This is a genomic window from Kitasatospora sp. NPDC097691, assembly GCF_040302665.1.
GTDB lineage: Bacteria > Actinomycetota > Actinomycetes > Streptomycetales > Streptomycetaceae > Kitasatospora.
In genome coordinates, this window is sequence record NZ_JBEORY010000005.1 from 115,344 (window position 1) to 170,772 (window position 55,429).

Annotated in this window: 60 protein-coding genes (1 of these 60 running past the window's edge); 8 read left to right on the forward strand and 52 right to left on the reverse strand. The window is 70.3% G+C overall.

From position 1 onward, the window contains the following. Nucleotides 1-64: 64 nt before the first annotated feature. The 22 genes from rplO to ABTY56_RS05580 form a co-directional block, all read right to left on the reverse strand. The gene (gene rplO / locus ABTY56_RS05475; RefSeq protein WP_350626803.1) at nt 65-517 is read right to left on the reverse strand and encodes a 50S ribosomal protein L15; all 453 of its coding nucleotides are present in this window, start codon (nt 515-517) and stop codon (nt 65-67) included. Between the two features lie 2 nt (nt 518-519). Beyond that, a complete protein-coding gene (rpmD, locus tag ABTY56_RS05480; RefSeq protein WP_030055835.1) occupies nt 520-702 on the reverse strand; it encodes a 50S ribosomal protein L30 in 183 nt (60 codons plus the stop codon). Beyond that, nucleotides 702-1,325: a 30S ribosomal protein S5 gene (rpsE, locus tag ABTY56_RS05485; RefSeq protein ID WP_030055834.1), complete on the reverse strand. Its 624-nt coding sequence runs from the start codon at nt 1,323-1,325 to the stop codon at nt 702-704. The genes rpmD and rpsE overlap by 1 nt, the downstream gene beginning before the upstream one ends. A gap of 48 nt (nt 1,326-1,373) precedes the next feature. Then, nucleotides 1,374-1,757: a 50S ribosomal protein L18 gene (gene rplR / locus ABTY56_RS05490; protein WP_030280785.1), complete on the reverse strand. Its 384-nt coding sequence runs from the start codon at nt 1,755-1,757 to the stop codon at nt 1,374-1,376. Nucleotides 1,758-1,760: 3 nt separating this feature from the next. Next, nucleotides 1,761-2,300 carry a 50S ribosomal protein L6 gene (gene rplF, locus ABTY56_RS05495; protein ID WP_350626805.1) on the reverse strand — a complete coding sequence of 180 codons (540 nt, stop codon included), beginning with the start codon at nt 2,298-2,300 and terminating at the stop codon, nt 1,761-1,763. A 22-nt stretch (nt 2,301-2,322) separates the two neighbouring features. Further along, nucleotides 2,323-2,730, reverse strand: a complete 408-nt coding sequence (gene rpsH, locus ABTY56_RS05500) for a 30S ribosomal protein S8 (protein WP_033824224.1) — start codon at nt 2,728-2,730, stop codon at nt 2,323-2,325. A 267-nt stretch (nt 2,731-2,997) separates the two neighbouring features. Beyond that, nucleotides 2,998-3,183, reverse strand: coding sequence for a type Z 30S ribosomal protein S14 (locus ABTY56_RS05505; RefSeq protein WP_030055830.1), 186 nt, complete (start codon nt 3,181-3,183; stop codon nt 2,998-3,000). Between the two features lie 4 nt (nt 3,184-3,187). After that, the gene (gene rplE / locus ABTY56_RS05510) at nt 3,188-3,757 is read right to left on the reverse strand and encodes a 50S ribosomal protein L5 (RefSeq protein ID WP_350626808.1); all 570 of its coding nucleotides are present in this window, start codon (nt 3,755-3,757) and stop codon (nt 3,188-3,190) included. Then, complete coding sequence (rplX, locus tag ABTY56_RS05515; RefSeq protein ID WP_030055828.1) at nt 3,757-4,068, reverse strand: 50S ribosomal protein L24; 312 nt, start codon at nt 4,066-4,068, stop codon at nt 3,757-3,759. The genes rplE and rplX overlap by 1 nt, the downstream gene beginning before the upstream one ends. A 15-nt stretch (nt 4,069-4,083) precedes the next feature. Continuing rightward, nucleotides 4,084-4,455: a 50S ribosomal protein L14 gene (gene rplN, locus ABTY56_RS05520; RefSeq protein ID WP_030055827.1), complete on the reverse strand. Its 372-nt coding sequence runs from the start codon at nt 4,453-4,455 to the stop codon at nt 4,084-4,086. Nucleotides 4,456-4,557: 102 nt separating this feature from the next. Continuing rightward, on the reverse strand, nt 4,558-4,830 hold the full coding sequence (rpsQ, locus tag ABTY56_RS05525; RefSeq protein WP_030055826.1) for a 30S ribosomal protein S17: 273 nt from the start codon (nt 4,828-4,830) through the stop codon (nt 4,558-4,560). Continuing rightward, on the reverse strand, nt 4,830-5,054 hold the full coding sequence (rpmC, locus tag ABTY56_RS05530; RefSeq protein ID WP_049649042.1) for a 50S ribosomal protein L29: 225 nt from the start codon (nt 5,052-5,054) through the stop codon (nt 4,830-4,832). The genes rpsQ and rpmC overlap by 1 nt, the downstream gene beginning before the upstream one ends. Beyond that, a complete protein-coding gene (rplP, locus tag ABTY56_RS05535) occupies nt 5,054-5,473 on the reverse strand; it encodes a 50S ribosomal protein L16 (protein WP_030055824.1) in 420 nt (139 codons plus the stop codon). The genes rpmC and rplP overlap by 1 nt, the downstream gene beginning before the upstream one ends. A 5-nt stretch (nt 5,474-5,478) precedes the next feature. After that, nucleotides 5,479-6,303 (reverse strand): 30S ribosomal protein S3, encoded by an 825-nt coding sequence (gene rpsC, locus ABTY56_RS05540; RefSeq protein WP_030393298.1) that lies wholly within the window; start codon nt 6,301-6,303, stop codon nt 5,479-5,481. Beyond that, entirely contained in the window at nt 6,303-6,650 is a 348-nt protein-coding gene (gene rplV / locus ABTY56_RS05545; protein WP_030055822.1) for a 50S ribosomal protein L22, read from the reverse strand. The genes rpsC and rplV overlap by 1 nt, the downstream gene beginning before the upstream one ends. 57 nt (nt 6,651-6,707) lie before the next feature. Beyond that, nucleotides 6,708-6,989, reverse strand: coding sequence for a 30S ribosomal protein S19 (gene rpsS, locus ABTY56_RS05550; protein ID WP_030055821.1), 282 nt, complete (start codon nt 6,987-6,989; stop codon nt 6,708-6,710). 11 nt (nt 6,990-7,000) lie between these two features. Continuing rightward, nucleotides 7,001-7,837: a 50S ribosomal protein L2 gene (gene rplB, locus ABTY56_RS05555; RefSeq protein ID WP_030393297.1), complete on the reverse strand. Its 837-nt coding sequence runs from the start codon at nt 7,835-7,837 to the stop codon at nt 7,001-7,003. A 43-nt stretch (nt 7,838-7,880) separates the two neighbouring features. Next, nucleotides 7,881-8,198: a 50S ribosomal protein L23 gene (gene rplW / locus ABTY56_RS05560; RefSeq protein ID WP_030280768.1), complete on the reverse strand. Its 318-nt coding sequence runs from the start codon at nt 8,196-8,198 to the stop codon at nt 7,881-7,883. After that, entirely contained in the window at nt 8,198-8,875 is a 678-nt protein-coding gene (gene rplD, locus ABTY56_RS05565; protein ID WP_350626811.1) for a 50S ribosomal protein L4, read from the reverse strand. The genes rplW and rplD overlap by 1 nt, the downstream gene beginning before the upstream one ends. A gap of 5 nt (nt 8,876-8,880) precedes the next feature. Further along, nucleotides 8,881-9,528, reverse strand: coding sequence for a 50S ribosomal protein L3 (gene rplC, locus ABTY56_RS05570; protein ID WP_189916064.1), 648 nt, complete (start codon nt 9,526-9,528; stop codon nt 8,881-8,883). Nucleotides 9,529-9,542: 14 nt separating this feature from the next. Further along, nucleotides 9,543-9,851, reverse strand: a complete 309-nt coding sequence (gene rpsJ, locus ABTY56_RS05575) for a 30S ribosomal protein S10 (protein ID WP_012785157.1) — start codon at nt 9,849-9,851, stop codon at nt 9,543-9,545. A 390-nt stretch (nt 9,852-10,241) separates the two neighbouring features. After that, nucleotides 10,242-12,056 carry a hypothetical protein gene (locus ABTY56_RS05580; protein ID WP_350626814.1) on the reverse strand — a complete coding sequence of 605 codons (1,815 nt, stop codon included), beginning with the start codon at nt 12,054-12,056 and terminating at the stop codon, nt 10,242-10,244. Nucleotides 12,057-12,391: 335 nt separating this feature from the next. Between ABTY56_RS05580 and ABTY56_RS05585 the strand changes: the two genes are divergently transcribed. After that, entirely contained in the window at nt 12,392-13,603 is a 1,212-nt protein-coding gene (locus tag ABTY56_RS05585) for an acyltransferase family protein (protein WP_350626816.1), read from the forward strand. A gap of 82 nt (nt 13,604-13,685) precedes the next feature. On the opposite strand, the gene ABTY56_RS05590 is transcribed toward ABTY56_RS05585, so the two are convergent. The 8 genes from ABTY56_RS05590 to rfbB all read right to left on the reverse strand — a co-directional run bounded on the left by ABTY56_RS05590 (nt 13,686) and on the right by rfbB (nt 20,176). Then, entirely contained in the window at nt 13,686-14,057 is a 372-nt protein-coding gene (locus tag ABTY56_RS05590; protein ID WP_350626818.1) for a DUF2304 domain-containing protein, read from the reverse strand. Further along, nucleotides 14,054-14,743 (reverse strand): glycosyltransferase family 2 protein, encoded by a 690-nt coding sequence (locus ABTY56_RS05595; protein WP_350626820.1) that lies wholly within the window; start codon nt 14,741-14,743, stop codon nt 14,054-14,056. The genes ABTY56_RS05590 and ABTY56_RS05595 overlap by 4 nt, the downstream gene beginning before the upstream one ends. A gap of 49 nt (nt 14,744-14,792) precedes the next feature. Further along, complete coding sequence (locus ABTY56_RS05600; RefSeq protein ID WP_350626822.1) at nt 14,793-15,686, reverse strand: glycosyltransferase family 2 protein; 894 nt, start codon at nt 15,684-15,686, stop codon at nt 14,793-14,795. A 7-nt stretch (nt 15,687-15,693) separates the two neighbouring features. Then, nucleotides 15,694-16,473 (reverse strand): glycosyltransferase family 2 protein, encoded by a 780-nt coding sequence (locus ABTY56_RS05605; protein ID WP_350519906.1) that lies wholly within the window; start codon nt 16,471-16,473, stop codon nt 15,694-15,696. Further along, nucleotides 16,470-16,850 carry a DUF2304 family protein gene (locus ABTY56_RS05610; RefSeq protein ID WP_350626824.1) on the reverse strand — a complete coding sequence of 127 codons (381 nt, stop codon included), beginning with the start codon at nt 16,848-16,850 and terminating at the stop codon, nt 16,470-16,472. The genes ABTY56_RS05605 and ABTY56_RS05610 overlap by 4 nt, the downstream gene beginning before the upstream one ends. 121 nt (nt 16,851-16,971) lie before the next feature. Then, complete coding sequence (locus tag ABTY56_RS05615) at nt 16,972-18,291, reverse strand: lipopolysaccharide biosynthesis protein (RefSeq protein WP_350626826.1); 1,320 nt, start codon at nt 18,289-18,291, stop codon at nt 16,972-16,974. Further along, nucleotides 18,288-19,202 (reverse strand): dTDP-4-dehydrorhamnose reductase, encoded by a 915-nt coding sequence (gene rfbD / locus ABTY56_RS05620; protein ID WP_350626828.1) that lies wholly within the window; start codon nt 19,200-19,202, stop codon nt 18,288-18,290. The genes ABTY56_RS05615 and rfbD overlap by 4 nt, the downstream gene beginning before the upstream one ends. Next, complete coding sequence (gene rfbB, locus ABTY56_RS05625; RefSeq protein ID WP_350626830.1) at nt 19,199-20,176, reverse strand: dTDP-glucose 4,6-dehydratase; 978 nt, start codon at nt 20,174-20,176, stop codon at nt 19,199-19,201. Before rfbB ends, rfbD begins: the two co-directional genes overlap by 4 nt. Nucleotides 20,177-20,259: 83 nt before the next feature. Between rfbB and rfbA the strand changes: the two genes are divergently transcribed. Then, complete coding sequence (gene rfbA / locus ABTY56_RS05630) at nt 20,260-21,135, forward strand: glucose-1-phosphate thymidylyltransferase RfbA (RefSeq protein ID WP_350626832.1); 876 nt, start codon at nt 20,260-20,262, stop codon at nt 21,133-21,135. After that, nucleotides 21,132-21,737 (forward strand): dTDP-4-dehydrorhamnose 3,5-epimerase, encoded by a 606-nt coding sequence (rfbC, locus tag ABTY56_RS05635; RefSeq protein WP_350626834.1) that lies wholly within the window; start codon nt 21,132-21,134, stop codon nt 21,735-21,737. Before rfbA ends, rfbC begins: the two co-directional genes overlap by 4 nt. A 62-nt stretch (nt 21,738-21,799) precedes the next feature. Here the strand turns inward: rfbC and ABTY56_RS05640 are convergent, their stop codons facing one another. Continuing rightward, complete coding sequence (locus ABTY56_RS05640) at nt 21,800-22,237, reverse strand: GtrA family protein (protein WP_350626836.1); 438 nt, start codon at nt 22,235-22,237, stop codon at nt 21,800-21,802. Between the two features lie 101 nt (nt 22,238-22,338). On the opposite strand from ABTY56_RS05640, the gene ABTY56_RS05645 reads away from it, so the two are divergent. Beyond that, the gene (locus tag ABTY56_RS05645; RefSeq protein WP_350626838.1) at nt 22,339-23,907 is read left to right on the forward strand and encodes a DUF2142 domain-containing protein; all 1,569 of its coding nucleotides are present in this window, start codon (nt 22,339-22,341) and stop codon (nt 23,905-23,907) included. On the opposite strand, the gene ABTY56_RS05650 is transcribed toward ABTY56_RS05645, so the two are convergent. The 7 genes from ABTY56_RS05650 to ABTY56_RS05680 all read right to left on the reverse strand — a co-directional run bounded on the left by ABTY56_RS05650 (nt 23,894) and on the right by ABTY56_RS05680 (nt 30,915). Then, nucleotides 23,894-24,358, reverse strand: a complete 465-nt coding sequence (locus ABTY56_RS05650; RefSeq protein WP_350626840.1) for a GtrA family protein — start codon at nt 24,356-24,358, stop codon at nt 23,894-23,896. The genes ABTY56_RS05645 and ABTY56_RS05650 overlap by 14 nt on opposite strands. Beyond that, entirely contained in the window at nt 24,355-25,317 is a 963-nt protein-coding gene (locus ABTY56_RS05655) for a glycosyltransferase family 2 protein (protein ID WP_350626842.1), read from the reverse strand. Before ABTY56_RS05655 ends, ABTY56_RS05650 begins: the two co-directional genes overlap by 4 nt. Nucleotides 25,318-25,508: 191 nt before the next feature. Continuing rightward, nucleotides 25,509-26,702, reverse strand: coding sequence for an elongation factor Tu (gene tuf, locus ABTY56_RS05660; protein WP_031063092.1), 1,194 nt, complete (start codon nt 26,700-26,702; stop codon nt 25,509-25,511). A gap of 220 nt (nt 26,703-26,922) precedes the next feature. Then, a complete protein-coding gene (fusA, locus tag ABTY56_RS05665) occupies nt 26,923-29,028 on the reverse strand; it encodes an elongation factor G (RefSeq protein ID WP_350626844.1) in 2,106 nt (701 codons plus the stop codon). A gap of 39 nt (nt 29,029-29,067) precedes the next feature. Further along, entirely contained in the window at nt 29,068-29,538 is a 471-nt protein-coding gene (rpsG, locus tag ABTY56_RS05670; protein WP_030232420.1) for a 30S ribosomal protein S7, read from the reverse strand. 2 nt (nt 29,539-29,540) lie between these two features. Then, entirely contained in the window at nt 29,541-29,912 is a 372-nt protein-coding gene (rpsL, locus tag ABTY56_RS05675) for a 30S ribosomal protein S12 (RefSeq protein WP_014144289.1), read from the reverse strand. A gap of 409 nt (nt 29,913-30,321) precedes the next feature. Further along, the gene (locus ABTY56_RS05680) at nt 30,322-30,915 is read right to left on the reverse strand and encodes a DUF1707 and DUF4190 domain-containing protein (protein ID WP_350626846.1); all 594 of its coding nucleotides are present in this window, start codon (nt 30,913-30,915) and stop codon (nt 30,322-30,324) included. Between the two features lie 241 nt (nt 30,916-31,156). Between ABTY56_RS05680 and ABTY56_RS05685 the strand changes: the two genes are divergently transcribed. The 4 genes from ABTY56_RS05685 to ABTY56_RS05700 all read left to right on the forward strand — a co-directional run bounded on the left by ABTY56_RS05685 (nt 31,157) and on the right by ABTY56_RS05700 (nt 36,273). Continuing rightward, nucleotides 31,157-32,023: an ABC transporter ATP-binding protein gene (locus ABTY56_RS05685; RefSeq protein WP_350626848.1), complete on the forward strand. Its 867-nt coding sequence runs from the start codon at nt 31,157-31,159 to the stop codon at nt 32,021-32,023. After that, a complete protein-coding gene (locus tag ABTY56_RS05690; RefSeq protein WP_350626850.1) occupies nt 32,020-33,642 on the forward strand; it encodes a transporter in 1,623 nt (540 codons plus the stop codon). The genes ABTY56_RS05685 and ABTY56_RS05690 overlap by 4 nt, the downstream gene beginning before the upstream one ends. 177 nt (nt 33,643-33,819) lie before the next feature. Further along, nucleotides 33,820-35,106, forward strand: a complete 1,287-nt coding sequence (locus ABTY56_RS05695; RefSeq protein ID WP_350626852.1) for a DUF2786 domain-containing protein — start codon at nt 33,820-33,822, stop codon at nt 35,104-35,106. A 54-nt stretch (nt 35,107-35,160) separates the two neighbouring features. Beyond that, nucleotides 35,161-36,273, forward strand: a complete 1,113-nt coding sequence (locus tag ABTY56_RS05700; RefSeq protein ID WP_350626854.1) for an ADP-ribosylglycohydrolase family protein — start codon at nt 35,161-35,163, stop codon at nt 36,271-36,273. Nucleotides 36,274-36,295: 22 nt separating this feature from the next. On the opposite strand, the gene ABTY56_RS05705 is transcribed toward ABTY56_RS05700, so the two are convergent. The 14 genes from ABTY56_RS05705 to ABTY56_RS05770 form a co-directional block, all read right to left on the reverse strand. Then, a complete protein-coding gene (locus tag ABTY56_RS05705) occupies nt 36,296-37,615 on the reverse strand; it encodes a serpin family protein (protein ID WP_350626856.1) in 1,320 nt (439 codons plus the stop codon). A 70-nt stretch (nt 37,616-37,685) separates the two neighbouring features. Next, nucleotides 37,686-38,684 carry an ADP-ribosylglycohydrolase family protein gene (locus ABTY56_RS05710; RefSeq protein WP_350626858.1) on the reverse strand — a complete coding sequence of 333 codons (999 nt, stop codon included), beginning with the start codon at nt 38,682-38,684 and terminating at the stop codon, nt 37,686-37,688. An 18-nt stretch (nt 38,685-38,702) separates the two neighbouring features. Further along, on the reverse strand, nt 38,703-39,917 hold the full coding sequence (locus ABTY56_RS05715) for a cytochrome P450 (RefSeq protein ID WP_350626860.1): 1,215 nt from the start codon (nt 39,915-39,917) through the stop codon (nt 38,703-38,705). A gap of 118 nt (nt 39,918-40,035) precedes the next feature. Then, complete coding sequence (locus ABTY56_RS05720; RefSeq protein ID WP_350626862.1) at nt 40,036-40,776, reverse strand: SIR2 family NAD-dependent protein deacylase; 741 nt, start codon at nt 40,774-40,776, stop codon at nt 40,036-40,038. Nucleotides 40,777-40,909: 133 nt separating this feature from the next. Next, nucleotides 40,910-41,518, reverse strand: coding sequence for a hypothetical protein (locus tag ABTY56_RS05725; RefSeq protein ID WP_350626864.1), 609 nt, complete (start codon nt 41,516-41,518; stop codon nt 40,910-40,912). A 133-nt stretch (nt 41,519-41,651) separates the two neighbouring features. Beyond that, nucleotides 41,652-42,332, reverse strand: a complete 681-nt coding sequence (locus ABTY56_RS05730) for a response regulator (RefSeq protein WP_350626866.1) — start codon at nt 42,330-42,332, stop codon at nt 41,652-41,654. Beyond that, complete coding sequence (locus tag ABTY56_RS05735; protein ID WP_350626868.1) at nt 42,329-43,516, reverse strand: sensor histidine kinase; 1,188 nt, start codon at nt 43,514-43,516, stop codon at nt 42,329-42,331. Before ABTY56_RS05735 ends, ABTY56_RS05730 begins: the two co-directional genes overlap by 4 nt. Before the next feature lie 82 nt (nt 43,517-43,598). After that, a complete protein-coding gene (locus ABTY56_RS05740) occupies nt 43,599-44,273 on the reverse strand; it encodes a DUF4097 family beta strand repeat-containing protein (protein WP_350626870.1) in 675 nt (224 codons plus the stop codon). 209 nt (nt 44,274-44,482) lie between these two features. Further along, entirely contained in the window at nt 44,483-48,376 is a 3,894-nt protein-coding gene (locus ABTY56_RS05745; RefSeq protein WP_350626872.1) for a DNA-directed RNA polymerase subunit beta', read from the reverse strand. Nucleotides 48,377-48,476: 100 nt separating this feature from the next. After that, complete coding sequence (gene rpoB / locus ABTY56_RS05750) at nt 48,477-51,953, reverse strand: DNA-directed RNA polymerase subunit beta (RefSeq protein ID WP_350626874.1); 3,477 nt, start codon at nt 51,951-51,953, stop codon at nt 48,477-48,479. 698 nt (nt 51,954-52,651) lie between these two features. After that, nucleotides 52,652-53,035: a 50S ribosomal protein L7/L12 gene (gene rplL / locus ABTY56_RS05755; RefSeq protein ID WP_350626876.1), complete on the reverse strand. Its 384-nt coding sequence runs from the start codon at nt 53,033-53,035 to the stop codon at nt 52,652-52,654. 88 nt (nt 53,036-53,123) lie between these two features. Beyond that, the gene (gene rplJ / locus ABTY56_RS05760) at nt 53,124-53,687 is read right to left on the reverse strand and encodes a 50S ribosomal protein L10 (protein WP_045693068.1); all 564 of its coding nucleotides are present in this window, start codon (nt 53,685-53,687) and stop codon (nt 53,124-53,126) included. Between the two features lie 406 nt (nt 53,688-54,093). Beyond that, entirely contained in the window at nt 54,094-54,960 is an 867-nt protein-coding gene (locus ABTY56_RS05765) for an SCO4651 family lipoprotein (protein WP_350626878.1), read from the reverse strand. Between the two features lie 311 nt (nt 54,961-55,271). After that, nucleotides 55,272-55,429 carry the final stretch of an SCO4651 family lipoprotein gene (locus ABTY56_RS05770; protein WP_350626880.1) on the reverse strand. Its footprint extends 682 nt past the window's final position, so only the last 158 of its 840 coding nucleotides appear in the window; its start codon lies beyond the right edge, outside the window — the gene reads right to left on this strand; the stop codon is at nt 55,272-55,274.

Here is a 55,429-nt window from a genome sequence, read left to right on the forward strand (position 1 = left end):
AAAATGGCGCGAGCCCCGCACCTCCCGAAGGAGGTGCGGGGCTCGAAGCCGGGTGTCAGCGGGCTCAGATGAGCTCGTTGACCGTACCGCCGGCGGCCTTGATCTTCTCGGCGGCCGAGCCGGAGACGGCGTCGACCGTCACCTGCAGCGCAACCGAGACCTCGCCGGTGCCGAGCACCTTGACGAGGGAGTTCTTGCGAACCGCGCCCTTGGCGACCAGGTCCTCGACGGTGACCTCTCCACCCTGCGGGTAGAGCTCGGCCAGCTTGTCGAGGTTGACGACCTGGAACGTGATCTTGAACGGGTTCTTGAAGCCCTTCAGCTTCGGCAGGCGCATGTGGAGCGGCATCTGGCCACCCTCGAAGCGCTGCGGAACCTGGTAGCGGGCCTTGGTGCCCTTGGTACCACGACCGGCAGTCTTACCCTTGGAGGCCTCACCACGACCCACGCGGATCTTGTCGGTCTTGGCACCCGGGGCGGGACGCAGGTTGTGGATCTTGATCGGGTTCTCGCCCATGATCAGTCCACCTCCTCAACCGTCACCAGGTGACGGACCGTGTGGGCCATCCCGCGGATCTCGGGACGGTCCTCCTTCACCACGACGTCGTGCATGCGCTTGAGACCAAGCGAACGCAGGGTGTCACGGTGGTTCTGCTTGCTGCCGATGTACGACTTGGTCTGCGTGATCTTCAGGCGAGCCATCAGGCGCTCACCCCAGCAGCACGCGCCCGCAGCAGAGCGGCGGGGGCCACGTCCTCCAGCGGCAGGCCACGACGGGCGGCGATCTCCTCGGGGCGCACGAGGCCCTTCAGAGCAGCCACGGTGGCGTGCACGATGTTGATCGCGTTGTCGGAGCCGAGCGACTTCGACAGGATGTCGTGGATGCCGGCGCACTCCAGGACGGCGCGCACCGGACCACCGGCGATAACACCGGTACCGGGGGCGGCGGGCTTCAGCAGCACGACGCCGGCAGCCTTCTCACCCTGGATCGGGTGCGGGATGGTGCCCTGGATACGGGGGACCTTGAAGAAGTTCTTCTTGGCCTCCTCAACACCCTTGGCGATGGCGGCCGGAACCTCCTTCGCCTTCCCGTAACCGACACCCACGGTGCCGTCACCGTCGCCCACCACGACCAGCGCGGTGAAGCTGAAACGACGACCACCCTTGACAACCTTGGCGACACGGTTGATCGCGACGACGCGCTCGACGTAAGCGGTCTTCTCGACGGCGGGGGCGTTGCCCCGGTCGTCGCGCTTACGGTCGCGCCGCTCGCCACCGCCGGTGCCGCCGCCGGCGCCGCTACCGCGGCGCTGGGGTCCAGCCATTGGAATTACCTCTCTCGATTACGTCCGCCGACAGAGTCGACGAGCGGCTTAGAAGTCGAGCCCGGCCTCGCGGGCCGCGTCCGCCAGGGCGGCGATGCGGCCGGCGTACCGGTTGCCCGCGCGGTCGAAGACGACCGACTCGATGCCGGCGGCCTTGGCGCGCTCGGCGACCAGGCTCCCGACCTTCTTGGCCAGCTCGGTCTTGTCGCCCTCGGCGCCCTTGATGGACACGTCGAGGGTGGACGCCGACGCCAGGGTGTGACCCTTGGCGTCGTCGATGACCTGGGCGACCATGTGACGGTTCGAGCGCGTCACGACGAGGCGCGGACGCACCTCGGTGCCGACGACGCGCTTGCGAACGCGGATCGCGCGGCGCTTGCGAGCGGCGCTCTTGTAGGCGTTGCCCTTGCCGATCTTGACAGAGACACTCATCGCTTACTTACCACTCTTTCCGACCTTGCGGCGGATGACCTCGCCCGCGTACTTGACACCCTTGGCCTTGTACGGGTCCGGCTTGCGCAGCTTGCGGATCTTCGCGGCGACCTCGCCGACCTTCTGCTTGTCGATGCCGTCCACGTGGAACTTGGTGGCCGACTCGACGACGAAGGAGATGCCCTCGGGGGCCTCGACGATGATCGGGTGGCTGTAGCCCAGCTGGAACTCCATGTCGGAGCCCTTCGCCAGAACTCGGTAGCCGACACCGCTGATCTCCAGCGACTTGCGGTAGCCCGCGGTCACGCCGGTGATCATGTTCGCCACCAGCGTGCGGGTCAGGCCGTGCAGGGCCTTCGACATACGCTCGTCGTTGGGGCGGGTGACAGCCAGAGTGCCGTCCTCGCCCTTGCCGATCTCGATCGGCGCGGCGACGACGTGGGTGAGGGAACCCTTCGGGCCCTTCACCGAGACCGTCTGGCCATCGATGGTGACGTCCACGCCAGCGGGGACCTGGATGGGCAGCCGTCCAATGCGCGACATTGCTGTACCTCCGTTTCCCGAATTACCAGACGTAGGCGAGAACTTCTCCGCCTACGCCCTTCTTGGCGGCCTGCTTGTCGGTCAGGAGGCCGGAGGACGTGGAGATGATCGCCACGCCCAGGCCGCCGAGAACCTTCGGCAGGTTGGTGGACTTTGCGTAAACGCGCAGACCCGGCTTGCTGATGCGCTTGATGCCGGCGATGGAGCGCTCACGGTTGGGGCCGAACTTGAGCTCGATGGTCAGCTTCTTGCCGACCTCGCCCTCGACGGGCTCCTCAACCTTGTAGGAGGAGATGTACCCCTCCTGCTGCAGGATCTCGGCGACGTGCGCCTTGATCTTGCTGGCCGGCATCGCCACGGTGTCGTGGTACGCCGAGTTCGCGTTACGCAGACGCGTGAGCATGTCTGCGATGGGGTCGGTCATGGTCATGATGGCCTCAGGCCTCTCTCGCCGCGGTTTCTCCGCGCCAGGTCCCCCTGCCGCACTCTTGCGAGTTCGTCAGGGGCACAAGCGCAGGGGACCTGCGACGTCGTAAGACTGGGTGCGAGCCCTCCAGATGAGGACCACGGGCATCCATGGGGAAGCCGCGGCAGGGGGCCCGACCCCACTACCTTACGGGAATCCGTACGGCAGGCCCAAAACGGGCGGGTGTGGGATCGGGCACCTCTGCTTCGCTGTGTGCCTAAAGCGCCTGGACTACCAGGAGCTCTTGGTCACGCCCGGCAGCTCGCCACGGTGCGCCATCTCACGGAGGCAGACACGGCACAGGCCGAACTTGCGGTACACCGAGTGCGGACGGCCGCAGCGCTGGCACCGGGTGTAGGCCCGGACGCCGAACTTCGGCTTGCGCTCGGACTTCGCGATGAGGGACTTCTTCGCCATTGGCTCACGCCTCCTTGAACGGGAAGCCCAGAGCGCGCAGGAGCGCCCGGCCCTCGTCGTCGGTCTGAGCGGTGGTCACGACGGTGATGTCCATACCGCGCTGACGGTCGACCTTGTCCTGGTCGATCTCGTGGAACATAACCTGCTCGGTCAGACCGAAGGTGTAGTTGCCACGGCCGTCGAACTGCTTCGGGGAGAGGCCGCGGAAGTCGCGGATTCGCGGCAGGGCCAGCGAAACCAGACGGTCCAGGAACTCCCACATGCGGTCACCACGGAGGGTGACGTGCGTGCCGATCGGCTGGCCCTCGCGCAGCTTGAACTGCGCGATGGACTTGCGGGCCTTGGTGACGGCCGGCTTCTGACCGGTGATCGCGGTCAGGTCCTTGATGGCACCCTCGATCAGCTTGCTGTCACGGGCGGCCTCGCCGACACCCATGTTGACGACGACCTTGACCAGGCCGGGCGTCAGCATGACGTTCTCGTACGAGAACTGCTCCTGCAGCTGACCCTTGATCTCGGAGTTGTAACGCTCCTTGAGACGGGGGGTCACCTTCTCAACAGTCGTCTCAGACATCAGATGTCCTCACCGGTTCGCTTGGCAACGCGGATCTTGTTGCCCTCGTCATCGAAGCGGTAGCCAACGCGGGTGACGACCTTCTTGCCGTCCTTCTCCACGACCAGCTGGACGTTGGAGACGTGCACCGGGGCCTCGACGGTGACAATGCCACCCTGAGTGCCCGGGCCCGGCTTGGTGTGCTTCTTGACCCGGTTCACACCCTCGACCAGGACCTTGTTCTCGGCGGGCATGGCCTGGATGACCTTGCCCTGCTTGCCGCGGTCCTTGCCGGTGATGACCTGAACCAGGTCACCCTTCTTGATCTTCATGCTGTTCGCCATGAGTTAGAGCACCTCCGGCGCAAGCGAGATGATCTTCATGAACTTCTTGTCACGCAGCTCGCGGCCCACCGGGCCGAAGATGCGGGTACCACGGGGGTCACCCTCGGTGTTCTTGAGGACGACGGCGGCGTTCTCGTCGAACCGGATGTACGAACCGTCGGGACGACGGCGCGACTTCACGGTACGGACGACGACGCACTTGACGACGTCACCCTTCTTCACCGAACCGCCGGGGATCGCGTCCTTGACGGTGGCGACGATGACGTCCCCGATACCGGCGTAGCGGCGACCGGAACCACCGAGAACGCGGATGCAAAGGATTTCCTTCGCGCCCGTGTTGTCGGCGACACGCAGTCGCGACTCCTGCTGGATCACAGCTTTCTCCTGATCGTCAACGAGAGCTGACGGGCCGGCCGCTGCTCACACCAGCGCCCGCAAGGGGCCTGGTGCACATACGGCCGTACCGCATCAACTTCGTTACTTGGCCTTCTCGAGGATCTCGACGACGCGCCAGCGCTTCGTCGCGGACAGCGGGCGGGTCTCCGCGAGGAGGACCCGGTCGCCGATGCCGCAGGCGTTCGCCTCGTCGTGCGCCTTCAGCTTGTTCGTACGGCGGATGACCTTGCCGTACAGCGCGTGCTTGACGCGGTCCTCGACGGCGACGACGACGGTCTTGTCCATCTTGTCGCTGACGACGAGACCCTCACGGGTCTTGCGGAAACCGCGCGTCTCGTTGGTGTTCTCAGTCATCAGGCGCTCTCCACCGTCTCGATGCCCAGCTCGCGCTCGCGCATCAGGGTGTAGATCCGCGCGATGTCCTTACGGACGAGCTTGAGCCGTCCGTGGTTGTCGAGCTGCCCGGTCGCCGCCTGGAAGCGGAGGTTGAACAGCTCCTCCTTGGCCTCACGGAGCTTGGCAACGAGACCCTCGTTGTCCAGCTCGCGGAGGTCAGCAGCCTTGGTGCCGGCCGACATCAGCTCTCACCTGCCTCGCGCCGGATGATCCGGCACTTCATCGGGAGCTTGTGAGCTGCGCGGGTCAGCGCCTCACGAGCCACCTTCTCGTTGGGGTACGACAGCTCGAACATGACCCGACCCGGGTGCACGTTCGCGATCCACCACTCGGGCGAACCCTTACCGGAACCCATGCGGGTCTCGGCCGGCTTCTTGGTGAGCGGACGGTCCGGGTAGATGTTGATCCAGACCTTGCCGCCACGCTTGATGTGACGGGTGACGGCGATACGAGCGGACTCGATCTGCCGGTTCGTCACGTAGGCCGGGGTGACGGCCTGGATGCCGTACTCGCCGAACGCGAGCTCGGTGCCACCCTTGGCAGCGCCGCGACGCTTGGGGTGGTGCTGCTTGCGGTGCTTGACCCGACGGGGGATCAGCATGGGAGTCAGGCCTCCGTTCCGGTGTTCTCGGCAGCCGGAGCCTCGGCGACCGGGGCCGCGGGGGCCTCGGAAGCGGCGGGGCGACGGCCACGGCCACCGCGCTCGCCACCGCGGCGCTCGCCACCGCGGGCGGGACGACCACCCTCGGGACGGGCCGGGCGGTTGCCCGAGCGGGCAGCGGCGTTCTCAGCGCGGACCTCGGCGATGTTCTTGACGTCGCCCTTGTAGATCCAGACCTTCACGCCGATGCGGCCGAAGGTGGTCTTGGCCTCGAAGAAGCCGTAGTCGACGTTCGCACGGAGGGTGTGCAGCGGCACGCGACCCTCGCGGTAGAACTCCGAACGGCTCATCTCGGCGCCGCCGAGACGACCGGAGCACTGGACCTTGATGCCCTTGGCGCCGGACTTCATGGTGCCCTGCATCGACTTGCGCATGGCACGACGGAAGGAGACGCGGGAGGACAGCTGCTCCGCGACGCCCTGAGCCACGAGCTGGGCGTCCAGCTCGGGGTTCTTGACCTCGAGGATGTTCAGCTGGACCTGCTTGCCGGTCAGCTTCTCCAGGTCGCCGCGGATGCGGTCGGCCTCCGTGCCACGGCGACCGATGACGATGCCGGGGCGGGCGGTGTGGATGTCGACGCGGACGCGGTCGCGGGTGCGCTCGATCTCGACCTTGGAGATGCCGGCGCGCTCCATGCCCTTCGTCATCATGCGACGAATGGCAACGTCTTCCTTGACGTAGTCCTTGTACAGCTTGTCGGCGTACCAGCGGGACTTGAAGTCCGTGCTGATGCCGAGGCGGAACCCGTGCGGGTTAACCTTCTGGCCCATTACCGGGTCCCTTCCTTGCTGCTGACGACCACGGTGATGTGGCTGGTCCGCTTGCGGATCCGGTAGGCGCGGCCCTGGGCACGCGGACGGAACCGCTTCAGGGTCGGACCCTCGTCAACGTACGCCTCGCTGATGACGAGGTCGTCCACGTTGGAGTGGTTGTAGTTGTGCGCGGCGTTGGCAATGGCGCTGTCGAGCACCTTGCCGACCGGCACGGTGGCGGCCTGCGGAGCGAAACGCAGGACGGCCTGGGCCTCCGTGGCCGGCAGGCCACGGATGAGGTCCACCACGCGGCGGGCCTTCATGGGCGTGACGCGGATGTACCGCGCCTGGGCCCTGGCTTCCATGGTTGTCCCCTTAATGGAGTAAGTCATTGAGTCGTTCTGGCGGTGAAGCTCAGGCGACTAGCGACGCTTCGACTTGCGGTCGTCCTTGACGTGGCCGCGGAAGGTGCGGGTCGGAGCGAACTCGCCCAGCTTGTGGCCGACCATCGACTCGGTGACGAACACCGGGACGTGCTTGCGACCATCGTGAACCGCGATCGTGTGGCCGAGCATGGCCGGGAAGATCACGGAGCGGCGGGACCAGGTCTTGATGACGTTCTGGGTACCCGCTTCGTTCTGCGCGTCCACCTTCTTGAGAAGGTGGCCGTCGATGAAGGGGCCCTTCTTGAGACTGCGCGGCATCTGACCTGCTCCTAGCGCTTCTTGTTGGTCTTGCGGCGGCGCACGATGAGAGCGTCCGACGCCTTCTTCGGGCGACGGGTGCGACCCTCCTTCTGGCCCCACGGCGAGACCGGGTGGCGACCACCGGAGGTCTTACCCTCACCACCACCGTGCGGGTGGTCGATCGGGTTCATGGCGACACCACGCACGGTCGGGCGAACGCCCTTCCAGCGCATACGGCCGGCCTTGCCCCAGTTGATGTTCGACTGCTCGGCGTTGCCGACCTCGCCGACGGTCGCGCGGCAGCGCGCGTCCACCAGGCGGATCTCACCGGAGGGCATGCGCAGGTGCGCCATCTTGCCCTCACGCGCCAGCAGCTGGATGCCGGAGCCGGCGGAGCGGGCCAGCTTGGCACCGCCACCGGGACGCAGCTCCACCGCGTGGATGGTGGTACCGACCGGGATGTTGCGCAGCGGCAGGTTGTTGCCCGGCTTGATGTCGGCGCCAGCGCCGTTCTCGATCCGGTCGCCCTGCGTGATGCCACGCGGCGCGATGATGTAGCGCTTCTCGCCGTCCGCGTAGTGCAGGAGCGCGATGCGCGCGGTGCGGTTCGGGTCGTACTCGATGTGCGCGACCTTGGCCGGCACGCCGTCCTTGTCGTGACGACGGAAGTCGATCACGCGGTAGGCGCGCTTGTGACCGCCACCCTGGTGGCGAACGGTGATCCGACCGGCGTTGTTACGGCCGCCCTTGCTGTGCAGGGGGCGAACCAGCGACTTCTCCGGCGTGGACCGCGTGATCTCTACGAAGTCGGCCACGCTGGAGCCACGACGGCCCGGCGTAGTCGGCTTGTACTTGCGGATGCCCATTTGGCTCTCTCGTCCTCGTCCTTATCGACGATCACGATCTCCGTTAGGAGACCGGACCACCGAAGATGTCGATGCGGTTGCCCTCGGCCAGCGTCACGATGGCGCGCTTGGTGTCCTTGCGCTTGCCAAAGCCCGTCTTGGAGCGCTTGCGCTTGCCCTGACGGTTGATCGTGTTGACAGCCTCGACCTTGACCGAGAAGACCGCCTCGACGGCCTGCTTGATCTGGGTCTTGTTGGCGCCCGGCGACACGATGAACGTGTACTTGTTCTCGTCGAGAAGGCTGTAGCTCTTCTCGGAGATGACCGGCTTCACCAGGACGTCACGGGGGTCCGTGAACGTCTTGCTCGTAACGTCGCTCATCAGGCGGCGCTCCCTTCGAGCTCGCCCTCAGCGGCAACGGCCTTGGCGGACGCGGCGGGACCCGCCACGAAACGCTCGAAGGCGGCCTGGGTGAAGACCACATCGTCGGAGACGAGCACGTCGTAGGTGTTCAGCTGACCGGCGTCCAGGATGTGCACGTGCGGCAGGTTGCGGGCGCTCTTCAGACCCAACTCGTCGGCACGCTCGACGACGAGGAGGACGTTCTTGCGCTCGGTGATCTTGCCGAACAGGCCCTTGGCGGCCTTGGTCGACGGCACCTCGGCCGCGACCACGTCGGTGACGACGTGGATGCGGTTGTGGCGGGCCCGGTCGGTGAGCGCGCTGCGCAGGGCGGCGGCGATCATCTTCTTCGGGGTCCGCTGCGAGTAGTCGCGCGGCACGGGACCGTGCACGACGCCACCGCCGGCGAACTGCGGCGCACGGGTCGAGCCCTGACGGGCGCGGCCGGTGCCCTTCTGGCGGTACGGCTTCTTGCCGCCACCGCGGACCTCGCCACGAGTCTTGGTCTTGTGGGTGCCCTGACGGGCCGCAGCAAGCTGCGCCACGACGACCTGGTGCATCAGCGGAACGCTGACCTTCGCGTCGAAGATCTCGGCCGGCAGCTCCAGGCTGCCGGTCTTGTCGCCCGAGGGCGACAGGATGTCAATGGTGCTCATATCCTTCACAGCCCCTTCGCCGCGGTGCGGACGAGGACGAGGCCGCCGTTCGGGCCCGGGATCGCACCCTTGATCAGGAGCAGCCCCTTCTCCGCGTCAACCGCGTGCACGGTCAGGTTCTGGGTGGTCACACGCTCGTGACCCATCCGGCCGGCCATCTTCAGGCCCTTGAACACGCGGCCCGGGGTGGCGCAGCCACCGATGGAACCGGGCGAACGGTGCTTGCGCTGCACGCCGTGACCGGCGCCGAGACCACGGAAGTTGTGGCGCTTCATGACACCGGCGAAGCCCTTGCCCTTGGAGGTGCCGGTCACGTCGACCTTGACACCCGCCTCGAACAGCTCAGCGGTGATCTCCTGGCCGAGGGTGTACTCGGACGCGTCCGAGGTACGGAGCTCGACCAGGTGGCGGCGCGGGGTGACACCGGCCTTGGCGAAGTGGCCCGCGAGGGGCTTGTTCACCTTGCGGGGGTCGATCTCGCCGAAGCCGATCTGGACGGCGTCGTAGCCGGCCGGGCTGTCGGCGGTGTGGACCTGGGTCACGACATTGGGCCCAGCCTTGACGACGGTCACCGGGACGACCCGGTTGTTCTCGTCCCAGACCTGGGTCATGCCGAGCTTCTCGCCCAGGATGCCCTTAATCTGCTTAGCCATCTTCGGTGCGCCTCTCAGAGCTTGATCTCGATGTCGACGCCCGCCGGCAGGTCGAGACGCATCAGCGAGTCAACCGTCTTCGGCGTGGGGTCGAGGATGTCGATCAGACGCTTGTGAGTACGCATCTCGAAGTGCTCGCGCGAGTCCTTGTACTTGTGCGGCGAGCGGATGACGCAGTACACGTTCTTCTCAGTGGGCAGCGGCACCGGGCCCGCGACCTGCGCACCAGTACGGATCACCGTCTCGACGATCTTCTTCGCCGAGGAGTCGATGACCTCGTGGTCGTAGGCCTTGAGCCGGATGCGGATCTTCTGTCCCGCCATGGCTACTCAGTAGTCCTTTGTCCTTAGTCACTGCACGACCACCTCCGACCCCCGCGCTCGGGCGTGTCGCCTTCGCGCTTGCAAAAAACCAACGAATTACTTCGTCGGTTTCGAACTTTCGGGGTGGGGGCGCCGGGCCGAGGCCCCGCTCACGCTTCCCGGAAGATTCCCGTACTTTCGCCCCGCAGCTGCCGTGGCGTAGAACTCACGCTTGACGGCCATCACGGGAACGACGAGTAGATGGGACTCGCTTCCGGTCCTCCCGGCGGGAGGCGCGCAGCATCGGCACTCAACCGAGCAACTTGGACATACTGCCACATGGAGCAGCCCGGATGCCAATCGGGGCCGGTGAGGCGTACCTCACCGGCCCCGACGGGGTGATCCCGCAGGTCAGTTCTTGGGCGGGCGCCCGCAGGTGGCGTCCACGTCCTTCGAGGTCGTGTTGGCGCACCAGAGGTGGCCCTGGTCCGGACCGAAGGTGTACTCGGCCAGGTCCATGTTGACCGGGTTGCAGGCCTGCTGGCCCTTGTACGGCGAGTACTTGGGGCACTCCCCGTTGTCGAGCTGCTGCAGGTGGGCGCGCAGCGCGTCCAGGCCCATGTCCTCGACGCCCGGGTTGGTGGACGGCATGAAGCGGTTCGCCGACCAGGAGCCGCCCATGGTCGCGAACAGGGCGAGCGCGCAGACCAGGCCGGCCGCCAGCTGCGCCATCACCCGCGGCGAGATCCGCGCGGCCCGGCTCGGGGCCACCTCGCGCAGCGTCTCGCGGACCCAGCCGAAGCCGCGCTCGTAGGTCAGCATCACGCCCATGACCGCCAGGATCATCAGGCAGTAGAGGATGATCCAGGTCGTCCGCGGGTACAGCTGGACGGCCTGGTTGTGCTCCATGTGGGAGGCGAACCAGAAGCGCAGCAGCCAGGCGCCGGCGAGGACAAAGCCCGCCGTGCGGACCACCATGTTGCGCAGGCCCAGGCCGACACCGATGCCCACGGCGACCAGCAGCAGGATGCCGAAGCCGGTCTGCCCGGCGATGTCACCGGTGCCCGGCCAGTTGTGGTAGGTCAGGTCGCCACTGCGGTCCGAGGCCCAGCCCATGACGTACGCCGGGTCGATGTAGGTGTTGATGTAGGCGTACCGGTCCGTCGTGGAGGCACCGAGGCGGACCAGCTGGTAGAGCAGCGGGGCGCCGATCACGCCGGCGGTGACCAGCATGGTCGCCAGGAAGACCAGCGTGCGCTTGAGGGCCGTCCGGCCGCGGCGCCACGGGAAGAGCATCAGGACGAGGATGAACGAACCCGGCGCCGCCCACAGGTACCAGCCCGAGTACCAGAGGAACATCACGCCGAACGCGGCACCGAAGCCGAGGCCGCGCAGCACCGCCGAGCGGGTCGAGAGCTCGTCGGCCCGGCGGATCTCCCGGAAGCAGGCCGCCAGCAGCGGCAGCAGCACCAGCATGGAGCCGTGGCTGTACGGGCGGATCGGGTCGAGGAAGACGATCGACGTCGGCACCGCGACCGCCATCGCCCAGAACGGGCGCAGCAGCAGCCGCCAGGAGAGGTAGGCCATCGGCCCGACCAGCGCGCTGAGGATCAGCTGCAGGTCCTTGAGCGCGTGGCCCACGCCGGCGATGCCGTTGTGGAAGAGCTTGGCCCAGACGGCGAGCAGGGCGGGGAACAGCGGGGGGTACACCCCGGGCAGGCCCTGTCCGCGCATCATGTCGTTGGCCATGCCCATGAGGTTGCCGGGGTCGCCCTCCTGGCCGCCGAGGCCCCAGGGGGTGCCGTGCAGGGCGACCACGATGCCGCCGGCCACGACGCCGGTGCCCAGGCCCGCGACGGCGGCGCACGCCAGCCGCTGGGCGACCCGGTAGTAGCGCAGCGTCCCGCGGTAGGCGAGCAGCAGCAGCACCGCGAGGACGGGGATGCCGAGGAGCGCCGCGTACTGCTGGATCTTGGCGAGGCCGCTGACCTGGCCGATCCGGGTGATCGGGTTGACGCTGATGTGCGTGCACAGCAGCATGAAGCCGACCGCGACGCCGACGCTGACCACGCCTTCCGCCAACGGGAGGAACCAGCGCTTCTCGGTCCACCGTGAGAAGCGGTCGCCCCGAGGGCCGCTCGACGATCCGTCGGAGGACGCCGTGGTCGCCTCGTCGTCGGGCACGTCGGCACGGCCGCCGACGACGTCCGGGGCCAAATCCGTCATGTCTCTTCGCTTCCGTGAAGCGGCACACTGCCGCGGGTCGGACCCACTCGCCGGATGCGGGCGAGCTCTGCGGGCGGCGGCCGGGCGCCCGATCGGCACAGATCGGCCGAAGACTCCTGAAGTGCTGTGGGCGTCCGGCGGATCGATCAACGCCCTCGGCGGTGCCGGGCCCGGGCCGGGACTCATGGTAATCGCACCCCCAAGAGCGTGTCATGGCGTGCCTCCGGGCCGTCAGGGGCCCCTTCCGCCCCGGGGGGGAGCGGGGCCCCGGCGGATAGGGTGAGCTGCGCTCAGTCCTCGTCCGCCCCTGACCACCGGCCCGGAGTCCCCCGCCCATGTCGCACACCGCACGCAAGAGATCGGTTCTGACGACCAGCCCGCCCCTGGCCGAGGCCCTCGGACGGAAGAACGGTTTCGGTCTCCTCCGGCTCGTCCTCGCCCTCGCCGTGATCTTCGCCCACGCGATGCCGCTCGGGCTCGGCAAGCCCGACCTCGGGCTGCTGGAGAGCCGCGGTCAGACCAACGTCGGCGCGATCGCGGTGAGCGGCTTCTTCGTGCTCTCCGGGCTGCTGATCACGCGCAGCGGCATGCGGCTGAGCCCGGCGCGCTTCCTGTGGAACCGGGCGATCCGCATCCTCCCCGGGCTCTGGGCCTGCCTGCTGCTGACGGCCTTCGTGGTCGCCCCGGTGGTCGCCCACCACCAGGGCCGGCTGGCCGGCTTCTGGTCGCACCCGGAGGGGCCGCTGGCGTACCTGGAGGCCAACTGGTCGATCGGGGTGAACCAGTGGGGGATCTCCGGACTGCTCGACCACGTGCCGCACCCCACCGCCTTCAACGGCTCGGTGTGGTCGCTGGCGTACGAGGTGCTCTGCTACCTGCTGGTGGTCTCGCTGGCCGCGGTCGGCGTGCTGCGGCGGGCGCGCTGGGCCGTGGCCCTGATGGTCCTCGGGCTGTACGGCTACATGGTCCACCTGGCGTCCGGCTTCCACCTGCTGCGGGCCCCCGAGTATGCGCCGACCGGTCTCACCGGCTGGCAGCTGCCGTTCCTCGGCCCGATCAGCCTGGACATGTTCATCCCCCTGACCTTCATGTTCGGCCTCGGCGCGCTCGCGGAGCTGTACAAGAACCGCCTGCCGATCAACGACCCGGCCGGTGTGCTGGCCGCCGTGGTCTTCCTCGGCAGCGCGCGGTTCGGCGGCTTCACCCTGCTCGGCCTGCCCGCCTTCGCCTACCTGCTGGTCTGGCTCGCCTGCCGGATGCCCGGCCCGCTGACCAAGGTCGGCACCAGGGTCGACCTCTCGTACGGGGTCTACATCTACGCGTTCCCGATCCAGCAGTGCCTGGCGCTCTGGGGCGTCGGCAAGCACGGCTACTGGGTCTACACCGCGGCCTCGGTGGCGCTCTCGGTCACCGCGGCGTTCTGCTCCTGGCACGCCGTGGAGAAGCCCGCGCTGAAGCTGAAGGACCTGGGCCTGCGCAAGCCGCCGCGGCAGGAGCAGCCGCCGGCCGCGCCGCCGGCCCGGCCCCTCTCCCGGGTCTCGACCTGACCCGACCCCGGAACGGACCGGGCCCGGTACGCGCAGTGCGTACCGGGCCCGGTCCGTTCGGTCCTCCGGGGACCGCCCGGAGCTAGCCGGAGATCTTCTCGTCGAAGCGCTCCTGGTTGAGCCGCGCGCCCTCGGTGATGGCGACGGTGCGGGCCATGTCGGTGAGCTTCTTCTCCAGGGAGCGGAAGCGCAGGTAGGTGTTGAGCGCCAGGAAGGCCAGCGCCAGGACCATCAGGTACAGCACCAGGTCGGTACCGCGGCCGACGCCGAACCGGTTCGCCACCCAGGTGACGTCGTTCGGACGCAGCACCGCGTAGATGTTCGCGAGCACGAACAGCACGAAGGCGATGCGCTTCCAGGCCCTGGTGTTGGTCCGGTCCCAGCGCCGGATGAAGATGAGCGCCGCGGTGCCGGCACCCAGCACCAGCACCAGTTGGATCCAGAAGTACTTCATCGCCGGCCACGCTCCCGGAGCGAGATGTCGAAGAGGATGTTGACGCCGTTGATCAGGGACTGGCCCTTGGCGCGTGAGTAGTCGGTGTAGAGGATGTCCACGGGGACCTCCACGACGCGCAGCGAGGACTTCGCCAGCAGGCCGACGATCTCCGAGGCGTGAGCCATCCCGTTCATGGTGATGCGCAGCTGGGAGGCCGCCTCGCGGTTGATCACGCGCAGCCCGTTGTGCGAGTCGGTGAGCTTCAGCTTGCGGGCGGTCGGGCTGACCGCGGCCGCCGTGCGGAGCACCACGCGCTTGATCATCGGGACCTGCTCGGACTGCTCGATGAACCGCGAGCCCAGGACCACGTCGGCGGTCCCGCCGCGCAGCACGGCGACCATCTTCTCGACGTCGGCCGTCTGGTGCTGGCCGTCGGCGTCGAAGGTGGCGAAGTACTGGGCGCCCGACTGCTGCAACGCGTAGGAGAGCCCGGTCTGCAGGGCGGCGCCCTGACCGAGGTTGACCGGGTGCCGCACCAGGTGGGCACCGGTGGTCATGATGTGCTCGGCCGAGCCGTCGGTGCTCCCGTCGTCGACCACGACGATGTTCGGGAACGTCTTGCGGGCGTTCTCCACCACATCGGCGATCACCTGGCCTTCGTTGTAGGCGGGGATCACCAGCCAGACGTCGTCGTATTGGGGCATGGTCGCTTCCTGGGCGCTGGGACGGGATTGCTGGAGGGATCTCACGGGGTCAGGCCCGACGCCCGGCCACATGGCTCAGCATCGCCCCGACGCCCCGCAGGCCCGCCTTGCGGCCGGCCGCGGGGATCATGCTGAGCGCGTGCAGCCGGGAGGAGACGAACCGGCGGGAGATGGTGGCCGCCCGGTGCCAGCCGTGGCCGTCGAGCCGGTCCGCGGTCTCCCGGAAGAAGCGGCGGGCCTCCTCGAAGCGCTTGCCCGTGAAGGCGGTGACCGAGGACTCGCTGACCGCGTGCCGGCGGTAGCTGAAGCACACCTCGGGCACGACCGCCAGGGAGACGTCGGCGAGGAGCAGGTCGACGATGATCGCGAGGTCCTGGATGACGCCCAGGTCCGCCCGGAAGCTCGTCGCCTGCATGTCCTTGGTGCGCCAGCACACGGACGGGAAGTACAGCCAGTCGCCCCGCATCAGGCTCATCGCGAGCGGCTCGCCGGACATCAGCAGCGGGCCCGGGTCCTTCGGCGCGTACAGCCGGCGCTTGACCGTGTCGGCGAGGCTGCCGACCGGGTTCCCGTCGGCGCCGATGACCAGCACGCCGGGCTGGACCATGCCCGCCTCCGGGAAGCGCTCCAGCGCGTCCCGGACGACCTTCAGGTAGTTCGGGTGCAGCAGGTCGTCGCAGCCCATGAGCACGAGGTAGTCGTACTCGGCGAGCTGGACGCAGCGGTTGAAGTTGCCGCTGACGCCGAGGTTGGTCTCGTTGCGCAGGTACCGGACCCGCGGGTCCGCGAGGGACTCGAACCAGCCGGGGACGTCCGGCTCCTTGCCGTCGTCGACGACCGTGAGGCGCCAGTCGTCGCCGTCCTGGGCCAGCACGCTGCGGACCGCGTCCTGCATCAGCCGGACGTCGCCGTAGTACGGCATCAGGATCTCGAAACGGGACATCGGGTACCTAGACCTTGCCAATGAGCTCGGGCCGGCGGGCGGCGGCGCGGGTGGCGGGCTCGATGGCCTTCACGTTCGCCGGCATGCGGCGGATGAGGGCCAGCAGCAGCACCAGGCCGGCCCGGGCGAGGTAGATCGTCGCCTTGATCGGGGAGGCGGAGGGCGTGCCGGTGGTCCGCTCGCGCATCGCGACCGGGACCTGGCGGATGACGAAGCCGCAGCGGGCGGCGCCGACCATGCTCTCGATGGTGTCGCCCAGGTACTCGACCGGGTACCAGTGCGAGAAGAACTCGATCATCGGCTTGTTGCAGGCCTTGAAGCCCGAGGTGGTGTCGGTGAGCCGGGTCTTGGCGACCCGCGACAGCACCACCGAGAGCAGCTTCATCGCCCAGGAGCGCGGGCCGCGCACCTTGTAGGAGCCCTCGCCGGCGAAGCGGGCGCCGATGACCAGGTCGGCCTCGTCGCGGAGCTTCTCCAGCAGCGCGGGCACGTAGGCCGGGTCGTGCTGGCCGTCGGCGTCGCACTGGATCGCGACGTCGTAGTCGTGCAGGTGCGCGTAGCGGTAGCCGAAGCGCATGGCGCCGCCGACACCGAGGTTGTACGGCAGCTGCGCGACCCGGGAGCCGCAGGCGGCGGCGACGGCGGCGGTGCTGTCCGTCGAGCCGTCGTCGACGACCAGGGTGTCCACGCCGGGGAGCTTCTGCTGGATCTCGCGGAGGATCTTCGGCAGGCCCTCGGCCTCGTTCCAGGCAGGGAGGATGATCAGTACCCGCTTGCCGTCGATCATGCCTTCACCTCGGGGTCGATCACGTCGCTGCCCGAGCGGGCAATCGGGAAGTCGTGGTGCTCGGCGAGGTGGGCGCGCATCATCGCGACGTCCTCGGCCAGCGTGCGGGTCTCGGCCTCCAGCCGGCTGGTCTCCCAGCTGAGGTGCACGCAGACCAGCAGGACCAGCACGAAGCCGGCGAACAGCACGAGGCTGACCCCGGAGGCGACCCCGAGCCGGCGCGCGGTCGAGTCCAGCAGCCGGGGGAAGAAGCCCAGCGGGGCGATCACCACGCCGATGGCGAGCCAGAGGGCCGCGTACTTCTCCCGGAGCTGCTGGCGGCGCAGCAGCTCCAGGATCCACACGAGCACCAGCACGCCGGTGATCGAAGTCAGCACACTCAGCTGCACGATGGGTCTCGCCTTTCACGCGTCGGTGAGGCATGGGGGTGAATGGGGCACATGCTAGGGGCTCCGGTACCGCGGGACGGCCGCGGGGGGAGCGGTGGCGACATCGTGATCAGCTCGCGGAGACCGCGTCGGGCGAGACCGTGACCTGCGCGGTGTCCGTACCGGCGCCGCGCACGCTACCGTCGCCGCGCAGCGCCAGCAACATGACCGCGAGCACCACCAGCGGACCGACGGTGTACGCGGCCTCCACCCGGGTGGCCGGGGCCCCCGGCAGGCAGGTGACCAGCAGCAGCGTCGCGGTACCGAGCGCCCAGCCGAGCAGCTGCCGGCGGTGGTGGCCGCGGGCGATGACGGCCTGGCCGACGACCGTGGCGAGCAGGTAGGCGAGCGTGCCCACCGAGAGCCAGAGGAAGTCCACCGGGCCGAGAGCATGCCGGTCCGCGTTGAACGCGACGTGAATCACCCATGGCCCCAGGACCACGGCGGGCACTCCGCCGAGGACGCCGAGGGCCGCCACCATGCCACAGGTCTTGGTGAGGAGCTTACGGAAGCCGACCCGGTCGCCCGTCGCCACGGCCGTCGACAGCCCCGACATCAGCGAGGCCTGCAGCGCGCCGAACACGAACAGCGGCACCCGGCTGAGCACCATCGCGCCGGTGAACGCGCCGACCAGCACGGCCTGCGAGGGCGCCAGCACCTGGATGCTGAGCACCGCGGCGTTGGCGACGAACTGCGCCAGCAGGAACGAGACGGTCAGCATGCCGAGGCCGCTGCACAGCTCCCGCCAGCCGATGGTCGGCCCCGGCAGCGCGATCCGCAGCGTCCGCGGCAGGCTCACCAGCATGGCCAGCACCGGGGAGACGGCCAGGATCAGGCTGTACGCGAGCGCCGAGTGCACGCCCGCGACCAGCAGGCCGACCGAGAAGACGATCCGCAGGACGCCGTCCAGCCCGAGCTGGAGGCCGTAGGCGCCGAAGTGCCCGAGGCCGGCCAGCACCCCGCGGGTCAGGTAACAGGCGGCCGGTCCGACGAAGGCGGCGGCCAGCGCCACGACCAGGCTGCGGTCGCCGTGGAAGAACACGTCCGCGAGCTGCCGGGAGAACACCCCGAGCCCGGCGAGCACCGCCAGCAGCAGCCCGCCGGTCAGCACGGCCGCCTTGCGCAGCACCGGCGCGGCGCCCTCGTCCCGGGCGGCCCGGGCGGCGATCACCCGGGTCAGTTCCTGCTCGACCGGGAAGAACAGTCCGAGCGCGAAGGACATCGCCATCGTCCACAGGACGGAGACCTCGGCGAGCGACTCGCGGTCGAGCGCGTGCCCGGCCACCGCGAGGTGCGCGTACGAGGCCACCCCGAGGGTGACCGTCCCGACGCCGACGGCCAGCAGCCCCGGCGGCAGCGCGCGCGTCAACCGGCCGAGCACGCCGCTCACCGCTCCGCCGCGGTGCGCAGCGCCCGGAAGGCCGGGCGCTCCAGGGCATCGGCCAGCATGGCCCGCCACTCGGGCAGCGGCGTCAGCCCGGCGGCCGCCCAGCGGTCGTGGCCGAGCACGCTGAAGGCGGGGCGGACGGCCGGGCGGACGAACGCCTCCGAGGTGGTCGGGCGGATCCGCTCCGGGTCGAGCCCGCTCAGCGCGTAGGTCTCGCGGGCCAGCCCGAACCAGGTGGTCCGGCCGCTCGCGGTGCCGTGGTAGACCCCGGCCGGGGCCCATCCGCCGAGCGCGGCCCGGCCGAGCTCGACCAGGCGGCCGGCGAGCGCGTAGGACCAGGTGGGCTGGCCGTGCTGGTCGTCGACCACGTCCAGGGTGTCCCGCTGGGCGGCCAGCTTGAGCATGGTGGCCACGAAGTTCGGGCCGTGCTCGCCGTACAGCCAGGCGGTGCGCACGACGTAGCCGTGCTCGGGGAGCAGTTCCGCGACGGCCCGCTCCCCCACCAGCTTGCTGCGGCCGTACGCGTTGACCGGCGCGGTCGGGGCGTCCTCCGGGCAGGGCTCGGTGGCGTCGCCCGGCAGGACGTAGTCGGTGGAGACGTGCAGCAGCCGGGCGCCGGTCTTGGCGCAGGCCGCGGCGAGGTGGCGCACGCCGGTGCCGTTGACGGCGGTGGCGGCCTCCTCCTCGGTCTCCGCACCGTCGACGTCCGTCCACGCGGCGCAGTTGACCACGATGTCGTGGCCGTCGACGGCGGCCTGCACGGCCGCGGCGTCGGTGATGTCGAGGTCCGCCCGGCGCAGCGCGGTGATCTCGGCGGTCGGGTCGGCGGCCAGCACCGACAGCAGGTCCTGCCCGAGCATCCCGGCCGCGCCGGTGACCAGCCAGCGGACCCGGCCGGTGGCGTTCGCGGTCACTTCGCCAGGGCCGCCTTCTGCTTCAGCGGCTCCCACCAGGCGCGGTTCTCGCGGTACCAGGCGATGGTCGCGGCGAGGCCGTCCTCGAAGCGGACCTGCGGCTCGTAGCCGAGCTCCTCGCGGATCTTGCTGATGTCGATCGAGTAGCGCAGGTCGTGGCCCTTGCGGTCCTCGACGTACTCGACGCTGTCCCAGTCGGCGCCGGCGGCCTCCAGCAGCAGGCCGGTCAGCTCCTTGTTGGTGGCCTCGGTGCCGCCGCCGATGTTGTAGACCTCGCCCGCGCGGCCGCCGCGCATGACCAGCTCGATGCCCCGGCAGTGGTCCGAGACGTGCAGCCAGTCGCGGACGTTGCCACCGTTGCCGTACAGCGGCACCTTCTTGCCGTCGATCAGGTTGGTGGTGAAGAGCGGGATGACCTTCTCGGGGAACTGGTAGTGCCCGTAGTTGTTGGAGCAGCGGGTCACCACGACGTCCATGCCGTGGGTGCGGTGGTACGCCAGCGCCAGCAGGTCGGAGGAGGCCTTGGAGGCCGAGTACGGGGAGTTCGGCACCAGCGGCCAGGTCTCGGTCCAGGAGCCCTCGCTGATCGAGCCGTACACCTCGTCGGTGGAGATGTGCACGAAGCGGCCGACGCCGTGCTTGCGGGCGGCGTCCAGCAGGACCTGGGTGCCCACGACGTTGGTCAGCACGAACGGGCCCGCGCCGGCGATCGAGCGGTCCACGTGCGACTCGGCGGCGAAGTGCACCACCACGTCGTGGCCCGGCATGACCTGGTCGACGGCGTCCGCGTCACAGATGTCGCCCTGGACGAAGGTGTAGCCCTGGTGGTCGGCCACCGGGGCCAGGTTCTCCAGGACGCCCGAGTAGGTGAGCTTGTCAAAGACGGTGATCCGGGCGCTCTCGTCTGCTCCGAGGAGCTGACGGACGAACTCCGAACCGATGAATCCGGCGCCGCCGGTCACGAGGATGCGCATAATGCGCGTAGTCTACCGTCGCCGATCGGCCCCCTCGAACGGCCCAGGACAGGGCCCGTCCGCCTCTCACTTAAGCTGCTCGCATGCGTGGAATCCTCCTGGCCGGCGGGACCGGCTCGCGCCTGTGGCCACTCACCCGGGCCGTCTCGAAGCAGCTCCTCCCGGTCTTCGACAAGCCGATGATCTACTACCCGCTGTCCACCCTGGTGATGGCGGGCATCAGCGAGATCCTGATCATCACCACTCCGGCCGACCGCGAGCAGTTCGAACGCCTGCTGGGCGACGGCTCGCAGCTCGGCCTCAAGCTGGAGTACGCCGTCCAGGAGAAGCCCGAGGGCATCGCCCAGGCCTTCGTGCTCGGTGCCGACTTCATCGGCGACGAGTCGGTCGCCCTCATCCTCGGCGACAACATCTTCCACGGCAGCGGCCTCGGCACCCGGCTGGCCGAGCACACCGACGCCCCCGGCGGCCGGGTCTTCGCCTACCCGGTGGCCGACCCGACCGCGTACGGCGTGGTCGAGTTCGACGACCACGGCCAGGCGATCTCCATCGAGGAGAAGCCCGAGAAGCCCAAGTCCCGCTACGCCGTCCCCGGCCTCTACTTCTACGACAACCAGGTCGTGGAGATCGCCCGCGGCCTGAAGCCCAGCGCGCGCGGCGAGCTGGAGATCACCGCGGTCAACGACGCCTACCTGCGCAAGGGTGAGCTGAACGTCACGATCCTGGATCGCGGCACCGCCTGGCTGGACACCGGCACCTTCGTCTCGATGGTGCAGGCCTCGGAGTTCGTCCGGGTCATCGAGGAGCGCCAGGGCTTCAAGATCGGCTGCATCGAGGAGGCCGTCTGGCGGGCCGGCCTGATCAGCTCCGAGCAGCTGCGCGAGCTCGCCGAGCCGCTGCTGAAGAGCGGCTACGGACAGTACCTGCTGGCCCTGCTGGACGAGGAGAACGCCCGGTGAAGTTCCGTGAACTGAGCATCGAGGGTCTGATCGAGATCACCCCGCAGCTGCACGGCGACCCGCGCGGCATGTTCACCGAGTGGTACCGCTTCGACCGGCTGGCCGAGGTCGTCGGCCACCCGCTGCGACTGGCCCAGGCCAACCTGTCGGTCTCCTCGCGCGGCGTGGTGCGCGGCATCCACTTCGCCGACGTGCCGCCCGGCCAGGCCAAGTACGTGACCTGCGTGCGCGGCGCCGTGCTCGACGTCATCGTGGACCTGCGGGTCGGTTCGCCGACCTTCGGCCGCTGGGAGGGCGTGCGGCTCGACGACGTGGAGCGCCGCGCGGTCTACATCCCGGAGGGCCTCGGCCACGGCTTCTGCGCGCTCAGCGACGACGCCACGCTGTCGTACCTCTGCTCCGAGACGTACAACCCGACCGGCGAGCACTCGGTCCACCCGCTCGACCCCGACCTGGGCATCGAGTGGCCGGCCGACCAGCCGCTGCTGTCGGCCCGGGACGAGGCCGCGCCGTCGCTGGCGGAGGCGATCTCCTCCGGCCTGCTGCCGACGTACGAGACCTGCAAGGCGTTCACCGAGAGCCTGCGCACCCAGCAGGGCTGAGGCCCCGTGAGGACGCACGAAGGCCCGGCCGGATCCCTCCGGCCGGGCCTTCGTCCTTCCGGTCACTTGTCCCGGAACACCCAGTACTTGTAGCCGAAGTAGTTCACCACCGAGAGGATGACCAGCGCGAGCGCGCGGGCCAGCAGGTAGAAGAGGCCGAGCTTCACGAAGCCGCCGACCAGCAGCACGGTGCCGACCCAGTTGCCGCTCGCCATCACCAGGTAGCGGGCGGTCTGCTTGCCGACCGGCGAGGAGCTCTCGAAGGCCCAGATCCGGTTCAGCACGAAGTTCGTCGTGAAACCGGCCAGCACCGCGGCGAAGGTGGACACCGCCAGCGGCAGGCCGAGCACCCCGTGCAGGACGTACAGCAGGCCCATGTCGACCGTGGTGCTGGTGACGCCGGCGGCCAGGAACCGCACCGCGCTATGGCCCAGAAGTCCGGCGATCCGGCCCTTCACGGTGGATCCGGACACTTCCGAGGGCGATTCCAGTTGAGTCACGGGGGAATCGTAAGTGCAACGCCGGGCGGGCACACAGCCGCCCGGTCAGGGCGAAATCGGCCACCCGTTATCTTGGTCGCGTGTCCTCATACTCCCCCGCCGTGACCTCCCCTCCCTCGCCGGCCGCGAGCAGGGCCGGCGACAGTTCCAGCCGTCCGGGCCGCCTGCTGTTCCGGCGGACCTGGTGGACCGCGTTCATCGGGTTCTTCCTCGTCTGCGCGGGCTGGGCGCTCGCCTCGCCGTACGACGCGAGCCCGGACGAGCGGGAGCACATCGTCCGCGCGGTCGGGGTGGCCCGGGGAGAGTTCGCACCCAAGCCCGAGGCGGCCGGCGGCGGCACCGGTGCCTTCCAGCACGTGCCGGCCTCGATCGTCCGGGACAACTGCTGGTGGTTCGACCCCACCAAGTCGGTGGCCTGCGCCAAGGCGCCCGGGGGCGCGGACCAGCAGATCGAGCGGGTGGGCACCCGGGCCGGCCGGTACAACCCGGTCTACTACGCGCTCGTCGGCTGGCCGATGGCCCTCTGGCCGAACTGGCTGGGCCTCACCCTGGCCCGGCTGATCAGCGCCGCCCTGGTCTCGGCGCTGCTCGCCTCCGCCGCGCACAGCCTGGTCGCCTGGACGAGGCACCGGATCGCGGCGGCCGGGCTGCTGGTCGCGGTCACCCCGATCACCGCGCACCTGGCGGGCTCGATCAACCCCAACGGCATCGAGATCGCGGCCGGCGTGGCCCTGGTCGCGGCCCTCATCCCGACCATGCTGGACCCGGAGCAGCCGCTGCGGCGAGCGGCCATGGTGCAGATCGGGATCGCCGGCTCGGTGCTCATGACGGTCCGCGCGCTCGGCCCGCTCTGGTGCGCGGCGGTCCTCGGGATCATGCTGATCCCGGCCAAGCGGGAGCGGCTGAAGGAGCTGCTGCGCTTCCGGCCGGCCTGGTGGGCCGCCGGGACGCTGTTCGCGGCCGGCGCCGCGGGGGCGCTGTGGACCGTGGCCATGAAGGCCTCGGAGATGATGCCCGTCCAGGTGCCGCCCGGCATCACGGTGCCGAAGGCGATCCGGCACGAGGTCATCGTGCGCTGGCCCGACTACTTCACCGAGGTGATCGGCGTCCCGTCCTGGCTCGACACGCACCTGCCCGGCACCGCCTACTACCTCTGGTACCTGGCCATCGGCTGCCTGGTGCTGCCCGCGCTCGCCTTCGGCGTGTGGAGCGACCGCTGGCGGGTGCTCGCCTTCTTCCTCGCCCCGTTCGCGGTGATCACGCTCTCGGACGCGATCGCGGCGCACAAGGTCGGCTTCGCCGGCCAGGGCCGGTACATGCTGCCCGTCGCCGTCGGGGTCCCGCTGGTCGCGGCCTTCGTCCTGGGGCGCCGGGGCGTGCTCGACGGAGCCCGGTCGGCCTCGCTGGTCCGGATGATCGCACTCCTGGTGCTGCCGCTGCAGCTGGCCTTCCTCGGCTACACCATGATCCGCTGGCAGGCGGGCCTCGGCACCTCGGTGGACTACACCCCGCTCAACCCGCTGGCCGGCACCTGGCACCCGCCGGCGGGCTCGGCGACCGCGCTGCTGACCGCCGTGGCCGGCTGCGTGGTGCTCGGGATCTGGGCGTGGACCAGCACCGGCGGCCGGGCGGCCCAGGAGGAGCGGCCCGCCACGGTCAGCGCTTCCTGAAGACCCACAGTTTGAGGAGGACGAACCGGGCCACGGTGGCGAGACCGTTCGCCACCACGAGCCCGGTCACCTCCACCACCCGGGACGCGTGCGACACCGCCACGTCGAGCAGCGCGAGGACACCGCTGCTGAGACCGAGCCCGATCAGGAACGCGACCGCTCCCTGGAGCTGGTGGCGCACCGCGCCGTCCGAGCCGGTGATGCCGAAGGTGAAGCGGCGGTTGGCCGCGGTGTTGGCCACCGCGCTGACGGCCAGCGCGACCAGGTTGGCCACCTGGGACGAGGCGACCAGTCGCAGGGCGACGAACAGCGCCAGGTAGAAGAGGGTGCTCAGCACCCCGATGACCAGGAAGGACGGCAGCTGCCGCCGGACCGTCCGCGGCCCGTCGGACCCGTCGCGGTGGTCGTGCCCGTCGTGCTCGCCCCGGTCGGCGGAGAGGATCTCGTTCACTCGCCCGTACCGTACCGGTCCGGCTCCTCGGCCGAGTCGTAGCCGACGAAGTAGGCGGGCCGCGCCTGGACGGCGGAGTAGATCCGGCCGACGTACTCGCCGAGCAGTCCGACGCAGACCAGCTGGACGGCGCCGATGAACAGCATCCCTATGAAGAGCGAGGACCAGCCGGGCACGGTGGAGCCGACCGCGTACGCGACCGTGGTGTAGAGCGCCAGCGCGATGCAGACCAGGAAGCTGAACAGCCCGAGCCAGGTGGCGAGCCGCAGCGGGGCCGCGGAGAAGTTGGTGACGCTGTCCAGCGCCAGCCGGACCATCTTGGACAGCGGGTAGTGGGTGCTGCCCGCGACCCGCTCCTCCCGCACGTAGACCACCTCGCCGCTGGGGAAGCCCAGCCACGGCACCAGCAGCCGGTAGACCGGCTGGTGCTCGGGCATCGCCTTCAGCGCGTTCACCGCGGCCCGGCTGAGCAGCCGGAAGTCGCCGGCCTGGTTGGGCATCCGCTTGCCGACCAGCTTGCGCATCAGCCAGTAGTACGCCCCGGCGGTGCGCCGCTTGAAGAAGGTGTCGGTGCCGCGGTCGCCGCGGACGCCGTAGACGATGTCGAGGCTCTGCTCGCGGGCGAGCTCCAGCATCTCGGGGATCTTCTCCGGCGGGTCCTGCAGGTCGGCGTCGATGGAGACGACGTAGTCGCCGAAGGCGCGGTGGAGGCCGGCGGTGAGGGCGGCCTGGTGCCCGGAGTTGCGGGCGAAGCGGACGATGCGGAACTCCGGCCAGTCCTGGTGGATCTTCTGCATCAGCACCGGCGTCGCATCGGTGCTGCCGTCGTCGACGCCGACCACCTCGTAGGCCACGTCGAGCCCGTCGAGGATCGGCCGCAGCCGCTCGACGGTCAGCGGGAGCGCCTCCTGCTCGTTGTAGATCGGCATCACGACCGACAACAGCGGTGCCGTTGACATGCGTTGGATCCCACTTTCCGCGACGGCGGGGCTGGTTGGTGGCCCGACCATAACAGTCTGCGATGAGCGGCCGGTGAAAGGAGGCGCGCTCCGGTGAGCGCCCCGTGAGACGCCGAAGGGCCCCGCGCACCGTGCGGTGCGCGGGGCCCTTCGGACTCAGCCTGTACGGGGCAGGCAGGTCAGATCGTCAATTACTTGATGATCTTGGTGACCTGGCCGGCGCCGACGGTGCGGCCACCCTCACGGATGGCGAACTTCAGGCCCTCCTCCATGGCGATCGGCTGGATCAGCGCGACCGTCATGGCGGTGTTGTCGCCCGGCATGACCATCTCGGTGCCCTCGGGGAGGGTCACGACGCCGGTCACGTCCGTGGTACGGAAGTAGAACTGCGGGCGGTAGTTGTTGAAGAACGGGGTGTGGCGGCCACCCTCGTCCTTCGACAGGATGTAGGACTGGGCCTCGAAGTCGGTGTGCGGCGTGACCGAACCCGGCTTGATGATGACCTGGCCGCGCTCGACGTCCTCGCGCTTGATGCCACGGAGGAGCAGACCGACGTTCTCACCGGCCTGGCCCTCGTCGAGCAGCTTGCGGAACATCTCGATACCGGTGACCGTGGTGGTGGTCTTGGTCTCCTTGATGCCGATGATGTCGACAGTCTCGTTGACCTTGAGGATACCGCGCTCGATACGACCGGTGACGACGGTGCCACGACCGGTGATCGTGAAGACGTCCTCGATCGGCATCAGGAACGGCTGGTCCACGGCGCGGGCCGGGGTCGGGATGCTCTCGTCGACCGCGTGCATGAGGCCGAGGAGCTTCTCGCCCCACTCCTTGTCGCCCTCCAGCGCCTTCAGCGCGGAGACGCGGACGACCGGCAGGTCGTCGCCCGGGAACTCGTACTCGGAGAGGAGCTCGCGGACCTCGAGCTCGACGAGCTCCAGGATCTCCTCGTCGTCCACCATGTCGGCCTTGTTCAGGGCGACGACGATGTAGGGGACGCCGACCTGGCGGGCCAGGAGGACGTGCTCCTTGGTCTGCGGCATCGGGCCGTCGGTGGCGGCGACGACGAGGATCGCACCGTCCATCTGGGCCGCACCGGTGATCATGTTCTTGATGTAGTCCGCGTGACCCGGGCAGTCGACGTGGGCGTAGTGACGCGCCTCGGTCTGGTACTCGACGTGCGCGATCGAGATGGTGATACCGCGCTGCCGCTCCTCCGGCGCCTTGTCGATCTGGTCGAACGGCGTGAAGGGGTTGATCTCCGGGTACGCGTCGTGCAGCACCTTGGTGATGGCCGCGGTAAGGGTCGTCTTACCGTGGTCGATGTGACCGATGGTGCCGATGTTGACGTGGGGCTTCGTCCGCTCGAACTTCGCCTTCGCCACTGCAGTCCTCCTGAGGACAGATCCTGTACGCCGTGCTGACGTCAGTTGGTCTTGTATCGGGCTTGGTCCGTGATGCCGGAAGCACCTCGTACCGTCCCGCGGGTGGGGGCCGGAGGCCCCGGGAGGATCCGTCCGGATCCTCCCGGGTCGCCTCCTCATAGCCTAAGGGGTCGAAATCATCCCGAATGTCGGACTGATTCCGAGGCCGACAGAGCCGGACCTACTCGCCCTTGGACTTGGCGATGATCTCCTCAGCCACGGCCTTGGGGACCTCGGCGTACGAGTCGAACTGCATCGAGTAGCTGGCGCGACCAGAGGTCTTGCTGCGCAGGTCACCGACGTAGCCGAACATCTCGGAGAGGGGCACCAGCGCCGTGACGACGCGGGCACCGTGACGCTCGTCCATGGACCGGATCTGGCCACGGCGAGAGTTGATGTCGCCGATCACGTCGCCCATGTAGTCCTCGGGCGTGGTGACCTCGACGGCCATCATCGGCTCGAGAAGGACCGGCTTGGCCTTCTTCGCGCCTTCCTTGAAGGCCATCGAACCGGCGATCTTGAACGCGAGCTCGGAGGAGTCGACGTCGTGCGCCTGGCCGTCCAGCAGGCTCACGCGGACACCCTGCAGCGGGTAGCCGGCGAGGATGCCGAACTCCATGGCCTCCTGGCAACCGGCGTCGACCGACGGGATGTACTCCCGCGGAACGCGGCCACCGGTGACCTTGTTGACGAACTCGTAGCCCTCGGCCTGCTCGAGCGGCTCGATCGCGATCTGCACCTTGGCGAACTGACCGGAACCACCGGTCTGCTTCTTGTGGGTGTAGTCGATGCGCTCGACGGCCTGACGGATCGTCTCGCGGTACGCGACCTGCGGCTTGCCGACGTTGGCCTCGACCTTGAACTCACGCTTCATACGGTCGACCAGCACCTCGAGGTGCAGCTCGCCCATACCCGCGATGATGGTCTGGCCGGTCTCGTCGTCCGTGTTGACCTGGAAGGACGGGTCCTCCTCGGCGAGACGCTGGATGGCGACACCCAGCTTCTCCTGGTCACCCTTGGACTTGGGCTCGATCGCGACGCGGATGACCGGGGCCGGGAAGTCCATGGACTCCAGGATGACCGGGTTCTTCTCGTCGGACAGCGTCTCACCGGTGGTGGTCTGCTTCAGGCCCATGACGGCGACGATGTCGCCAGCGCCCACCGACTCGATCTCCTCACGCTTGTTCGCGTGCATGCGGTAGATCTTGCCGATGCGCTCCTTCTTGCCCTTGACGGCGTTCAGCACCGAGGTGCCGGACTCCAGGCGGCCGGAGTAGATCCGGACGAAGGTGAGCTTGCCCAGGTGCGGGTCGGACATGATCTTGAACGCCAGCGCGGACAGCGGCTCGTCGTCCGACGCCTTGCGGGAGATCTTGGTGTCCGGGTCGTTCGGCTTGGTGCCCTCGATGGACTCGATGTCCAGCGGCGACGGCAGGTACTTGACGACCGCGTCGAGCAGGGGCTGAACGCCCTTGTTCTTGAAGGCGGTACCGCAGAAGATCGGGGTGAAGTCCGAGTTCAGGGTGCCCTTGCGGATCGCGTCCTGCAGCAGCTCGACCGGGATCTCCTCGCCCTCGAGGGCGAGCTCCATGATCTCGTCGCTGACGTTCGAGACCGTGTCGATCAGCTGCTCGCGGTACTCGTCAGCCTGCTCCTGCAGCTCGGCCGGGATGTCGACGATGTCGTACATCTCGCCCTTGGCGGCCTCGGCGGACCAGACCAGCGCCTTCATGCGGACCAGGTCGACAACGCCCTGGAAGTCCGCCTCGGCACCGATCGGCAGCTGCATGACCAGCGGGGTCGCGCCGAGGCGGTCCACGATGGTCTGCACGCAGAAGAAGAAGTTGGCGCCCGTGCGGTCCAGCTTGTTGATGAAGCAGATGCGCGGGACGCCGTAGCGGTCAGCCTGCCGCCACACGGTCTCGGACTGGGGCTCGACACCGGCGACACCGTCGAACACCGTCACGGCACCGTCGAGGACGCGCAGCGAGCGCTCCACCTCGACGGTGAAGTCGACGTGACCCGGGGTGTCGATGATGTTGATGGTGTTGTCGACGTCGTCGACCGTCCAGTGACAGGTCGTCGCGGCCGACGTGATCGTGATGCCGCGCTCCTGCTCCTGCTCCATCCAGTCCATGGTGGCAGCGCCATCGTGGACCTCACCGATCTTGTACGAGACACCGGTGTAGAACAGGATCCGCTCGGTGGTGGTGGTCTTGCCCGCGTCGATGTGCGCCATGATCCCGATGTTGCGGACCTTGGCGAGGTCAAGGGAGGTTGCAGCCATGGTGGCTCGTTCTCTCTCTGTCTAGTGACGGGGTAGGGACTACCAGCGGTAGTGCGCGAAGGCCTTGTTGGACTCGGCCATCTTGTGGGTGTCCTCGCGACGCTTCACGGAAGCGCCCAGGCCGTTGCTGGCGTCGAGGATCTCGTTCATCAGGCGCTCGGTCATGGTCTTCTCGCGACGGGCGCGGGAGTAACCGACCATCCAGCGCAGCGCCAGGGTGCTGGCGCGGCCCGGACGGACCTCGACCGGAACCTGGTAGGTCGCGCCACCGACACGGCGGGACTTGACCTCGAGGGCCGGCTTGACGTTCTCCAGCGCGCGCTTCAGCGTGACGACCGGGTCGGAGCCGGTCTTGTCGCGGACGCCCTCGAGGGCGCCGTAGACGATCCGCTCGGCGGTGGAGCGCTTGCCGTGCAGCAGGATCTTGTTGACCAGCTGGGTGACGACCGGGGAGCCGTAAACCGGGTCGATGATGACCGGGCGCTTCGGGGCGGGGCCCTTACGAGGCATTCTTACTTCTCCTTCTTGGCGCCGTAGCGGCTGCGGGCCTGCTTGCGGTTCTTGACACCCTGGGTGTCAAGCGAACCGCGGATGATCTTGTAGCGGACACCAGGAAGGTCCTTCACACGACCACCGCGCACCAGCACGATGGAGTGCTCCTGCAGGTTGTGGCCCTCGCCCGGAATGTAAGCGGTGACCTCGATCCCGCTGGTGAGGCGCACACGGGCGACCTTACGAAGGGCCGAGTTCGGCTTCTTCGGGGTGGTCGTGTACACACGCGTGCAGACCCCACGGCGCTGCGGGGAGCCCTTCAGCGCGGGAGTCTTGTTCTTCTCGACCTTGTCCTGCCGGCCCTTTCGGACCAGCTGCTGGATCGTAGGCACCGTTTCTCCGTTTTCTGTGTGCCAAGGCTTGGTGGAACTAACCTGCGGTGTCTTCCCTCGCAACCGGCCCCGTGGTCGACCCACGCGGTCGGGTGTGTTGGGCTTTTCCGACACGGAATCCCATGGCTGATGTACAGCGACGGCGCTCTACGCGCGGGGCGCTGGAAAGCGCTCCGGCTCGGCGCGGCGACCGGTGTGCATGCACGCACAAGGACCCGGGGACACCCCAGGCACAAGGTCAGAGCGTACCTAGCGCATGGGGCTCGGTCAAAACAAATGCAACGCCGCAGGTCGTCGCCTTCGGCCGGGCGTCACGCGGGTGTCCCGCACGTGACCGCCCGGTGTCGGGCCGTCTTCACCCGCTCTACCACAGTCGTCGGCCGCCCGCCAGCGGAGCGCCGCCGCGCGGCTAGGCGATGCCCGCCAGGATCAGCAGCGCCCAGAACGCGCTGCCCATGTAGCCGAGGACCAGGCCCACGACGGCCGCCCAGTCGCCGTCCATGTTGCGTTCGCGGATCTGGGACCGGGCGATGTGGCCGGTGATCACCGCGGGCAGCACCGGCAGCGCCAGGAAGCCGGTCAGGCCGCACACCAGGGAGACGACCGCCAGCACGTTGGTGGGGCGGGCCTGCGGGGGCGGCGGGACGCCCAGGAAGGTGGCCGGGACCGGCGGGGCGGCGGGGGCCGTCATCGGGCCGGCGGGCAGGTCCGCCACCAGCGCGGCCAGCTGCCCGTAGGTCTGCGCCGCGGCCGCGACCTCGTGGCGCTGCTCGTACTCCTGGACGGAGAGCCGGCCCTCGGCGAACGCGGCCTTCAGCACGTCGAGCGTCCGGTCGCGGTCCGCGTGGCCCGCCCGCATCGCGGCCTGCGAGGACGCAGCGGGCGCGGGAGCCGGGGCCGGCTGCCAGCCGACGACCGGCCGGTGCCCGTCGCCCGGCTCGTGCCCCGGCTCATGGCCGTGCTTGTGGACGGGACCGGGTTCGCCCCACGGTTGAACGGACATCCGCCACCTCCCGGTACCGCGGCACCCCCGCGCACCCTCGCTGCTCCTCATAGTGCAGGACGAACAAGCGAACTGAGTAGTTGCCAAATCGGACCGGCAACCGTCGGGGAGGCGTTCCGGACGGCGCGCCTCACCCGTTCGGCGGACACGCTCAGGGGATCCTCAACTCGGGCGACAGCCCGTACGGGCAGTGACAGGCTGAGCCCGACAGTTCCGCCGACCACGAGCAGAGAAGGCAGCGATGCAGGCGTCAGCACCACCTCCCTCCGACCTCCCCCGACCGGACGCCCCGTCCGCCGTCAGCATCCGAGGGCTGTGGAAGCACTTCGGCACCCAGGCCGCCGTGGCCGGGCTGAGCCTGGAACTTCCGGCGGGCTCGTTCATCGGCCTGGTCGGCCCGAACGGTGCCGGCAAGACCACCACGCTGTCGATGGTCACCGGGCTGCTGCGGCCCGACCAGGGCACCGTCCTGGTGCACGGCGCCGACGTCTGGGCCGACCCGGTCACGGTCAAGGCGCGGATCGGCATCCTGCCCGAGGGCCTGCGGATGTTCGAGCGGCTCAGCGGGCGCGAACTGCTGCAGTACACCGGGCGGCTGCGCGGACTGCCCGGCGCCGAGGTCGACCGTCGGGCCGAGGAGCTGCTGGCCGTCCTGGACCTCGGCCGGGACGCCGACAAGCTGGTCGCCGACTACTCCACCGGCATGCGCAAGAAGATCGGCCTGGCCGCCGCGCTGCTGCACAACCCCGACGTGCTGTTCCTGGACGAGCCCTTCGAAGGCGTCGACCCGGTCTCCGCCCAGACCATCCGCGGCGTGCTCAAGCGGTACGCGGCGGCCGGCTCCACGGTCGTCTTCTCCAGCCATGTGATGGAGCTGGTCGAGCAGCTCTGCGACTGGGTCGCGGTGGTCAACGCGGGCCGGGTCATCGCCCACGGCCCGCTGGACTCCGTCCGGGGCGGACGCAGCCTGCACGAGGCCTTCCTCGATCTGATCGGCGTCCGCGAGGACGACGGGCAGGCCCTCGGCTGGCTCGGCGGCGGGCAGTTCGACGGCGGACGGCCCGCAGGCGGGCAGCTCGGGGGCGGACAGCTCGGGGGCGGACAGTGACCGCGGCCGTGCCCGGCGCGGTTCCGGACGGGCGGACGGTGGTCCGCGCCCTGGTCGCGCTCAAGCTGCGGCTGCTGCGCAACGGGCTGCGGCGCAGCCCCGGCAGGACCACCGTCTACGTGCTCGGCGGCGTCGTGGGCCTGGCCTTCGCGGCCGGCATTGCCGTCGCCATGGCCGCGCTGAACGGGCGCTTCGCGGGCTCCGGGGACGCCGGGGTGATGCTGCTCGGCGTGCTGACCCTGGGCTGGGCGGCGCTGCCGCTGTTCCTGTTCTCCAGCGACGAGAGCGCCGACCCGACCCGGCTCACCATGCTGCCGCTGCGGCCCGGTCCGCTGCTGCGCGGCTCGCTGCTGGCCGCGCTGATCGGGCCGGGACCGCTGATCAACCTGGTGCTGGTGACCGGCGCGGTGCTGGCCGGCGCCGACGGCGGGGCCTCCGCCGCGGTCGCCGTGGTCGGCGTGCCGCTCGCACTGCTCGGCCTGGTCACGCTCTCCCGGGCGGTCGCGGCCGGCAACGCCCGGATGCTCTCCAGCCGCCGGGGCAAGGACTTCGCGATCTTCGGCGGGCTGGCCTTCGCGCTGCTGATCCAGGCCGCCAACGTCGGTTCGCAGAGCGTCTTCGGCCGCCCCGGCAACGACATCGACCTCGGCCCGCTGAAGCCGATCGCCTCCGTCCTGCGCTGGATCCCGCCGATCAGCGCGGCGGACGCGCCGCGCACCGCCGCCGAGGGCCGGTACGGGCTCGCGCTGCTGCAGCTCGCCGCGGCCGGCGTGCTGCTGGCGCTGCTGCTGCGCTGGTGGCGCGGCAGCCTGCAGGAGCTGATGGTCACCGCCGACTCCTCCACCCTGGAGGTGGCCCGCGGGGTGCAGCGCTCACGTGGCTGGGGCTTCCTGCCGGAGGGCCGGACCGGCGCGGTGATGCAGCGCCACCTGCGGTACGCCTGGCGCGAACCGCGCGCGAAGGCCGCGCTGTTCACCAGCATCGGCATGACGGTGGTGATCTGCCTGCTGTCCATGGTCCAGGGCTGGGCGAGCGTCTACCTGCTGGCGATGACCGGGACGTTCCTCGGGCTGCAGATGCTCAACCTGTTCGGCATGGACGGCTCGGCGTTCTGGATGGTCGCCGCCACCCTGCGCACCCCGGCCGACGCCCGGGACGAGCTGCGGGGCCGGGCGTACGCGGTGCTGTCGTACGCGATCCCGGTGACGCTGGTGCTCGGCCTGGTGCTGGCGGCCGTCACCGGCAGGTGGGCGGAGCTGCCCGCCGCGGTCGGCCTCGCGCTCGCGCTGCTCGGCTGCGGGGTGGCGCTCGGCGCGATGTTCAGCGTGCTGGTGCCGTACAGCATGCCGGCCGACAGCAACCCGATGCGCAACGCCGCCCCGGGCCAGGGCGGGCTGGTCATGCTCAACTCCTTCGGCTCGATGGTCGGCGTCGCGCTGCTCGCCCTGCCGGTGGGCGGCTACCTCGGCTGGGCGCTGGTCTCGGACGCGCCGAGCTGGCCGGTCCTGCTGATCGGCCCGCTCTACGGCGCGCTGGTCGCCGTCCTCGGCGTGCGGATGGCGGCCGACCGGCTGCTGGAACGCGCTCCGGAGATCCTGGCCACGGCCGTCGAGCGCTAGCCGAACCGCTCCGCCCGGTGCCCGGTCCCGTCTCGGGGCCGGGCACCGCCGTCCGCTTCCCCGCTCGCTCCCTCCCCACTCCCGCCCCGCCCCCGCCCCGCCGCCCCCGGTCGTCGGTGCGCGCTCCGGCATCATGGGCAGGAGGAACCGGGCCGTCGAGGAGAGCAGGGACACACCGTGGGCAAGCGCGCGCAGCAGGCCGGGGACGCCGGGCCGCTGCTGGAGCAGGCGGTGCGGTCGGTGCTGACGGCACCCGAGGAGGCGCTGGACCTCGCCCTGGACACCGGGGCGTCGCTGCTGGCCGCCTCGGCCGGGCAGTGGTCGGCGGTCAGCCGGGCGCTGCTGGGGTACGCGGACACCGCCGTCGGCCGCTGCTGGTCCGCCGGCTGGCGCCCGGCCGATCTGGCGCGGGTGGTGCGGCGCGGGCTGAAGCCCGTCCACCTGGCCCTCGCGGTGGACCTGATCGCCGCCGAGGACCGCCGCCACGCCGCGGCCGCGCTCGACCGGCGCTGGCGGGAGCAGCTGCGCGAGCTGGAGGCCGAGGTCTGGTGGCCCGGCGACGAGCAGTACCTGGGGGCCTTCGCCCAGCGGCACCGGCTGGACCGCTTCGCGCTCGCCACCGCCGTCCTGGAGCTGCTGCGCACCTGGGGCCGGCTGCCCCCGATCGCCCCGGTGGGGCCGGCTCCGGGGCAGGCGGCGCGGGCGCAGCACTCCGGGCCGGAGCACCCCGGGTCCTCGGCCGGCGAGCCGCGGATGCTGGCCCGGATCCGGGCGCTGCTGGCCAAGGCCGAGTCCACCGAGTACCCCGAGGAGGCCGAGGCGCTGACCGCCAAGGCCCAGCAGCTGATGGCCCAGCACAGCATCGACGAGGCGCTGCTGGCGGCCGCCGGTGCGGACCGGGACATCCCGGCGGCGCTGCGGATCGGGGTGGACAACCCGTACGAGGGCCCCAAGACGATGCTGCTGGACGCGGTCGCGGCGGCCAACCGGTGCCGGGTGGTGTGGGCGAAGGAGTTCGGCTTCTGCACCGTGGTCGGGTTCGACGGCGACCTGGACGGCGTCGAGCTGCTCTACACCTCGCTGCTGGTGCAGGCCACCCACGCGCTCAACAAGGCGGGTTCCGGCCGGGACTCGCGCAGCAAGGCGTTCCGGCAGTCCTTCCTGGTCGCGTACGCGGCGCGGATCCGCGAGCGGCTGACCGCCGCCACCGAGCGGACCACCAGCGCCGCCGCGGCCGGCCGGCACCTGCGCGAGGACGGCACCGAGGAGCAGCTGCTGCCGGACGCGCGGCTGCTGCCCGCGCTCGCCGCCCGCTCGGAGGCGGTGGACGAGGAGGTCGGCCGGCTGTTCCCGAAGCTGGTCTCGCAGCGGGTCCGGGTCAGCGACGGCGAGGGCTGGGCGGCCGGGCGCGCCGCCGCCGACCGGGCCGCGCTGCACGGGCGCGCCGGGGAGATCCGCCGGTAGCTCCGCACGCGGACCTGATAGAACTACTCCGCCACGAACGAAGGGGGACTCGACGTGACGGAGCCGGCTGCCGAGTCGGGGTACCGGGACCGGGTGCGCGGAGCGCTGCTCGGCGGAGCCGTCGGCGATGCGCTGGGCTGGCCGGTGGAGTTCCAGCAGCTCCATCAGATCCAGGACCGCTTCGGGCCGGAGGGCGTGACCTCCCTGCCGAGCGGTCCCGGGCCGGTCGAGGTCACCGACGACACCCAGATGACGCTGTTCACCGCCGAGGGCCTGATCCGCGGCTTCGTCCGCGGCTGGACGGGCGGCGGCGGCTCGGTGCCGGAGGCCGTCCACGGCGCCTACCGGCGCTGGCTGCTGACGCAGTACCAGCCCGCGCCGGACGCCGAGCCGCAGCCCCGCCCGTACGACGGCTGGCTGCTGCGGCAGCCCTTCCTGTACGCGCGGCGGGCGCCGGGCAACGCCTGCCTGAGCGGGGTGTCCGAGCACCCGGTGTTCGAGGCGCCGTCCGTGATCGGGCGGCCGGGGCCGATCAACCCGGGTTCCAAGGGCTGCGGCACGGTGATGCGCTCGGCGCCGTTCGGGCTGGCCCGGCTGGGTGCCGAGCAGTCCTTCGGGCTGGCGGTGCAGTGCGCCCAGCTCACCCACGGGCACCCGACCGGGTACCTCGCGGCGGGCGCCTTCGCGGCGCTGGTCGAGCGGCTCGCCAACGGGACGGAGCCGTGGGCGGCGGTCGGCGAGACCGTGGAGCAGATCCGCGAGCTGCCCTCCTCCAAGGAGACCGTCCAGGCGCTGGCCCGGGCGGTGCGGGTCGCGCAGGAGTCCCAGCCGTCGGCGGAGGCGGTGGAGCGGGTCGGGCTCGGCTGGATCGCCGAGGAGTGCCTGGCCATCGCGGTGTACTCGCTGCTGGCGGCCACCCTCGACCCCGACCCGGTGCGCAGCGCGCTGCTGCTGTCGGTGAACCACTCCGGGGACAGCGACTCGACCGGCGCGGTCTGCGGCAACCTGGTGGGGGCCGCGTACGGCGCCTCGGCGCTGCCCACCGAGTGGGCCGGGGCGGTCGAGGGGCGGGCCGAGCTGCGGCAGGTCGCGGACGATCTGCTGGTGCTGTTCGGCAGCCGCGACCCGCTCCACCCGGGGCTCGGCGGGCGCTACCCGGCCTGGTGAGCCGCCCCGACCGGCCCGGTGGCTACTTCGCCTGCGGGTCGGCGACCTGGCCGAGGAACAGCGGCCGCCCGCCGTGGGTGTCCCGGATGAGGAACAGGAACGGCCGGTCGATGTGCAGCTGGGCGGTCTGGTCGGGGGCCGGCGCGGCCGCCGCGGCGATCCCGACGCCGCTGCCGGCCGCCGCGACCGTGCCGTCCTCGTCGACCTCGACGGTGGCCTTCTGCACCACCGTGCTGACGGCGAGCGGCTCCTTGGCGATGCCGCTGAGGTCGGCCCGGTCGAAGAGCGAGTTCACGCCGAGCGAGCGCAGCACGGGGGTGAGTTCCTCGGACGTGTCGAAGTGGAAGCGCGGGAGCTGCAGGTCGACGCGCCGCTCGGTGAGGGCGCCGAGGATCCGGTCGAGCTGGGGCTGGTCCAGGCCCTTGGTGAACGCGTCGAAGCCGCCCTGCGCGGGGACGATCAGGTCCATCACCAACCCGCCGTCCGCGTAGGGGAGTTCGACGGCCTGCCAGGGTTCGCCGACGATCCCGCCGGAGCCGTCGGCGTACTTGAACTCGCCGGTCTGACTCATCGAGGGGACGGCCGGGGCGGAGCCGTCGAGCTTGTGGAACGGGCGGTCGGCGGTCTGGGCGGGCTTGAACGCGGAGGCCCACTTGGCCTTGAGGTAGAGCGCGTCGGTGAGCACCAGCCGGGTGTCCGGGGTGATCGCGTTCGGGGCGAAGAGGTCCTTGATCCGGCCTTCGGTGGCCTTCTCCACGGCCGCGTTGACGGTCTTGCGGGCGCCCTCCGGGTCCTTGGCGAAGTCGACGGGGTGCACCCCGGTGTCGAAGGCGGCGGCCAGGGTGGCCAGGTAGTCCGGCTGCACCGCGAAGCCCTGCTGCGTCCAGAGGTCGTCGCTCTGGCGCAGGGTGAGGCCACCGCCGGAAGGGGTCTGGCGGTTCAGCGCGCCGATGGCGAGGGCGTACTGCTGCGGGGTGAGCCCGGTGTGCAGGGCCTTGGCGAGTTCGTCGGCGGTGGTGCCGCGGGTGCCGGGCAGCAGCATGGCGAGCACGGTGGCCAGGCCGGACGGGGAGACCACGAGGTTGCGGCCGGCCTGGTCGGGCCGCGCGCCGAGGGTGTGCAGGAGGTCGAGGCCGAAGGCGTCGGTGGCGGTCGCGGTCGCGGTCAGCTGGGCCGGGTCGACCGCGGGCCGGCTCGCCGGCGCCGAGGACCGGAGCTCCGCGGGCGCGGCGGTCCCGTTGCTGCCGCACCCGGCGAGCAGGGGCGCGGCGAGCACGGCGGCGAGGAGCAGCGCCGCCGGACGGCGGGGTGGACGACGGTTTCCGGTGCTGCGGTTCGTCATGGCCCTTCGACGCACCACCCCGCCGCCCGGTTCCGCCCGCCCGGATCCGCCCGATCGGTCCCGGCACGGGTCAGTCCCAGAGCGCCCCGAGCTCCAGCAGCTCGTCCCGGTGCTCGATCCGCTCCACCCACTCGGCCGGCCAGACCGCCTCGCCGTGGTGGGCGCCGGCGAAGGCGCCGGCAAGGCAGGCGAGGGAGTCGGAGTCGCCGCTGGAGTAGGCGGCCCGGCGGACGGCGGCCACCGGGTCGTCCGGCAGCAGCAGGAAGCAGAGCAGGCCGGTGCCGAAGGCCTCCTCGGCGACCCAGCCCTCGCCGGTGGCCAGGCAGGGATCGGCCTCGACGTCGGGCGCGGCGAGCGCGGCCTCCAGCTCGTCGAGCACCTTGATGCAGTCGTCCCAGCCGCGGGCCAGGACGGCCTGCGGGGAGCTGCCGTACCAGTGGTCGGCGAGGTCGCCGAGCCAGAACTCGTCGTAGCGCTCGCGGCTCGCCAGCGCGTACGCCCGCAGCACCGCGGGCAGCCCGGCCGGCGGGACGCCCTCGGCCAGCTTGCGGACGGCGTACGCGGTGAGGTCACTGGCGGCGAGCGCGGTGGGGTGGCCGTGGGTGAGCGCGGACTGCAGCTGGGCGGCGCCGGACAGCTGCCTGGCGTCCAGCTCGCGGACCAGCCCGACCGGGGCGACCCGCATGTTGGCGCCGCAGCCCTTGGAGCCGACGTCGCTGGCCTGCTGCCAGCGGTACTCGGGGTGGCTGAGCCGCTCGCAGGCGCGCAGGCAGGTCATGCCCGGGGCGCGGTTGTTCTCCGGGGAGCGCCACCAGTCGACGAACTCCTCGCGGACCGGCCGCTCCAGGCGCAGCGGGGTCAGCGGCCCGCGCGCCAGGGCGGTGCGCAGGCCGCGGCCGAGGGCGAGCGTCATCTGGGTGTCATCGGTGACCAACGCCCTGGCGGGCAAAGGAAGTTGCCGCCAGTCCGGATGGTCGGCAGCAATCGCCTCGACGGTCTTGAACTCGGTCACCCGGCCCATCGCATCGCCGATCGCCAGCCCCAGCAGCGCCCCCGTCGCCTTGCCCACGGCCGCTCCCCCTCCTCGTCACACCTCGACCTGCAGCTCCTTGAGCCCGCGGATCACGTAGCCCGGGTTCCACTCGGGCTCGCGGACCAGCCGCAGGCCCGGGGCCCGGCGCAGCAGCGTGCCGTAGGACTCGGTGAGCTCCAGTCTGGCAAGCGGGGCGCCGAGGCAGAAATGAATTCCGGCGCCGAAGGTGATGTGCGGGTTGTCGGTGCGGGCGAGGTCGAGCCGGTCGGGGTCGGTGAAGCGCTCGGGGTCGCGGTTGGCGGAGCCGAAGAGCAGGGCGATCTCGGCGCCGCGCGGGACGGTGACGCCGCCGACCTCGATGTCCTCCAGCACCCAGCGCTCGAACATCTGCAGCGGGGTGTCCCAGCGCATCAGTTCCTCGATCGCGGTGGGCAGCAGCTCGTCCACCGAGGCGCGCAGCCGGGCGAGCTCCTCGGGGTGGCGGAACAGCGCCCACCAGCCGTTGCCGGTGGTGTTGACGGTCGCCTCGTGGCCGGCGTTGAGCAGCAGCACGCAGGTGGAGACCATCTCCTGCTCACTGAGCGCGTCGGAGCCCTCCTGGGCCTGGATGAGCGCGCTGATCAGGTCCTCGCCCGGGTGCGCCCGGCGCTCGCGGATCAGGGCGCGCAGGTAGTCGGAGAACTCGGTGCTCGCGGTGACGGCCCGGCGGGCGGCCTCCTCGGTCGGGTTGAGCTCGAACATCCCGGTGATGTCGGCGGACCACGGCCGCAGCAGGTGCCGGTCGCCCTCCGGGACGCCGAGCATCTCGGCGATCACGGCGACCGGCAGGGGCTCGGCGACGGTGGCGATCAGGTCGCCGCCGCCGGCCGCGAGCAGGTCGTCGACCAGCTCGCCGGCCAGGCGCCGGACGGTTGGCCGCAGGCCCTCGACCATGCGCGGGGTGAAGGCCTTGGAGACGAGCCGGCGGATCCGGGTGTGGTCGGGCGCTTCCAGGTCGAGCAGCCCGTGGTCGTTGAGGGTGTGGAAGGGCTCGTGCGCCGGGTCGGGCTCGGGGCGGCCGAATTCGGCGTGGCTGTAGCGGTGGGTGTAGGTGCGGCCGAGCCGGCGGTCGCGCAGCAGTGCGCTGACGTCCTGGTGCCGGGAGACGAGCCACTGGTTCGTCGGCTCGAAGTACGTCACCGGCGCGTGCTCGCGCAGCTCGGCGTACGCGTCGTACGGGTGGGCCACGAACGCCGCCGACCAGGGGTCGAACTTCGCCGTCGTCGTCATCGGTCGATCACTCCAGGCCGTGAGGGGGAGCCGGAAGGATCATCGTACGCATGCGGTACGTCCGGCAATAGACCCCTCCGACCACCCATCAACCCTGCTCAGGCCCGCTCGACCACGCTCAGCTCGGCTCCCGCACCAGCCGCCGCACCAACTCGGGCAGCGCCTGAGAGATGGGCTCCCGGATCACCTCGTCCGCGGCCTCGTCGAACGGCGTCGGCTCGGCGTTCATCACCACCAGCCGGGCACCGGACTCCAGCGCGATCTGCGGCAGCGCGGCCACCGGGTAGACCTGGAGACTGGTGCCGACCGCGATGAACAGGTCACAGGCCTTGGCGATCGCGTCGGCCTGCTGGAGCACCACCGGATCCAGCGCCTCCCCGAACATCACCGTGCGCGGCCGGAGGATCCCGCCGCACTCCCGGCACGGCGGGTCCGCCTCCCCCGCGCCGACCCGTGCCAGCACCGCCTCCATCGGCCCGGTCACCCGGCAGCCCGCGCACTGCACCTCCCGTGCGGTGCCGTGCAGTTCGAGCACCTTGCGGGCGGTCAGCCCGGAGCGCTGGTGCAGTCCGTCCACGTTCTGGGTGAGCACCCGCAGCGGCAGTCCGGAGCGCTCCAGTTCGACCAGCGCCCGGTGCCCGGCGTTCGGCTCCGCCCCGAGCGCGCCGGCCTCCCCGCGCAGCAGCCAGGACCGCCGCCGGACCTCCGGATCCCTCAGGTACGGCCCGATCGTCACCAGCTCCTGCGCCGACGGGTCCTTGTGCCACAGGCCCTGCGGACCGCGGTAGTCGGGGATGCCGGAGTCGGTCGAGATGCCCGCTCCGGTGAGCACGGCGATCATGGGGCGCTTCGCGTTCATACCCGGGACGGTACGGCCCCCGGCCCGCTCGGGGCCACCGAAAATCCGGGGGCCCCGCGTCAACTCCCGCCGCGCACCGGGCCGGTCGTCCTGTGCGGGCCGGTGTCCCGGACGAGCCGACCGGCACCGGCGGTCAGACCAGCACCGGCCGCAGCGCTACCGCCGGACGGGCCAGCGGGGCCAGCGCCACCAGGTAGCAGGCGGCGGCCACCGGGATCAGGGCCAGATCGGCAGCCGAGGCGACGGTGCCGACCAGCATCAGCACCGGGCTCCACCAGCGCAGCGTCCGGGCCGCGCCCACCGACGCGGCGACCAGCAGCGCCAGCAGGCCGACGTAGAAGAGCAGCGGGCCCACCTGGTACACGGCCGGCAGCACCCCCGGGACGTCCTGCACCCGGTCGAACAACCGCGACTGCTCGGCCTTGTCCGCCGCCGCCAGACCGACCACCAGGTCGATGCCGATCTGTGCCAGCGAGCAGAGCAGCCCCGCGAAGGCCGTCCCCAGCGCCGCCCCGGCCGCGATCCGCCCGGCGGTGCCGCGCGGGGCGAGCTGCCGGCGCAGCGCGAGGAAGACCGGGGCGAACAGCAGCAGCCCGGCGAACATCGCGGTGTGGCCGGCCGTCCAGCCGAGGCCGGGCTCGCGGGAGCCCGGCACCAGGCGGATGCCGCCGTAGAGGGCCATCAGTGCGGGTGCCCCGACGACGGCGTACGCGGTGCGGCGGCTGTGCTGAGTGGCGTTCATCTGTGTTCTCCTGCGGTGTCCGTGATCCGTTCCGACACCGCACAGCCTGTCGGCCGGCCCCCTCGTCCCGGATCGCCCGCACCGGCGAACTGCCCGCCTCCCCCGCACGAGGGAGCCCGTACGCCCGCGGGCGTCAGGACTCCCCCGCCACCACCGCCCCCGCCTCGTACGCGAACACCACCGCGTGCACCCGGTCCCGCAGACCGAGCTTGCTCAGCACATTGCTGACGTGCGTCTTCACCGTGTGCTCGCTGACCACCAGCTCGGCCGCGATCTCCGCGTTGGAGAGCCCGCGCGCGATCAGCCGCAGCGTCTCCTGCTCGCGCAGGGTCAGCTGCTCCAGCAGCTTGGACGGCGGCCGCACCGCCCGCTCCGGCGCCCCCGGCCGGCGCGCGGCGAACTCGCCGATCAGCCGCCTGGTCACCGAGGGCGCGAGCAGCGCCTCCCCCGAGGCGACCATCCGCACCCCGTGCGCCAGGTCGTCCCGCCGGACGTCCTTGAGCAGGAAGCCGCTGGCACCCGCGTACAGCGCGTCGAAGACGTAGTCGTCGATGTCGAAGGTGGTCAGCATGATCACCTTCGTGGACGGGAACTCCGCGCACACCCGGCGGGCCGCCTCCAGCCCGTCCATCACCGGCATCCGGACGTCCAGCAGCAGCACGTCCGGGCCGTGCTCGCGCACCGCCTCGACCGCCTCGGCGCCGTCGGCCGCCTCGGCCACCACCTCGATGTCCGGCTGTGCGTCCAGGATCATCCCGAACCCGGCCCGCACCAGCTCCTGGTCGTCCGCGACGACCACCCGAATCGGCGTCATCCGCCCACCCTCTCCACCGTCGTGCCCGCGGCCAGCGGCAGCCGGGCGCTCACCAGGAAACCCCTGCCCTCCGGCCCCGGTCCGGCCTCGGCCAGCCCGCCGCAGGCCACCGCCCGCTCCCGGATGCCGACCAGCCCGCGCCCGCCGGACCAGCCGACCACCGCACGGTCGGCCGCCGGCGGCACCCCGCGGCCGTTGTCGGAGACCATGACCTCCAGCACCTCCCCGGAGCGCCGCACCCGGATCGCCACCCGGTCGGCCCCGGCGTGCTTGACCGTGTTGGTCAGCGCCTCCTGCACGATCCGGTACGCCGCCGCCTCCACGTCGGCCGGCAACGCGCCCTTCTCCTCCGGGAGTTCGAGCTCGACCCGCAGCCCCGCGCCGCGCACCCGCTCGGCCACGTCGGCGAGTTCGGCCAGTCTGGGCTGCGGCGCCAGCTGGCGGCCGGCCTCGGGATCCTTCAACACCCCCAGGACGCGACGCAGTTGGACCATCGCATCACGGCCCGCGTCGGCGATGGTGTCGAACGCGCGGATCGCCCGGTCCGGATCGCTGGGCACCACCACCGGCCCGGCCTCGGCCTGGATCACCATCAGCGAGACCGCGTGCGCCAGGATGTCGTGCATCTCCCGGGCGATCCGCGCCCGCTCCTCCGCCACCGCCCGGGCCGCGTCGCTCGCCGACCGCTCACCGGCCTCCCGGGCCCGCTCCGCCTGCACCCGGGCCAACTGCCGCTGGGCGCGCACCAGCGAACCGAACACGAAGGTGCCGACGGAGGTGACCAGGCTGAACAGCGCGCCGTTCGGCGAGTGGGTGCCGACGACGTTGCCGACCACCGCCACCGCCAGCACGCTCCACCGCGCCCGCTCCGAGGACCGCTCCGCCACCGTGTAGAAGGCGATCACCCCGGAGAGCGGCACCTGGGGGTTCGCCGAGTGCGCCACGATCGAGATGACCAGGGACGGCAGCGTCGCCAGCGCCAGCACCGTCAGCGGTGCCCGGCGCCGCCAGGGCAGCGGCAGCGCGGTCGCCACCGCGAGCAGGTAGATCCACCACGACCAGGCCGTTTCGTCCTGGGACACCGCCCACACCGCGACCCCCGCCGCGGCCACCGCCAGCAGCGAGTCCTGTACGTACGGACTCAGCCTGTCCGGCCGGCTCGGCCGACCCGTCGCACGCTCCACCCCGGTACCTCCCCCGTAGCCGGGGACTCCGCCCCCGCGGAGAAGATCATGCCCTACCGGCAGAACCTCCGGAACGGCCCGGTCAGGCACCGCTGACCGTCACACCGCCGGTCTCGGCCCGCGCGGTGATGCTGCGCGTCGCACCCGGCTGCGAGGGGACGCCCACGTCCACCCCGCCGACCGACGCGTGCGCGTCCACCGCGTACGCCTCCCCGGTCGGGACCTTCACCCGCACCCCGCCGTTCGAGGTCGTCGCCTCGACCTTCGTCGGCGCGGCCGCGAAGTCGGCCCGCACCCCGCCGTTCACCGCGGTCAGCTTCACCTGCGGCGAGCTCAGCCCGGTCGCCTCGACCCCGCCGTTCTCGACGTCGGCCTCCGCCTCGCCGGCCAGCCCGGTCAGCTTGATGCCGCCGTTGGTCTGCTTGACCCGCACATTGGTCCCGGCCGGCACCCGCACGGTGTAGCCGATGCCGCAGTGGTCGCAGTCGTACGTCAGCCGGAGCACGCCGTCCTTCACCTCGTGCGTGCTCTTCGGCGCCTCCCCCTGGTAGTTCTGCTTCTCGACCACGTGCACGGTGTCGCCGTCACCGGTCACCTGCACGCCGCCGTTCTCCCCCTCGATCACCAGCTCCTTGATCGGCCCGGCCACCCCGTAGCTGACGGTCCGGTGCTCCTGGTCGTCCCCGATCGGCAGGCAGCCCATCATCCCGGCCAGGACCCCCGCCGTGATCGCCATCGCACCCAGTACCCGCTTCATCCCCTGCCCCCTTCAAAGCTTCGTCATCCCGACACCGAGAAGCCTCCCGCAACCGCCCCCTCCCCCACCTCCCTCCCCGGAGCGGTTCCCGCCCCTCCCCCGTACGGGTGAGACCGTCCGGCGCCCGGCCCCGGGAACGCCGCAGGGCGGCCACCCCGTGAGGGGTGACCGCCCTGCGATCAGCGGCCGTCGCCGGCCGAAGAGGTGACTCAGCCGGTGTACGGGCCGTAGTCGTAGTCGTCCAGCGGAACGGCCTGGCCGGAGCCGGCGCCGAAGGGCGACAGGTCGTAGTCGTCGTAGCCGACGGCCGAGTACATCGCGGCCTTGGCCTCCTCGGTCGGCTCGACCCGGATGTTGCGGTAGCGGGGCAGACCCGTACCGGCCGGGATGAGCTTACCGAGGATGACGTTCTCCTTGAGGCCCAGCAGCGGGTCCGACTTGGCGTGGATCGCCGCGTCGGTGAGGACCCGGGTCGTCTCCTGGAAGGAGGCGGCCGACAGCCAGGACTCGGTGGCCAGCGAGGCCTTGGTGATACCCATCAGCTGCGGACGGCCGGAGGCGGGGTGACCGCCCTCGGCGACCACACGACGGTTCTCCGTCTCGAAGCGGCCGCGCTCGACGAGCTCGCCCGGGAGCAGCTCGGCGTCGCCCGACTCGATGATCGTCACGCGGCGGAGCATCTGCCGGATGATGATCTCGATGTGCTTGTCGTGGATCGACACACCCTGCGAGTTGTAGACCTTCTGGACCTCGGCGACCAGGTGGACCTGGACGGCACGCTGGCCCATGATGCGCAGGACGTCGTGCGGGTTGGTGGCACCCATGGTCAGCTTCTGGCCGACCTCGACCGCCTCGCCCTCGCTGACCAGCAGCTTCACACGCTTCGAGACCGGGTAGGCGATCTCGTCGGTGCCGTCGTCCGGGGTGATGACGATCTTGCGGGTCTTCTCGGTGTCCTCGATCCGCGCCCGGCCGGTGGCCTCCGAGATCGGGGCCACACCCTTGGGGGTACGGGCCTCGAAGAGCTCGACGACACGCGGCAGACCCTGGGTGATGTCGTCACCGGCCACACCACCGGTGTGGAAGGTACGCATCGTCAGCTGGGTACCGGGCTCACCGATGGACTGGGCGGCGATGATGCCGACCGCCTCACCGATGTCGACCAGCTTGCCGGTGGCCAGCGAGCGGCCGTAGCAGAAGGCACAGGTGCCGACGGCCGACTCACAGGTCAGGATCGAGCGGGTCTTGACCTCGCTGATGCCGTGGCGGATCAGCTCGTCGATCAGCACGTCACCGAGGTCGGTGTTCGCGGTGGCCAGCAGCTTGCCGTCCACCGTGATGTCCTCGGCGAGCATGCGGGCGTAGACGCTGGTCTCGACGTCGTCCGTCTTGCGCAGGACGCCGTCCGCACCGACGATGCCGATCGCCAGCTTCAGGCCGCGCTCGGTGCCGCAGTCCTCCTCGCGGATGATGACGTCCTGGGAGACGTCGACCAGACGACGGGTGAGGTAACCGGAGTCGGCGGTACGGAGGGCGGTGTCGGCCAGACCCTTACGGGCACCGTGGGTGGAGATGAAGTACTCCAGCACGGTGAGACCCTCACGGAACGACGCCTTGATGGGTCGCGGGATGGTCTCGTTCTTGGCGTTCGACACCAGACCACGCATACCGGCGATCTGGCGCATCTGCATCATGTTTCCGCGAGCACCCGAGTCGACCATCATGAAGATGGGGTTCGTCTTCGGGAAGTTCACGTTCATGGCCTCGGCGACCTCGTTGGTCGCCTGGGTCCAGATGCCGATGAGCTCCTGCTTGCGCTCGTCGTTGGTGATCAGGCCGCGCTCGTACTGACGCTGGACCTTCTCCGCCTTCGCCTCGTAGCCCTCGAGGATCTGGGGCTTGTTCGGCGGGACGACGACGTCGGAGATCGAGACGGTGACACCCGAGCGGGTCGACCAGTGGAAGCCGGCCGACTTCAGGTTGTCCAGGGTCGCCGCGACGACGACCTTGGGGTAGCGCTCCGCCAGGTCGTTGACGATCGCGGAGAGCTGCTTCTTGCCCACCTCGTAGTCGACGAACGGGTAGTCCTCGGGCAGCAGCTCGTTGAAGAGCGCGCGGCCCAGGGTGGTGGTCAGGCGGAAGGGCTCGCCCTCGTACCAGGCCTGCTGGCCGTCCTCGTCCACCGGGACGGCCCAGCCGCGCGGCGGGACGGTGCCGGCCGGCAGGCGCAGCTCGATCGGGGCCTGGACGTCCAGGTCGCGGGCGTCGAAGGCCATGATCGCCTCGGCGGTCGACGAGAAGGTGCGGCCGGCGCCCTTCACGTTCTCGCGGTCCGAGGTCAGGAAGAACAGACCGAGCACCATGTCCTGGGTCGGCATGGTGACGGGGCGACCGTCGGCCGGCTTCAGGATGTTGTTCGAGGACAGCATCAGGATGCGGGCCTCGGCCTGCGCCTCCGCGGAGAGCGGCAGGTGGACGGCCATCTGGTCACCGTCGAAGTCCGCGTTGAACGCGGTGCAGACGAGCGGGTGGATCTGGATGGCCTTGCCCTCGACCAGCTGCGGCTCGAAGGCCTGGATGCCGAGGCGGTGCAGGGTGGGCGCACGGTTCAGCAGGACCGGGTGCTCGGCGATGACCTCTTCGAGCACGTCCCACACGACCGGGCGGGCACGCTCGACCATGCGCTTGGCCGACTTGATGTTCTGCGCGTGGTTCAGGTCGACCAGGCGCTTCATCACGAACGGCTTGAAGAGCTCCAGCGCCATGGCCTTCGGCAGACCGCACTGGTGCAGCTTGAGCTGCGGGCCGACGACGATGACCGAACGGGCCGAGTAGTCGACTCGCTTGCCGAGCAGGTTCTGACGGAAACGACCCTGCTTGCCCTTCAGCATGTCGCTGAGGGACTTCAGCGGGCGGTTGCCCGGGCCGGTGACCGGACGGCCGCGGCGGCCGTTGTCGAACAGCGCGTCGACGGCCTCCTGGAGCATGCGCTTCTCGTTGTTCACGATGATCTCGGGGGCACCGAGGTCGAGGAGGCGCTTCAGGCGGTTGTTGCGGTTGATGACGCGGCGGTACAGGTCGTTCAGGTCGGAGGTCGCGAAGCGGCCACCGTCCAGCTGCACCATCGGACGCAGGTCCGGCGGGATGACCGGGACGCAGTCCAGCACCATGCCGTTGGGCTTGTTGGTGGTCTGCAGGAACGCGGAGACGACCTTGAGGCGCTTCAGCGCACGGGTCTTCTTCTGGCCCTTGCCGGTGCGGATGATCTCGCGCAGGCGCTCGGACTCCTCCGCCAGGTCGAAGTTCTCCAGGCGGTCCTTGAGCGCCGCGGCGCCCATCGAGCCGGAGAAGTACGTGCCGAAGCGGTCGCGCAGCTCGCGGTAGAGCAGCTCGTCGCCCTCGAGGTCCTGGACCTTGAGGTTCTTGAAGCGGGCCCACACCTCGTCGAGGCGGTCGAGCTCGCGCTGCGCGCGGTCGCGCAGCTGCTTCATCTCGCGCTCGGCACCCTCGCGCACCTTGCGGCGCACGTCGGCCTTGGCGCCCTCGGCCTCCAGCTCGGCCAGGTCGGTCTCGGCCTTCTTGGCACGGGCTTCGAGGTCGGAGTCGCGGCGGTTCTCGATCTGCTGGCGCTCGACCGAGACGTGCGCCTCCAGGGAGGGCAGGTCGCGCTGGCGGCGCTCGTCGTCGACCCAGGTGATCATGTAGGCGGCGAAGTAGATGACCTTCTCGAGGTCCTTCGGCGCCAGGTCCAGCAGGTAGCCCAGGCGGGACGGGACACCCTTGAAGTACCAGATGTGGGTGACCGGCGCGGCCAGCTCGATGTGGCCCATCCGCTCACGGCGCACCTTGGCGCGGGTCACCTCGACGCCGCAGCGCTCACAGATGATGCCCTTGAAGCGGACGCGCTTGTACTTGCCGCAGTAGCACTCCCAGTCCCGGGTGGGGCCGAAGATCTTCTCGCAGAAGAGCCCGTCCTTTTCCGGCTTCAGGGTGCGGTAGTTGATGGTCTCCGGCTTCTTGACCTCGCCGTGCGACCACTGGCGGATGTCGTCGGCGGTGGCCAGGCCGATGCGGAGCTCGTCGAAGAAGTTGACGTCAAGCACTGGTCGTCAAGCCCTCTTTCGTAAGTCGAGAGTCGTTCATGTGGTCTGAGGGGGGCCTGGGGGCGGGCCGGCCGCGGTCGTGCGGCCGGCCCCACCTCCGTCAGACCTCTTCGACGCTGCTCGGCTCGCGCCGGGACAGGTCGATGCCGAGCTCCTCGGCGGCGCGGAACACGTCCTCGTCGGAGTCCCGCATCTCGATGGACTGGCCGTCCGAGGACAGCACCTCCACGTTGAGGCAGAGCGACTGCATTTCCTTGATGAGGACCTTGAAGGACTCGGGAATGCCGGGCTCGGGGATGTTCTCGCCCTTGACGATGGCCTCGTAGACCTTCACACGGCCGAGAACGTCATCGGACTTGATGGTGAGCAGCTCCTGCAGCGCGTACGCGGCGCCGTATGCCTCAAGGGCCCACACCTCCATCTCACCGAAGCGCTGACCACCGAACTGCGCCTTACCACCGAGCGGCTGCTGGGTGATCATCGAGTACGGGCCGGTCGAGCGGGCGTGCAGCTTGTCGTCGACCAGGTGGTGCAGCTTGAGGATGTACATGTAGCCGACCGAGACCGGCATCGGGAACGGCTCGCCGGAGCGGCCGTCGAACAGCCGGGCCTTGCCGGTGGAGTTCACCAGGCGCTCACCGTCACGGGTGAGGGTGGTGTTGTCCAGCAGGCCGGTGATCTCGTCCTCGCGGGCGCCGTCGAAGACCGGGGTGGCGAGGTTGGTGCCACCGTCGACCTGGTCGGCGCCGATCGCCTGCAGGCGCTGGGCCCACTCGTCGGCGAGGCCGGAGACGTCCCAGCCCTGCTTGGCGAGCCACCCGAGGTGGATCTCCAGGACCTGTCCCGGGTTCATTCGGGACGGGACACCCAGCGGGTTGAGGATGATGTCGACCGGGGTGCCGTCCTCAAGGAACGGCATGTCCTCGACCGGCAGGATCTTGGAGATGACGCCCTTGTTACCGTGACGGCCGGCGAGCTTGTCACCGTTGGTGATCTTGCGCTTCTGGGCCACGTAAACGCGGACCAGCTGGTTGACGCCCGGGGGCAGCTCGTCGCCCTCTTCGCGGTCGAAGACGCGGACGCCGATGACCTTGCCGGACTCACCGTGCGGCACCTTCAGCGAGGTGTCGCGGACCTCACGGGCCTTCTCGCCGAAGATCGCGCGGAGCAGGCGCTCCTCGGGGGTCAGCTCGGTCTCGCCCTTCGGGGTGACCTTGCCGACGAGGATGTCGCCGGTGACGACGTCGGCGCCGATGCGGATGATGCCGCGCTCGTCGAGGTCCGCGAGGACCTCCTCGGAGACGTTCGGGATGTCCCGGGTGATCTCCTCGGGGCCGAGCTTGGTGTCACGGGCGTCGACCTCGTGCTCCTCGATGTGGATCGAGGAGAGGACGTCGTCCTGCACGAGGCGCTGCGACAGGATGATCGCGTCCTCGTAGTTGTGACCCTCCCAGGACATGAACGCCACGAGCAGGTTCTTGCCGAGGGCCATCTCGCCCTCGTCGGTGCACGGGCCGTCGGCCAGCACCTGGTTGACCTCGACCCGGGCGCCCTCGTCCACGAGCACCTTCTGGTTGAAGGCGGTGCCCTGGTTGGAGCGGGTGAACTTGGCGGCGCGGTACGTGGTGTACGTGCCGTCGTCGTTGGCCACGGTGACGTAGTCGGCCGAGACCTCCTGGACGACACCGGACTTCTCGGCGGTGATGACGTCGGCGGCGTCGACGGCGCAGCGGTACTCCATGCCGGTGCCGACCAGCGGGGCCTCGCTCTTCAGCAGCGGCACCGCCTGGCGCATCATGTTGGAGCCCATGAGCGCGCGGTTGGCGTCGTCGTGCTCGAGGAACGGGATCATGGCGGTCGCGACCGACACCATCTGGCGCGGCGAGACGTCCATGTAGTCGATCTCGGAGCCCGGGATGTAGTCGATCTCGCCGCCGCGGCGGCGGACGAGGACACGCGGCTCGGCGAAGGTCAGCTCCGCCGTCAGCGGGGCGTTCGCCTGCGCGATGACGTAGCGGTCCTCCTCGTCGGCGGTCAGGTAGTCCACCTGCTCGGTGACCACACCGTCGACGACCTTGCGGTACGGGGTCTCGATGAAGCCGAACGCGTTGACCCGGCCGTACGAGGCCAGCGACCCGATCAGACCGATGTTCGGGCCTTCGGGGGTCTCGATCGGGCACATGCGGCCGTAGTGCGAGGGGTGCACGTCACGGACCTCGAAGCCGGCGCGCTCACGGGAGAGACCGCCGGGGCCGAGGGCGGACAGACGACGCTTGTGGGTCAGGCCCGACAGCGGGTTCGTCTGGTCCATGAACTGCGACAGCTGGCTGGTGCCGAAGAACTCCTTGATGGAGGCGACGACCGGCCGGATGTTGATCAGGGTCTGCGGCGTGATCGCCTCGACGTCCTGGGTCGTCATGCGCTCGCGCACGACGCGCTCCATACGGGCGAGACCCGTACGGACCTGGTTCTGGATGAGCTCGCCGACGTTGCGCAGGCGGCGGTTGCCGAAGTGGTCGATGTCGTCGACCTCGACCACGATGTCGCGGCCCTCGCCGTCACGCCACTCGGTCTCGCCCGCGTGCAGCTTCACCAGGTACTTGATCGCACCGATGATGTCGGGCTCGGTGAGCACGCCGGAGTCCAGCGACTCGGCGTTGCCCAGCTTGCGGTTGACCTTGTAGCGGCCGACCTTGGCCAGGTCGTAGCGCTTCGGGTTGAAGTACAGGTTCTCCAGCAGCGTCTGCGCGGCCTCGCGCGTCGGCGGCTCGCCCGGACGCAGCTTGCGGTAGATGTCCAGCAGCGCGTCGTCCTGGCCCTGGGTGTGGTCCTTCTCCAGGGTGGCGCGCATCGACTCGTACTCGCCGAACTCCTCGAGAATCATCTCGTTGGTCCAGCCGAGCGCCTTGAGCAGCACGGTGACGGACTGCTTGCGCTTGCGGTCGATGCGGACGCCGACCATGTCGCGCTTGTCGATCTCCATCTCCAGCCAGGCACCACGCGAGGGGATGACCTTGCAGGAGTAGATGTCCTTGTCGGACACCTTGTCCAGGGTGGAGTCGAAGTACACACCCGGGGAGCGGACGAGCTGCGAGACGACGACACGCTCGGTGCCGTTGATCACGAACGTGCCCTTGTGGGTCATGAGCGGGAAGTCGCCCATGAAGACCGTCTGAGACTTGATCTCACCGGTCTCGTTGTTGGTGAACTCGGCCGTGACGAAGAGCGGGGCCGCGAACGTGAAGTCGCGGTCCTTGCACTCGTCAATGGAGTTCTTCGGCGGCTCGAAACGGTGGTCGCGGAAGGTCAGGGACATCGACCCGCTGAAGTCCTCGATCGGGGAGATCTCCTCGAAGATCTCCTCCAGACCGGACTTGGTGGGGACGTCCTGACCAGACTCCAGCGCCTGCTCGACCCGGGACTTCCAGGCCGCGTTGCCGAGCAGCCAGTCAAAGCTCTCGGTCTGCAGGGCCAGGAGGTTCGGGACCTCGAGGGGCTCCTTGATCTTCGCGAACGAGACGCGGAGCGGGGCGGTGGATGCGGCGGAATTGTTCGAGGCGTTGCGCGGCGCGGCCAAGAGGGGGGTCCTTCCGAGGGCTCGGAGCTCACTACGCGCGTACCAGCCGGGCCTGCTTGGGCTTGGTCCCGCCTCCATCGCCACTGGCCTCTGCCGGAGTCGAAACCCCAGGTCAGAGCCGCTTTGCGGAGGCGATGCCAGACCCCTTCAGGGCAACGCAAACTCCGGGCGACGAGTCACGGAGCAGCTAACAGGCAGCGCAAAGGGACAGTGTAGCCAAAGGCCACACTGCTGTCCAGCTCTGATTCGGAGACCGAATCGGAGACTCCTCCCGGTAGCCGGCGAGCGCGGACGCCCACCGGGTACTGCTCTAACTCACGTGGAGTCATTTCCCGCCTGAGCCACTGGTTATGCATCCAGCAGCGGACCAACCGGGCGGACTCGCGCCTCGAGAATCGCGCGCCGCGCCGGGTTCGTCAAGGGCCCGCCGACGGCGCGGACCTCGCCCCGTCCATCGGTCGGATCCCCTCCGGCGTTACAGAAGCCGTGGTGGGGACCGCCCCGACGACGTTGATCACCATACCCCTCACCACCGACACTGCCGAGTGCACGACCGGCCACACCGGTGGACCGCGCCGACCCGAACGGAGGAACGGGGCCGTGAGCCGGCCCGCCTCCCCGGGAACGCGAAAAGGCCGGGCCGACCACCCGCAAGGGTGGTCGGCCCGGCCGCACGCCCCCTCAGAGGGGGCGCAAGATCACTTGACGGTGACCTTGGCGCCGGCACCCTCGAGGGCGGCCTTGGCCTTCTCGGCAACGTCCTTGGCAACCTTCTCCAGGACCTTGGCACCAGCGGTGTCAACGAGGTCCTTGGCCTCCTTCAGGCCGAGGGAGGTCAGGGTGCGCACCTCCTTGATGACCTGGATCTTCTTGTCGCCGGCACCGTCGAGGATGACGTCGAACTCGTCCTGCTCCTCAACGGCCTCGGCGGCCGGGCCGGCAGCACCGGCGGCGGCAACGGCGACCGGGGCGGCGGCGGTGACGTCGAACTTCTCCTCGAAGGCCTTCACGAAGGCAGCGAGCTCGATGAGGGTGAGCTCCTCGAACTGCGCGAGCAGCTCGTCCTGGGACAGCTTCGCCATGATGGCGTCCTTCCACTAAATCGGCAGGTGGTGCCGGATGTACGGGTTGGGCGGGCACGGGCCCGCAGCGAGGCGTGAGCCTGCCGAATTACTCGGCGGCGGCGTCCTCGGCGGCGGGAGCCGGCGTACCGGCACCGCCCTGCTCGACCTTGTCGCGCAGCGCGTCCACAGTGCGGACGAGCTTCGACGGCAGGGCCTGGAAGAGCGCGGCAGCCTGGGACTGCTTGGCCTTCAGGGCACCCGCCAGCTTGGCGAGCAGCACCTCGCGGGACTCGAGGTCCGCGAGCTTCTTGATCTCATCGGCGGACAGCGCCTTACCGTCAAGGACACCGCCCTTGATGATGAGAGCGGGGTTCTCCTTGGCGAAGTCACGCAGAGCCTTCGCCGACTCCACCGGGTCACCGGTGACGAAGGCAACAGCCGTCGGACCGTTGAACAGGTCGTCGAGCTCCGTGATCCCGACCTCATTGGCCGCGATCTTGGTCAGCGTGTTCTTCACCACGGCGTACTCGGCGTTGTCGCCGAGCGAGCGACGCAGGGTCTTGACCTGCTTCACCGAGAGACCGCGGTACTCGGTCAGCAGCGCCGCGGAGGAGCCACGGAACTTGTCCGTGATCTCGGCGACGGCAGCAGCCTTGTCAGGCCTGGCCATAGGCTTACGCCTCCTTCCGTGATGTCGAAGTCAGGCCGACCACGAAAGTCGACCAATTCTGCCGCTGACCGGCTGGACGGAAGGAAAGCTCCTGCGGAAACGCAACGAGCCCCGATGCGCAGGGGCACGGGGCTCGGAACGACCTCGACGGGCCGTCGCGCGAACGCGAGTCCCGGAAGTCGAAGCTCCAGACACACCTGCGCGGGCTGCCTGCGACGAATCGCAGATCCTTCGGCCACCGGCTCCCTGTCGGGGGCGCGGCGACAACCAGCGGTCTTTGGCTTCGGCCAGATTAGCCGGAGGCGTTCGCAAGGTGCAAATCGCCCTCGGACGGAGCAACCCCGGAGCACCCCCGGAGGCGGCCGCGGTGTGACCCCGGAGCCTGCCGGAGTGACCCCGGCACGGCTCAGCGGGCCAGCGGGGAAACCGTCCGCACGCCGGTGTCCACGGTGTCCGTCTCGGCCGGCGCCTGCGCCGAGAGCAGGGCGCCGGCCAGGTCGGTGTAGAGCACCGAGTCGTCCGCCCGGCCGCTGTCCCCGCTGCCGGTGCGCTGGATCCGGACCAGCTGGTCCTTGTCGTTGAGCCAGAGGTCCACGGTGAGCAGGAGCGAGCCGCCGGGGGCGAGCGCGGCCCGCAGACCGTCCCGGCGGGCCTGGGACAGCTGGGTCTGGGCGGCCGCGTACCTCTCGGCGTTGGTGGTGACCCGGTAGTGCTCGACGGTCGAGTCCTCGTACTTCTCCTCGCCGACGAAGGTCGGGTCCGTCCCGTCGGCGGTGGCCGCGGCCAGCGCCTCCACCGGGTTCAGCAGGTCGATCAGCCCGGCGTACGGGATCTCCTTGCGGCCCGCGGGGTCCGGCGGGACGGTGAAGCGCTCCCAGTGCCTGCCGCCCTGTCGGGCCGCGGTGGCGGCGTCGCCGCCCTGGTAGGCGACGGTGTCCACGACGATCAGCTGCTCGGCGTCGGCCGGGGTGGAGCGCTTGACCTGCAGCGCCGTCTTCGGCTGCCAGAACAGCGGGCCGGATCCGGCGTCCGCGCCGAGCCGGTAGCTGACCTTGGCCCGGCGGGCGGTCTGCATGGCCAGCTGGGCGGAGAGCAGCACCCCGTGCGGCGAGCGGTCGGTCGGCTTGGCCGCGGACGCGGACGGCGACGCGCTGGTCGGGGTCGGGCTGCCGGACGGCGTGGTCGGCCCGTCGGCTCCCCCGCCGCAGCCGCTCAACCCGCCCGCCAGCAGGGCGACGACGGCCACTGCCGCCAATCGCTGCCGTCCCGCCACGTCCGTTCCCTTCCTCACCCTGCTCCGTCCGACGACGGCCCTCGTCGGCCACCTTGCCACCCGTCGCCGGTCCGCGCTGTGGCGGCCCCCTCGTCGGGTCGGGCCGCTCCGGCCGGATCCACCGGGTCGGCCGAGCCGGGGCCGTGCGCGCCGGGCGGCCGGTGGCGTCCTCGTCGGACGCCTCCGGCGTGGTGGCGCCGACCGGGACGCCGTGGTCCGCCGCCGGGGAGGCGTTCCGGCCGGGGCGTGCGGCTGCCGATCGCACCCGTGCGGCGGGAGCCCCGGGGCCCCGGTCCACGGGCGCGGCCGGATCAGCCTCCGAGCAGCTTGAGGAGGTCGGCCTCGCTGCCGAGGTCGGCGGCGGCGGGCGCGGTGATCGCGGCGGCCTTGCCGAGGTCCGAGTACGTGACCGTGACGGCGTCCTTCGCGCCGTTCGTGTCGCCGTACTCCTGGTACTGGACGAGCTCCT

Coding starts and splice junctions, on each gene's coding strand:
- rplO (WP_350626803.1), bottom strand. CDS start 517: ATGGGCGAGAACCCGATCAAGATCCACAACCTGCGTCCCGCCCCGGGT.
- rpmD (WP_030055835.1), bottom strand. CDS start 702: ATGGCTCGCCTGAAGATCACGCAGACCAAGTCGTACATCGGCAGCAAG.
- rpsE (WP_030055834.1), bottom strand. CDS start 1,325: ATGGCTGGACCCCAGCGCCGCGGTAGCGGCGCCGGCGGCGGCACCGGC.
- rplR (WP_030280785.1), bottom strand. CDS start 1,757: ATGAGTGTCTCTGTCAAGATCGGCAAGGGCAACGCCTACAAGAGCGCC.
- rplF (WP_350626805.1), bottom strand. CDS start 2,300: ATGTCGCGCATTGGACGGCTGCCCATCCAGGTCCCCGCTGGCGTGGAC.
- rpsH (WP_033824224.1), bottom strand. CDS start 2,730: ATGACCATGACCGACCCCATCGCAGACATGCTCACGCGTCTGCGTAAC.
- ABTY56_RS05505 (WP_030055830.1), bottom strand. CDS start 3,183: ATGGCGAAGAAGTCCCTCATCGCGAAGTCCGAGCGCAAGCCGAAGTTC.
- rplE (WP_350626808.1), bottom strand. CDS start 3,757: ATGTCTGAGACGACTGTTGAGAAGGTGACCCCCCGTCTCAAGGAGCGT.
- rplX (WP_030055828.1), bottom strand. CDS start 4,068: ATGAAGATCAAGAAGGGTGACCTGGTTCAGGTCATCACCGGCAAGGAC.
- rpsQ (WP_030055826.1), bottom strand. CDS start 4,830: ATGACTGAGAACACCAACGAGACGCGCGGTTTCCGCAAGACCCGTGAG.
- rpmC (WP_049649042.1), bottom strand. CDS start 5,054: ATGTCGGCCGGCACCAAGGCTGCTGACCTCCGCGAGCTGGACAACGAG.
- rplP (WP_030055824.1), bottom strand. CDS start 5,473: ATGCTGATCCCCCGTCGGGTCAAGCACCGCAAGCAGCACCACCCCAAG.
- rpsC (WP_030393298.1), bottom strand. CDS start 6,303: ATGGGCCAGAAGGTTAACCCGCACGGGTTCCGCCTCGGCATCAGCACG.
- rplV (WP_030055822.1), bottom strand. CDS start 6,650: ATGGAAGCCAGGGCCCAGGCGCGGTACATCCGCGTCACGCCCATGAAG.
- rpsS (WP_030055821.1), bottom strand. CDS start 6,989: ATGCCGCGCAGTCTCAAGAAGGGCCCCTTCATCGACGGCCACCTTCTC.
- rplB (WP_030393297.1), bottom strand. CDS start 7,837: ATGGGCATCCGCAAGTACAAGCCGACTACGCCGGGCCGTCGTGGCTCC.
- rplW (WP_030280768.1), bottom strand. CDS start 8,198: ATGAGCGACGTTACGAGCAAGACGTTCACGGACCCCCGTGACGTCCTG.
- rplD (WP_350626811.1), bottom strand. CDS start 8,875: ATGAGCACCATTGACATCCTGTCGCCCTCGGGCGACAAGACCGGCAGC.
- rplC (WP_189916064.1), bottom strand. CDS start 9,528: ATGGCTAAGCAGATTAAGGGCATCCTGGGCGAGAAGCTCGGCATGACC.
- rpsJ (WP_012785157.1), bottom strand. CDS start 9,851: ATGGCGGGACAGAAGATCCGCATCCGGCTCAAGGCCTACGACCACGAG.
- ABTY56_RS05580 (WP_350626814.1), bottom strand. CDS start 12,056: ATGACGGATTTGGCCCCGGACGTCGTCGGCGGCCGTGCCGACGTGCCC.
- ABTY56_RS05585 (WP_350626816.1), top strand. CDS start 12,392: ATGTCGCACACCGCACGCAAGAGATCGGTTCTGACGACCAGCCCGCCC.
- ABTY56_RS05590 (WP_350626818.1), bottom strand. CDS start 14,057: ATGAAGTACTTCTGGATCCAACTGGTGCTGGTGCTGGGTGCCGGCACC.
- ABTY56_RS05595 (WP_350626820.1), bottom strand. CDS start 14,743: ATGCCCCAATACGACGACGTCTGGCTGGTGATCCCCGCCTACAACGAA.
- ABTY56_RS05600 (WP_350626822.1), bottom strand. CDS start 15,686: ATGTCCCGTTTCGAGATCCTGATGCCGTACTACGGCGACGTCCGGCTG.
- ABTY56_RS05605 (WP_350519906.1), bottom strand. CDS start 16,473: ATGATCGACGGCAAGCGGGTACTGATCATCCTCCCTGCCTGGAACGAG.
- rfbB (WP_350626830.1), bottom strand. CDS start 20,176: ATGCGCATCCTCGTGACCGGCGGCGCCGGATTCATCGGTTCGGAGTTC.
- rfbA (WP_350626832.1), top strand. CDS start 20,260: ATGCGTGGAATCCTCCTGGCCGGCGGGACCGGCTCGCGCCTGTGGCCA.
- ABTY56_RS05655 (WP_350626842.1), bottom strand. CDS start 25,317: ATGTCAACGGCACCGCTGTTGTCGGTCGTGATGCCGATCTACAACGAG.
- fusA (WP_350626844.1), bottom strand. CDS start 29,028: ATGGCTGCAACCTCCCTTGACCTCGCCAAGGTCCGCAACATCGGGATC.
- rpsG (WP_030232420.1), bottom strand. CDS start 29,538: ATGCCTCGTAAGGGCCCCGCCCCGAAGCGCCCGGTCATCATCGACCCG.
- ABTY56_RS05680 (WP_350626846.1), bottom strand. CDS start 30,915: ATGTCCGTTCAACCGTGGGGCGAACCCGGTCCCGTCCACAAGCACGGC.
- ABTY56_RS05685 (WP_350626848.1), top strand. CDS start 31,157: ATGCAGGCGTCAGCACCACCTCCCTCCGACCTCCCCCGACCGGACGCC.
- ABTY56_RS05705 (WP_350626856.1), bottom strand. CDS start 37,615: ATGACGAACCGCAGCACCGGAAACCGTCGTCCACCCCGCCGTCCGGCG.
- ABTY56_RS05715 (WP_350626860.1), bottom strand. CDS start 39,917: ATGACGACGACGGCGAAGTTCGACCCCTGGTCGGCGGCGTTCGTGGCC.
- ABTY56_RS05720 (WP_350626862.1), bottom strand. CDS start 40,776: ATGAACGCGAAGCGCCCCATGATCGCCGTGCTCACCGGAGCGGGCATC.
- ABTY56_RS05725 (WP_350626864.1), bottom strand. CDS start 41,518: ATGAACGCCACTCAGCACAGCCGCCGCACCGCGTACGCCGTCGTCGGG.
- ABTY56_RS05730 (WP_350626866.1), bottom strand. CDS start 42,332: ATGACGCCGATTCGGGTGGTCGTCGCGGACGACCAGGAGCTGGTGCGG.
- ABTY56_RS05740 (WP_350626870.1), bottom strand. CDS start 44,273: ATGAAGCGGGTACTGGGTGCGATGGCGATCACGGCGGGGGTCCTGGCC.
- rplL (WP_350626876.1), bottom strand. CDS start 53,035: ATGGCGAAGCTGTCCCAGGACGAGCTGCTCGCGCAGTTCGAGGAGCTC.
- rplJ (WP_045693068.1), bottom strand. CDS start 53,687: ATGGCCAGGCCTGACAAGGCTGCTGCCGTCGCCGAGATCACGGACAAG.